The sequence below is a fragment of the Kitasatospora sp. NPDC004272 genome (assembly GCF_053603035.1).
Genome location: NZ_JBSGET010000019.1, coordinates 1 through 57,476, shown reverse-complemented (window position 1 = coordinate 57,476; position 57,476 = coordinate 1). Strand labels below are relative to the sequence as shown.

The 57,476-nt window shown below is 71.0% G+C and carries 48 protein-coding genes; 21 read left to right on the top strand and 27 right to left on the bottom strand.

What is annotated here, in order from left to right:
• Positions 1-63: 63 nt before the first annotated feature.
• On the top strand, positions 64-876 hold the full coding sequence (gene folP, locus ACWEO5_RS08980; RefSeq protein WP_452161568.1) for a dihydropteroate synthase: 813 nt from the start codon (positions 64-66) through the stop codon (positions 874-876).
• 21 nt (positions 877-897) lie between these two features.
• Here folP and ACWEO5_RS08975 read toward each other — a convergent pair whose 3' ends face one another.
• Positions 898-1,680: an LOG family protein gene (locus ACWEO5_RS08975; RefSeq protein ID WP_344552498.1), complete on the bottom strand. Its 783-nt coding sequence runs from the start codon at positions 1,678-1,680 to the stop codon at positions 898-900.
• A gap of 102 nt (positions 1,681-1,782) precedes the next feature.
• Positions 1,783-2,856 (bottom strand): succinyl-diaminopimelate desuccinylase, encoded by a 1,074-nt coding sequence (gene dapE, locus ACWEO5_RS08970; RefSeq protein WP_452161529.1) that lies wholly within the window; start codon positions 2,854-2,856, stop codon positions 1,783-1,785.
• A gap of 182 nt (positions 2,857-3,038) precedes the next feature.
• Between dapE and ACWEO5_RS08965 the strand changes: the two genes are divergently transcribed.
• Positions 3,039-4,040, top strand: a complete 1,002-nt coding sequence (locus tag ACWEO5_RS08965) for a hypothetical protein (protein WP_344552496.1) — start codon at positions 3,039-3,041, stop codon at positions 4,038-4,040.
• A 342-nt stretch (positions 4,041-4,382) separates the two neighbouring features.
• Positions 4,383-5,108 carry a hypothetical protein gene (locus ACWEO5_RS08960; protein ID WP_452161527.1) on the top strand — a complete coding sequence of 242 codons (726 nt, stop codon included), beginning with the start codon at positions 4,383-4,385 and terminating at the stop codon, positions 5,106-5,108.
• Positions 5,109-5,186: 78 nt separating this feature from the next.
• On the opposite strand, the gene dapC is transcribed toward ACWEO5_RS08960, so the two are convergent.
• A complete protein-coding gene (dapC, locus tag ACWEO5_RS08955) occupies positions 5,187-6,332 on the bottom strand; it encodes a succinyldiaminopimelate transaminase (RefSeq protein ID WP_452161525.1) in 1,146 nt (381 codons plus the stop codon).
• A 22-nt stretch (positions 6,333-6,354) separates the two neighbouring features.
• Positions 6,355-6,681 (bottom strand): ferredoxin, encoded by a 327-nt coding sequence (fdxA, locus tag ACWEO5_RS08950; protein ID WP_030459925.1) that lies wholly within the window; start codon positions 6,679-6,681, stop codon positions 6,355-6,357.
• 127 nt (positions 6,682-6,808) lie between these two features.
• Between fdxA and ACWEO5_RS08945 the strand changes: the two genes are divergently transcribed.
• Both ACWEO5_RS08945 and ACWEO5_RS08940 read left to right on the top strand, forming a co-directional pair.
• A complete protein-coding gene (locus ACWEO5_RS08945; RefSeq protein WP_452161522.1) occupies positions 6,809-7,816 on the top strand; it encodes a GNAT family N-acetyltransferase in 1,008 nt (335 codons plus the stop codon).
• A gap of 59 nt (positions 7,817-7,875) precedes the next feature.
• Positions 7,876-8,745, top strand: a complete 870-nt coding sequence (locus ACWEO5_RS08940; protein WP_344552491.1) for a transglutaminase-like domain-containing protein — start codon at positions 7,876-7,878, stop codon at positions 8,743-8,745.
• 15 nt (positions 8,746-8,760) lie between these two features.
• On the opposite strand, the gene ACWEO5_RS08935 is transcribed toward ACWEO5_RS08940, so the two are convergent.
• The 5 genes from ACWEO5_RS08935 to ACWEO5_RS08915 all read right to left on the bottom strand — a co-directional run bounded on the left by ACWEO5_RS08935 (position 8,761) and on the right by ACWEO5_RS08915 (position 14,592).
• Positions 8,761-9,390, bottom strand: coding sequence for a response regulator (locus ACWEO5_RS08935; protein ID WP_452161520.1), 630 nt, complete (start codon positions 9,388-9,390; stop codon positions 8,761-8,763).
• A 10-nt stretch (positions 9,391-9,400) separates the two neighbouring features.
• Complete coding sequence (locus ACWEO5_RS08930) at positions 9,401-10,648, bottom strand: sensor histidine kinase (protein WP_452161518.1); 1,248 nt, start codon at positions 10,646-10,648, stop codon at positions 9,401-9,403.
• An 8-nt stretch (positions 10,649-10,656) separates the two neighbouring features.
• A complete protein-coding gene (locus ACWEO5_RS08925; RefSeq protein ID WP_452161516.1) occupies positions 10,657-11,379 on the bottom strand; it encodes an ABC transporter permease in 723 nt (240 codons plus the stop codon).
• The gene (locus tag ACWEO5_RS08920; RefSeq protein WP_344552487.1) at positions 11,376-12,353 is read right to left on the bottom strand and encodes an ABC transporter ATP-binding protein; all 978 of its coding nucleotides are present in this window, start codon (positions 12,351-12,353) and stop codon (positions 11,376-11,378) included. The genes ACWEO5_RS08925 and ACWEO5_RS08920 overlap by 4 nt, the downstream gene beginning before the upstream one ends.
• A gap of 121 nt (positions 12,354-12,474) precedes the next feature.
• Complete coding sequence (locus ACWEO5_RS08915; RefSeq protein ID WP_452161513.1) at positions 12,475-14,592, bottom strand: prolyl oligopeptidase family serine peptidase; 2,118 nt, start codon at positions 14,590-14,592, stop codon at positions 12,475-12,477.
• Between the two features lie 244 nt (positions 14,593-14,836).
• On the opposite strand from ACWEO5_RS08915, the gene ACWEO5_RS08910 reads away from it, so the two are divergent.
• From ACWEO5_RS08910 to ACWEO5_RS08865, 10 genes are all read left to right on the top strand, one after another.
• Positions 14,837-15,031: a DUF2304 family protein gene (locus tag ACWEO5_RS08910; protein WP_176189864.1), complete on the top strand. Its 195-nt coding sequence runs from the start codon at positions 14,837-14,839 to the stop codon at positions 15,029-15,031.
• A gap of 60 nt (positions 15,032-15,091) precedes the next feature.
• Positions 15,092-15,979, top strand: coding sequence for an N-acetyl-1-D-myo-inositol-2-amino-2-deoxy-alpha-D-glucopyranoside deacetylase (gene mshB / locus ACWEO5_RS08905; RefSeq protein ID WP_452161511.1), 888 nt, complete (start codon positions 15,092-15,094; stop codon positions 15,977-15,979).
• Positions 15,976-16,431: a DUF6113 family protein gene (locus ACWEO5_RS08900; protein WP_452161509.1), complete on the top strand. Its 456-nt coding sequence runs from the start codon at positions 15,976-15,978 to the stop codon at positions 16,429-16,431. The genes mshB and ACWEO5_RS08900 overlap by 4 nt, the downstream gene beginning before the upstream one ends.
• A gap of 295 nt (positions 16,432-16,726) precedes the next feature.
• Positions 16,727-18,883 carry a hypothetical protein gene (locus ACWEO5_RS08895; protein ID WP_452161507.1) on the top strand — a complete coding sequence of 719 codons (2,157 nt, stop codon included), beginning with the start codon at positions 16,727-16,729 and terminating at the stop codon, positions 18,881-18,883.
• A 190-nt stretch (positions 18,884-19,073) separates the two neighbouring features.
• Positions 19,074-20,798, top strand: a complete 1,725-nt coding sequence (locus tag ACWEO5_RS08890; RefSeq protein WP_452161505.1) for an ABC transporter family substrate-binding protein — start codon at positions 19,074-19,076, stop codon at positions 20,796-20,798.
• Between the two features lie 496 nt (positions 20,799-21,294).
• Positions 21,295-22,338, top strand: a complete 1,044-nt coding sequence (locus ACWEO5_RS08885) for an ABC transporter permease (RefSeq protein ID WP_452161503.1) — start codon at positions 21,295-21,297, stop codon at positions 22,336-22,338.
• 89 nt (positions 22,339-22,427) lie between these two features.
• Complete coding sequence (locus ACWEO5_RS08880; RefSeq protein ID WP_452161501.1) at positions 22,428-24,188, top strand: ABC transporter substrate-binding protein; 1,761 nt, start codon at positions 22,428-22,430, stop codon at positions 24,186-24,188.
• 82 nt (positions 24,189-24,270) lie between these two features.
• Positions 24,271-25,248: an ABC transporter permease gene (locus tag ACWEO5_RS08875; RefSeq protein ID WP_452161499.1), complete on the top strand. Its 978-nt coding sequence runs from the start codon at positions 24,271-24,273 to the stop codon at positions 25,246-25,248.
• Positions 25,249-25,308: 60 nt separating this feature from the next.
• Entirely contained in the window at positions 25,309-26,376 is a 1,068-nt protein-coding gene (locus ACWEO5_RS08870; RefSeq protein WP_452161497.1) for an ABC transporter ATP-binding protein, read from the top strand.
• A gap of 10 nt (positions 26,377-26,386) precedes the next feature.
• The gene (locus ACWEO5_RS08865; protein ID WP_344552477.1) at positions 26,387-27,454 is read left to right on the top strand and encodes an ABC transporter ATP-binding protein; all 1,068 of its coding nucleotides are present in this window, start codon (positions 26,387-26,389) and stop codon (positions 27,452-27,454) included.
• Between the two features lie 70 nt (positions 27,455-27,524).
• On the opposite strand, the gene ACWEO5_RS08860 is transcribed toward ACWEO5_RS08865, so the two are convergent.
• The 11 genes from ACWEO5_RS08860 to typA all read right to left on the bottom strand — a co-directional run bounded on the left by ACWEO5_RS08860 (position 27,525) and on the right by typA (position 41,430).
• Entirely contained in the window at positions 27,525-28,610 is a 1,086-nt protein-coding gene (locus ACWEO5_RS08860; RefSeq protein ID WP_380274507.1) for an ABC transporter ATP-binding protein, read from the bottom strand.
• Positions 28,600-29,652 carry an ABC transporter ATP-binding protein gene (locus ACWEO5_RS08855; RefSeq protein WP_452161494.1) on the bottom strand — a complete coding sequence of 351 codons (1,053 nt, stop codon included), beginning with the start codon at positions 29,650-29,652 and terminating at the stop codon, positions 28,600-28,602. The genes ACWEO5_RS08860 and ACWEO5_RS08855 overlap by 11 nt, the downstream gene beginning before the upstream one ends.
• Before the next feature lie 16 nt (positions 29,653-29,668).
• Positions 29,669-30,682 (bottom strand): ABC transporter permease, encoded by a 1,014-nt coding sequence (locus tag ACWEO5_RS08850; RefSeq protein ID WP_452161492.1) that lies wholly within the window; start codon positions 30,680-30,682, stop codon positions 29,669-29,671.
• Complete coding sequence (locus ACWEO5_RS08845; protein WP_344552473.1) at positions 30,675-31,601, bottom strand: ABC transporter permease; 927 nt, start codon at positions 31,599-31,601, stop codon at positions 30,675-30,677. Before ACWEO5_RS08845 ends, ACWEO5_RS08850 begins: the two co-directional genes overlap by 8 nt.
• Positions 31,602-31,683: 82 nt before the next feature.
• Positions 31,684-33,309, bottom strand: coding sequence for a peptide ABC transporter substrate-binding protein (locus ACWEO5_RS08840; RefSeq protein WP_344552472.1), 1,626 nt, complete (start codon positions 33,307-33,309; stop codon positions 31,684-31,686).
• Positions 33,310-33,455: 146 nt separating this feature from the next.
• Positions 33,456-34,472, bottom strand: coding sequence for an ABC transporter ATP-binding protein (locus ACWEO5_RS08835; RefSeq protein ID WP_344552471.1), 1,017 nt, complete (start codon positions 34,470-34,472; stop codon positions 33,456-33,458).
• On the bottom strand, positions 34,465-35,517 hold the full coding sequence (locus ACWEO5_RS08830) for an ABC transporter ATP-binding protein (protein WP_452161489.1): 1,053 nt from the start codon (positions 35,515-35,517) through the stop codon (positions 34,465-34,467). Before ACWEO5_RS08830 ends, ACWEO5_RS08835 begins: the two co-directional genes overlap by 8 nt.
• 17 nt (positions 35,518-35,534) lie before the next feature.
• Complete coding sequence (locus ACWEO5_RS08825) at positions 35,535-36,473, bottom strand: ABC transporter permease (RefSeq protein WP_452161487.1); 939 nt, start codon at positions 36,471-36,473, stop codon at positions 35,535-35,537.
• A complete protein-coding gene (locus ACWEO5_RS08820; RefSeq protein ID WP_452161485.1) occupies positions 36,466-37,392 on the bottom strand; it encodes an ABC transporter permease in 927 nt (308 codons plus the stop codon). The genes ACWEO5_RS08825 and ACWEO5_RS08820 overlap by 8 nt, the downstream gene beginning before the upstream one ends.
• A gap of 141 nt (positions 37,393-37,533) precedes the next feature.
• Complete coding sequence (locus ACWEO5_RS08815; RefSeq protein ID WP_344552464.1) at positions 37,534-39,168, bottom strand: peptide ABC transporter substrate-binding protein; 1,635 nt, start codon at positions 39,166-39,168, stop codon at positions 37,534-37,536.
• 357 nt (positions 39,169-39,525) lie between these two features.
• Positions 39,526-41,430, bottom strand: coding sequence for a translational GTPase TypA (typA, locus tag ACWEO5_RS08810; RefSeq protein WP_452161483.1), 1,905 nt, complete (start codon positions 41,428-41,430; stop codon positions 39,526-39,528).
• Between the two features lie 211 nt (positions 41,431-41,641).
• Here typA and ACWEO5_RS08805 point away from each other — a divergent pair, with 211 nt between their 5' ends.
• Positions 41,642-42,769, top strand: a complete 1,128-nt coding sequence (locus ACWEO5_RS08805) for a hypothetical protein (protein WP_452161481.1) — start codon at positions 41,642-41,644, stop codon at positions 42,767-42,769.
• 3 nt (positions 42,770-42,772) lie between these two features.
• On the opposite strand, the gene ACWEO5_RS08800 is transcribed toward ACWEO5_RS08805, so the two are convergent.
• Positions 42,773-45,235 (bottom strand): SpoIIE family protein phosphatase, encoded by a 2,463-nt coding sequence (locus ACWEO5_RS08800; RefSeq protein ID WP_452161479.1) that lies wholly within the window; start codon positions 45,233-45,235, stop codon positions 42,773-42,775.
• 435 nt (positions 45,236-45,670) lie between these two features.
• Here ACWEO5_RS08800 and ACWEO5_RS08795 point away from each other — a divergent pair, with 435 nt between their 5' ends.
• The 5 genes from ACWEO5_RS08795 (at position 45,671) to ACWEO5_RS08775 (ending at position 48,432) form a co-directional block, all read left to right on the top strand.
• Positions 45,671-45,949, top strand: coding sequence for a hypothetical protein (locus ACWEO5_RS08795; RefSeq protein ID WP_452161477.1), 279 nt, complete (start codon positions 45,671-45,673; stop codon positions 45,947-45,949).
• A complete protein-coding gene (locus tag ACWEO5_RS08790; RefSeq protein ID WP_452161475.1) occupies positions 45,906-46,451 on the top strand; it encodes a DUF6879 family protein in 546 nt (181 codons plus the stop codon). Before ACWEO5_RS08795 ends, ACWEO5_RS08790 begins: the two co-directional genes overlap by 44 nt.
• A 33-nt stretch (positions 46,452-46,484) precedes the next feature.
• Entirely contained in the window at positions 46,485-47,336 is an 852-nt protein-coding gene (locus ACWEO5_RS08785) for a helix-turn-helix domain-containing protein (protein ID WP_452161472.1), read from the top strand.
• A 141-nt stretch (positions 47,337-47,477) separates the two neighbouring features.
• The gene (locus ACWEO5_RS08780) at positions 47,478-47,753 is read left to right on the top strand and encodes a hypothetical protein (protein WP_452161468.1); all 276 of its coding nucleotides are present in this window, start codon (positions 47,478-47,480) and stop codon (positions 47,751-47,753) included.
• A gap of 163 nt (positions 47,754-47,916) precedes the next feature.
• Complete coding sequence (locus tag ACWEO5_RS08775) at positions 47,917-48,432, top strand: hypothetical protein (protein WP_452161466.1); 516 nt, start codon at positions 47,917-47,919, stop codon at positions 48,430-48,432.
• A 59-nt stretch (positions 48,433-48,491) separates the two neighbouring features.
• Here the strand turns inward: ACWEO5_RS08775 and ACWEO5_RS08770 are convergent, their stop codons facing one another.
• The 6 genes from ACWEO5_RS08770 to ACWEO5_RS08745 all read right to left on the bottom strand — a co-directional run.
• The gene (locus tag ACWEO5_RS08770) at positions 48,492-49,847 is read right to left on the bottom strand and encodes a DUF3987 domain-containing protein (protein WP_452161464.1); all 1,356 of its coding nucleotides are present in this window, start codon (positions 49,845-49,847) and stop codon (positions 48,492-48,494) included.
• Positions 49,848-49,930: 83 nt separating this feature from the next.
• Positions 49,931-50,662: an Lsr2 family DNA-binding protein gene (locus ACWEO5_RS08765; protein ID WP_452161462.1), complete on the bottom strand. Its 732-nt coding sequence runs from the start codon at positions 50,660-50,662 to the stop codon at positions 49,931-49,933.
• Between the two features lie 399 nt (positions 50,663-51,061).
• Entirely contained in the window at positions 51,062-51,967 is a 906-nt protein-coding gene (locus tag ACWEO5_RS08760) for a phage major capsid protein (RefSeq protein ID WP_452161460.1), read from the bottom strand.
• A gap of 48 nt (positions 51,968-52,015) precedes the next feature.
• Positions 52,016-52,297: a hypothetical protein gene (locus ACWEO5_RS08755; RefSeq protein WP_452161458.1), complete on the bottom strand. Its 282-nt coding sequence runs from the start codon at positions 52,295-52,297 to the stop codon at positions 52,016-52,018.
• An 824-nt stretch (positions 52,298-53,121) separates the two neighbouring features.
• Positions 53,122-54,687 carry a recombinase family protein gene (locus tag ACWEO5_RS08750; protein WP_452161456.1) on the bottom strand — a complete coding sequence of 522 codons (1,566 nt, stop codon included), beginning with the start codon at positions 54,685-54,687 and terminating at the stop codon, positions 53,122-53,124.
• A gap of 195 nt (positions 54,688-54,882) precedes the next feature.
• On the bottom strand, positions 54,883-57,476 hold a 2,594-nt coding region (locus ACWEO5_RS08745; RefSeq protein WP_452161454.1), incomplete at its 5' end, for a SpoIIE family protein phosphatase.

Here is a 57,476-nt window from a genome sequence, read left to right as displayed (position 1 = left end):
GAGGAGACACCGGTGGCACTACGCCTCGGCACGCGGGAGTTCGGCCCGGACGAACCGGTCATCATGGCGATCGTCAACCGCACCCCGGACTCGTTCTTCGACCGGGGGGCGACCTTCGCCGACGAGGCGGCGTTCGCGGCCGCGGACCGGGCGGTGGCGGAGGGCGCGGCGATCCTGGACATCGGCGGGGTGAAGGCCGGTCCGGGCGAAGAGGTCACCGTGGCGGAGGAGTTGCGCCGCACGGTGCCGTTCGTGGCGGAGCTGCGCAAGCGCCACCCGGACGCGGTGATCAGCGTGGACACCTGGCGGCACGAGGTCGGCGAGGCGGTCTGCGAGGTCGGCGCGGACCTGCTGAACGACGCCTGGGGCGGTTTCGACCCGGAGCTGGCCGAGGTCGCGGCCCGGTACGGCGCGGGCCTGGTGTGCACGCACGCGGGCGGCGCCGAGCCGCGCACCCGCCCGCACCGGGCGGGGTACGAGGACGTGATGGCGGACATCCTGGCGGTGACCGTCGGGCTGGCCGAGCGGGCGCTCGAACTGGGCGTGCGCCGCGACGGGTTGCTCATCGACCCGGGGCACGACTTCGGGAAGAACACCCGGCACTCGCTGGAGGCGACCCGGCGGCTGCCGGAGATGACCGCGACCGGCTTCCCGGTGCTGGTCTCGCTCTCCAACAAGGACTTCGTCGGCGAGACGCTGGACAAGCCGGTGGACGAGCGGCTGCTCGGCACCCTGGCCACCACGGCGGTCTCGGCCTGGCTGGGCGCGCAGGTCTACCGGGTGCACCAGGTCGCCGAGACCCGCCAGGTGCTGGACATGGTGGCCTCGATCCGCGGCACCCGTCCCCCGGCGGTGGCCCGCCGGGGGCTGGCCTGACCGCCCCTGCCGGGAGCGGCGCTACGCGGGGGTGCCCTTCGGCCCCCGCGCGGCGTCCAGGACCTTCAGGACCTCCGCCACGTCGTCGGTGACGTGGAACAGTTCGAGGTCGGCGGGGTTGGCCTTGCCCTGGGCGACCAGGGTCGACTTGAGCCACTCCACCAGGCCGCCCCAGTAGGCGCTGCCGAACAGGACCACCGGGAACCGGGTGACCTTCTTCGTCTGCACCAGGGTGAGCGCCTCGAACAGCTCGTCCAGCGTGCCGAGGCCGCCGGGCAGCACCACGAAGCCCTGGGCGTACTTCACGAACATCGTCTTGCGGACGAAGAAGTAGCGGAAGTTCAGGCCCAGGTCGACGTACTCGTTGAGGCCCTGCTCGAAGGGCAGCTCGATGCCCAGGCCGACGCTCAGCCCGCCGGCCTCGGTGGCGCCCTTGTTGGCCGCCTCCATCGCGCCGGGGCCGCCGCCGGTGATCACCGCGTAGCCGGCCTCGGCCAGGGCCCGGCCGATCTCCACCCCGGCCTCGTACTCGGGCGAGCCGACCGGCGTCCGGGCCGAGCCGAACACGCTGATGGCGGTGGGGAGTTCGGCGAGCGCACCGAAGCCCTCGACGAACTCCGAGGTGATCCGCAGCACCCGCCACGGGTCGGTGTGCAACCAGTCGCTCGGCCCGGTGGTGTCCAGCAGCCGCTGGTCCGTCGTACTCGTCTCGACCTGGTCGCGCCGCAGCAGGACGGGGCCCTTGCGCTTCTCGGGCCACGGCTTCTTCGGCCGGCGGACGGGGTCATCTCCGTTGGCTGTCATGACGAAACCCTACGCCTGACGAGGCACGATCCGGGGTAAATAACGGCCGTCGCGCGGACGGGGGTCGGGCGAACCCCCGGCTGCGCGACCGCCGTTCGCGGGCTACCGGGTGAGCCAGTCGCGCAGCCGCCGCTCGACGTCGGCGATCGCGCCGAGCGAGCAGTGCTCGTCCCGCTTGTGGGCCAGGTTCGGGTCGCCGGGGCCGTAGTTGACGGCGGGGACGCCGTGCGCGGAGAACCGGGCCACGTCCGTCCAGCCGAACTTGGCCCGGGCCTCGCCGCCGATGGCGGTAAGGAAGTCCCGGGCGGCGGGCAGGCCGAGGCCGGGCAGCGCGGCGGGCGAGGCGTCCACGACCTCCAGCTGGTAGCCCTCGAAGACCGACCGCAGGTGCTCCTCGGCCTGCTCCAGCGAGCGGTCGGGGGCGAACCGGAAGGCGACGTGGATCTTGCACTCGTCGGGGATGACGTTCCCGGCGACGCCGCCGTCGATCCGGGTCGCGTTCAGGCCCTCGCGGTACTCCAGGCCGTCGATCTCCACCCGGCGCGGGCTGTACTCGGCGAGCCGGCGCAGCACCTCCGCGGCCTTGTGGATGGCGTTGTCGCCGAGCCAGCTGCGGGCGGCGTGGGCCCGGACGCCGGTGAGCGTGACGTCGGCGCGCAGGCTGCCCTGGCAGCCGCCCTCGACGACGGCGCCGCTGGGCTCCAGCAGGACGGCGAAGTCGCCCGCCAGCCAGTCCGGGTGGGTCGCGAACAGGTGGCCGAGGCCGTTGCGGGCGGCCTCCACCTCCTCGCAGTCGTAGAAGACGTAGGTGACGTCCCGGTTGGCGTCGGTGAGGGTGGCGGCGAGCCGCAGCTGCACGGCGACGCCGGACTTCATGTCGGAGGTGCCGCAGCCGTAGAGCAGGTCGCCCTCGACGTGCGAGGGCACGTTGTCGGCGATCGGCACGGTGTCCAGGTGCCCGGCGAGGACGACCCGCTCGGCCCGGCCGAAGTGGGTGCGGGCCACCACGTTGTTGCCGTACCGGTCGACGGTGAGGTGCGGCAGGGCCCGGAGCGCGGCCTCGACGGCGTCCGCGAGGGCGGCCTCCTCGCCGCTGACGGAGGGGAAGTCGACGAGGCGGGCGGTCAGGGTGCCGCCGTCGAGGCTCAGGTCGAGGGGCGCGTTCGGGCTGCTCATGGCCGTTACCTTATCGATAGGACGCGGCCCCGCCGGTGCGCCGGGCGGCCCGTCGGCCCCCACCGCGGGCGGCCGCGCAACCGCGCGGGCCCGTACGGCCGTCCGAGCGGTTACGGTGTCCGCGAACAGCGCGCGCCGGGTCGCGCGCGCCGCGACCGCATCACCGCGAGAAGGGGGCCCCCGTGGGCGAGGACGCCGAGTACGACGCGCAGGAGGCCGGGTACGACGCGGCGGGCGCCGAGTACGACGAGCGGCCCCGCCGGCGGCGCCCGTGGCGGCGGGTGCTGGTCGGCGTGCTGGCGCTGGCGGTGGTCGGCGGCCTGGTGGTGTGGCTGAACCGGGACAAGATCACGCCCCCGGACGAGGGCTGCACGGTCACCACCGCGACCGGCACCGGGACGCTGGAGCTCCCGGCGGCGGCGAACGCGGCGACCATCACGGCGGTGGCGATGTCGCGCGGCCTGCCGGAGCGGGCGGTGACCATCTCGCTGGCGACGGCCATCCAGGAGTCGAAGCTGCGCAACCTGCCGGGCGGCGACCGGGACTCGGTGGGCCTGTTCCAGCAGCGCCCCTCGCAGGGCTGGGGCACGGTCGACCAGATCATGGACCCGGTGTACGCGACCAACAAGTTCCTGGACGCGCTGGTGAAGGTCGACGGGTACGCGCTGATGCCGCTGACCGACGCCGCCCAGCAGGTGCAGCGCAGCGGCTACCCGCAGGCGTACGCCAAGCACGAGAACAACGCGACGCTGCTCGCCACCGTGTTCACCGGCCGCGAGCCGGCCTCGCTGGACTGCGTGGTGCACCGGCTGCCGGACCCGCACCCGACCGACCCGGCCGGGGCCGCCCCGGACGCGGCGAACCTGTCCGAGCGGGTGCGCCGGGAGTTCGGCAAGGCGGTGGCGGTGGCGGACGCCGAGAAGGCGGCCAAGGACCCGCGGGAGGTGCTGGCGTTCACCCCGCGGCCGACCGCGAGCACGGCGGGCGCCGGCGGCGAGCACCAGACCGGCTGGGCGCTGGCGCAGTGGTCGGTGGCGCAGGCCGCGCAGCTGGGCATCGGCCAGGTCGCGTACGACGGCAAGGTGTGGCGGGTGGACAGGCCGGGCGAGGGCTGGAAGCCGCTGGCGGGCGCCCCGTCCGACCGGGTGCTGGTGACGCTGGGCGAGCCGGTCAAGCGGAAGTGACGCCCCGGCGGTGCGTTGACGCACTGGTGCGCGGGTGACCGCCCACCGGGTGATTCGGGTCAACTCCCGCTGACGGAGGGGCGGTCGGCGGCCGCCCCGGGGGCGGTCCGCCGGCGGACCGCGCAGGGCCCGGCCCGCAAGGGGAGTGACGGTTCGGCGGCGGCGGCCGCTCGACCGGTACGTCCGTGATGCCCGAAAAAGGATCGTCCGATCTTTGCCAACCCTTGACCTTGACCGGCCGAAACCTTCCCGGTGCTCTTGCGGTCATACACGTCGCCCGCCGGGCGGACCGCCCCGCGCCGTCCGCCCGGCGGACCGTCGACCTCACCTCTTAGGAGCACCATGTCCCTCCCCCTCACGCGCCGGATCGCCCAGGCCGCGCTGCTCGTGGCCGCCACCGCGGCGCCGCTCGCGGCCGCGGCGGGCGCCGCCTCCGCCACCGAGGTGGTGCCGCAGACCGACCTGGGCGCCGGCGTGACCAAGCTGGCCGACGTCCCCAACTCGGGCGACACGGTGCAGGGGGCCGCCCACGAGCTGGGCCACGTGGTCGGCACCACCGGCGCCGCGACCCTCGCGGCGGGCGGCCCGGCGGCCGCCGACGCGGCCGGCAGCACCGTCGCGCACAACCTGCCGTCCACCGACGACGCGCTCGGCAAGCTCGGCCCGGTCGGCAAGGCCGGCCAGCTGACCGGCTCGCTGGAGACGCTCACCGACAAGGTCGCCCCGGCGGTCGAGGAGAAGGTCGGCCCGGCGGTCACCGACAAGGTCGTCCCGGCCGCCCAGCGGGCCACCGGCACCCCGCTGTCCACCGTCGCCGGCAACCTGCCCACCGAGCGGCTCACCCAGAGCCTGCCGGCCGCCGACAAGCTGGGCCCGGTCACCGGCGCCGTCCAGTCCCTCCCGGTCGCGGGCGCCGTCGCGGGCCTGACCGAGCACGAGTCCGCCAACCGCCTGGGCGGCGTGCCCTCGCTCGGCGGCGACAGCCCGCTGGGCGGCCTGACCGGCGCGCTGGGCCCGGTCGGCGGCCTGCTCGGCGGCATCCAGGGCGGCGGCCTGCCGATCGGCTGACCCGGCCGCGCGGAACACGACGGGAGGGGCGGAGCCGACCGGCTCCGCCCCTCCCGTTCCCGCGTGCGGCACCGGCGCTCAGCGCTTGAGCCGCTCCACGGCCGAGGCCACCCGCTCGTCGGTGGCGGTGAACGCCACCCGCACGAACCGGTCGCCGGCCGGGCCGTAGAAGTCGCCGGGGGCCACCAGGATGCCCAGCTCGGCGAGTTCGGCCACGGTCTCCCAGCACGGCTTGTCCTGGGTCGCCCACAGGTACAGGCTCGCCTCGGAGTGCTCGATCCGGAACCCGTACGCCTCCAGCGCGGCCCGCAGGGCGCTGCGCCGCTGGGCGTAGCGGGCCCGCTGCTCGGCCACGTGCGCGTCGTCGGCGAGCGCGGCCGCGGTGGCGGCCTGCACCGGCGCGGGCACGATCATGCCGCCGTGCTTGCGGATCCCCAGCAGTTCGGCGACCACCACCGGGTCGCCGGCCACGAAGGACGACCGGTAGCCGGCCAGGTTGGAGCGCTTGGACAGCGAGTGCACGGCCAGCAGGCCCTCGTGCGAGCCGCCGCAGACCGACGGGTGGAGCACCGACACCGGCTCGGCCTCCCAGCCGAGTTCGAGGTAGCACTCGTCGCTGACCAGCAGCACCCGGTGGGCCCGGGCCCACTCGACGGCGCGGCGCAGTTCGGCCGCGTCCAGCACCCGCCCGGTGGGGTTGGACGGCGAGTTCAGCCACAGCAGCCGGACCTTGGAGCCGTCCAGTTCCTCGACGTCCTCGTAGGCGACCGGTTCGGCGCCGCAGAGCAGCGCGCCGACCTCGTAGGTGGGGTAGGCGAGCTTCGGGTAGGCGACCTGGTCGCCGGGGCCGAGGCCGAGCTGGCCGGGCAGCCAGGCCACCAGTTCCTTGGAGCCGACGGTGGGCAGGACGGCCTCGGGGCCGATCTCGGCGCCGCAGCGGCGGTTCAGCCAGCCGGCGATCGCGTCGCGCAGCGACAGCGGGCCCCACACGGTGGGGTAGCCGGGGGTGTCGGTGTGCGCGGCCAGGGCCTGCTGGATCAGCTCGGGCACCGGGTCCACCGGGGTGCCGACGGAGAAGTCGCAGAGCCCGTCCGGGTGCGCCTGTGCGGTGCGCTTGTGCGGTTCGAGCTTGTCCCACGGGAAGACCGGCAGGCGGTCGGAGACGCGGCGCGCCGCCCCCGGGTGACCCGGGAACGGCGCGTGCGTGCTGTCGTTGGTGCTCACAGCGTGGATGCCACCGATCGGCTCAGTGTTCGGCGTTCTGCGGGGGCAGCGCGGCGATGAACGGGTGGTCGCGCTCGATCAGGCCGAGCTTGGAGGCGCCGCCGGGCGAGCCCAGGTCGTCGAAGAACTCGACGTTCGCCTTGTAGTAGTCCTTCCACTCCTCGGGGGTGTCGTCCTCGTAGAAGATCGCCTCGACCGGGCAGACCGGTTCGCAGGCACCGCAGTCCACGCACTCGTCCGGGTGGATGTAGAGGGACCGCTCGCCCTCGTAGATGCAGTCCACGGGGCACTCTTCGATGCACGCCTTGTCCTTGACGTCGACACAAGGCTGCGCGATGACGTAGGTCACGCTGTCGTTCCTCCTCGGAAGGGCTGCCGCCCTACTGTTTACTCGGTCGCGCTTTGCGCGCGGCGTCGTCGATGCCCGCCCCTAGTATCGCGGGTCGGGGCACGCAAATGCACAGGAGGTGCGCTCGATGGTCGGCCCAGTGCCGCTGGAGGCCCGTCCGGAGGTCCGGATAGACCCGTCTGACGTGGGACGACGCGTGTCGGTCCGGCGTGTCGACGGCGTGGCGGACGGCCGTCCGGTGTTCCGCGATGTGATCGGTGTGCTCACCTCGTGGGACGACACCGGGTTGACGGTCGAGCCGCGCACCGGAGCGCCGGTGCGCTTCGCGGCCGAACTGCTGGTGGCCGGCAAGCCCGTCCCGCCGTTCCCGGCCCGCCGCACCGCCGCGCCCGCGGCCGACCCGGTCGACCTGCAGCGGATCGCCGCCCGCGGCTGGCCCGCCGTCGAGCAGGAGCCGCTGGGCGAGTGGACGCTGCGCGCCTCCTCCGGTTTCACCCGGCGGGCCAACTCGGCGCAGGCGCTGGGCGATCCGGGCCTGCCGCTGGACGCGGCGCTGGAGCGGGTGCGCGCCTGGTACGCGGCCCGTTCGCTGCCCGCGTACGTCGAGGTGGTCTCCCCCGGCTCGCCGCCCGCGCTGGCCGCCGAGCTGGACCGGCTCGGCGCGGCCCTCGCCCCGACGCTGGTGCGCACCGCCCCGCTCGGCGAGCTGGCCCGGGCCGGGCGCCCGGCGGACGTCCGGCTGGCCCGCACCGCCGGGCCCGAGTGGCTGGCGCTGTACCGCCGGGTGGGCGGCGACCCCGCCCTGGAGGCGGCGGCCACCGCGGTGGTGCACGGCGGCCCCTCGGTCTGGTTCGCCCGCGTCCCGGGCCCGGACGGCGCCCCGCTGGCCATCGGCCGGCTGGTGGTGGACGGCGCCTGGGCCTGCTTCGGCGCGGTCGAGGTGGCCCCGGCCGCCCGCCGCCGCGGCCTGGCCACCGCCGTGATGGCCGCGCTCGCCGCCCGCGGCGCCGAGGAGGGCGCCACCGGCGGCTACCTGCAGGTGGAGGCCGACAACGGGGGCGCGATCGCGCTGTACGACCGGCTGGGCTTCACGACCAGTCACACTTACCACTACGCCCGCCTCCCCCAGCGGTAGCGTGCACCACCAGAGGTGAGCCACCACCAGCCACGACCGCTGCTGAACCGAAGGCCGCAGTGACCGAGCAGAGCAGAACCCGCTTCCGCACCGAAGCCCGGGGCGAACACCCCGACCCGGTGCTGCTGTGCCTGCTCGCCGCCGCCGAGCACACCCTCGGCGACCCCGGCGACAGTGCCGAACAACCGTCCCTGGACGCCCTGCTGACCGCCTGTCAGGCGGCTCTCGACCGGCACGCCGCGGCGATCCGGCAGGCGGTCGCCGAGCGCCGTCCGAACGGCCCGGAGGAGACCGCCGCGCTGCTCGCGGCGGTGCTCGGCGGCCGGGAGCGCTTCCACGGCCGCCAGTCCGACTACCTGCGGCTGGAGTCCTCGCTGCTGCCGGAGGTGCTGCGCCGCCGCCGCGGGCTGCCGATCATGCTCTCGCTGGTCTGGCAGGCGGTCGCCGCCCGGGCCGGGCTGACCGTGCACGGCGTCGCGCTGCCGGGCCACTTCATCGTCGCGGTGGGCGACCCGGCGGGCGGCGACGAGTACGTCCTGGCGGACCCGTTCCACGGCGGCCGGCTGCTCGACGTCCCCGACGTGGAGCGGCTGCTGGCCGCCTCCGGCCAGCACTTCTCCCCCGAACTCCTCACCCCGGCGCAGCCGTTGGACACCGTGCTGCGCGTCCTGGGCAACATCCGGCGCTGGGCCGCCGACCGCCCCGAGCACGCCCGCACCCAGCTCTGGGCCGCCGAGCTCGCCCTGCTGCTGCCTCGCCACCCCGCCCAACTCCGGTTGGAGCGGGCCGAGTTGCTGGTCAAGACCGGCGACTTCCTGTCCGGTGCCGCCGAGATGGAGGCGTACGCGAAGATCCTGGACGCCTTCGACCCGGAGAGCGCGGCGAAGGTCCGGCTGGAGGCGAGGTCGGCCAGGCACCGCCTCAACTGACGGCCGGCCGGCCGCTCACAGCCAGCCCTTCTCCCTCGCGACCCGCACCGCCTCCGCGCGGTTGCGGGCGGCGGTCTTCTGGATCGCCATCGACAGGTAGTTGCGCACCGTGCCCTCGGAGAGGTGCAGCCGGGCCGCGATGTCCGCGTTCACCGAGCCGTCCGCGGCGGCGGCGAGCACGTCGCGCTCGCGGGCGGTGAGCGGGTTGGCCCCCTCCGAGAGGGCGGCGGCGGCCAGCGTGGGGTCGATGACCTTCTCGCCGCGCAGCACCCGGCGGATCGCCTCGGCGAGTTCCGCGGCGGGGGCGTCCTTGACCAGGAAGGCGTCGGCCCCGGACTCCATCGCCCGGCGCAGGTAGCCGGGCCGGCCGAAGGTGGTGGCGATGACGACCCTGGTCTGCGGCCGCACCCGGCGGACCTCCGCGCAGGCGTCGATGCCGGTCATGCCGGGCATCTCGATGTCGAGCACGGCGACGTCCACCCGGTGCTCGGTCACCGCCTCGGCGACCTGGTCGCCGCGGGAGACCTGGGCGACCACCTCCAGGTCGTCCTCCAGCGAGAGCAGCGCGGCGAGCGCCTCCCGCACCATGCCCTGGTCCTCGGCGAGCAGTACCCGCACCGGTCGTCCACCCGTTCCGTCCGTCACGCCGGGCAGCCTATTCCCCTCCGCCGCTGGGACCGGGCCGCAGCGGGACGAGGGCGCGCAGCCGGAAGCCCCGGCCGCGTTCGGCGGGGCCGGTCTCCAGCCGTCCGCCGACCTGTTCCAGCCGCTCGCCGAGGCCCGAGAGCCCGTTGCCGGCACCGGACTTGCCCGGTCCGGCGCCGTTGTCGACGACCTCCAGGACGGCGTAGCGGCCGTCCTCCTCCCAGGTCTCGTCGAGCTGGACGGTGCACCGGGTGGCGCCGCTGCCGTGCCGGACCACGTTGGTGACGGCCTCGCGCAGCGCCCAGGCGAGCACGCCGGACTCCTCGGCGCCGAGGCCGGGGCGCTCCTCGGCCAGCCGGGGGTCGGCGTCGAGGGCGATCTGGCTGGCGGCGAGCGCGGTGCGGGCGGCGGCGAGTTCGACCGGCAGGGTGGGGCGGCGGAAGCCGCTGACGGCGCTGCGGACGTCGGCGAGGGACTGCCGGGCGACCTGTTCGATGTCGCCGACCTGGGCGCGGGCGGCGTCGGCCTTCCCGGCGTCCATCAGGCGGCCGGTGAGCTCGCTCTTGATGGCGATAAGCGAGAGCGAGTGGCCGAGCAGGTCGTGCAGGTCGCGGGCCAGCCGCAGCCGTTCCTCGGAGGCGGCGAGGTGGGCGACGGCGGCCCGGGCCTCGCGCAGTTCGCGCATGGTGGAGACCAGGCGCTGCATGGCGAGCATGGCGAGTCCGGCCATCAGGCAGGGCAGGCCGATGCTGACCAGGGTCTCGGCGTCGGCGCGGCTGGTGAGGCCGACGACGGCGAAGAGGCCGGTGGTGGCGAGCACGCCGACCAGCCCGAGCCGGCGGGGGAGGATCACCGCGGCGCACACCGAGGTGTACGTGAACAGGGTCAGCCAGGACTCGCCGAGGGTGTACGAGGTGGCGACGGCGATCACCGCCATCGCGGCGAGCGGCAGGTACCGCTTGGCCTGCCGGAGGCCCGGGTGGTTGCGGATCACGATCAGCGACAGGTAGCAGCCCAGGAAGACCACCAGCGCGACGCCGCCGGCGGCGCTCGCCGCCGGGGTGTGCTGACCGGTGGTCAGGTCCTGGACGGGGTAGGCCAGGTAGAGCGCCCAGATGGACGTCCAGGCGAGCTTGGCCAGCAGCTGCCGCCGGGTGTCCACCGGCGCACCGGGGTAGGTGGTCCAGCGCCCTTCCGTGCCGTCCGGCCCGTCCTCCCCGTCGTGGTCGGGGTGGCGGGCCGGTGCGGTGCTCTGCATGCGGGACATCATGCCCGTCGCGCGTCCTTGCGGTACAGGACGGCCGCGGCGGCGGTGAAGAGCGCCAGGAAGGCGGCCAGCACGGCGATCGCCGCGGTGGCGACGCCCTGGCCGTGGACGAACGAGGCCAGCTGGTTGTAGTCGTAGACCGGGTTGAACCGGGCGTAGCCCTTCAGCGAGTCGGAGACCGGGAACCAGGTGCCGCCGAACAGCGCCATCAGCATGTAGACGATCATCACCACGGGCTGGACGGCGTCCGGTTCGGCCGCGTAGCCGAGGGCGACGCCGAGCGCGGCGAAGACGAAGCTGCCGAGCCACAGGGCGGCGGCCAGGCCGAGCCACTGGGCGGCGGTGAGGTCGACGCCCTCGATCGCGCCGATCGCGAAGACCACCAGGATGGCGGGCAGCGTGGTGATCGCGCAGGCGGCGATCTTGCCGAGCGTGTAGGCCCGGCCGGGCAGCGCGGTGAGCCGCAGCTGCCGGGTCCAGCCGCTCTTGCGCTCCAGCGAGATGCGCTGCGCCGAGCCGGTCAGCACGGCGCCGACCGCGCCGAAGGTGGCCATCGAGACCATGAAGTACGACTTGACGGGGACGCCGCCGTCGACCGTGCCGCCGTTGCCGTAGGCGCTGATGAAGAAGACGTACAGCAGCGCGGGGTAGAGCACGGTGAACATCAGGTACCGCTTGTTGCGCAGGGTGCGCAGGATCTCCAGCCGGACCAGGGTGGTCATCGGACGCTCGCCTCCTCTTCCTCGGTGCGGTCGGCCTGCTCGGCCAGGTCCTGCTCGCCGGTGATGGTCAGGAACGCCTGCTCCAGGCCGAGGCTGGTGACCTCCAGCCCGCGCGGGTACAGGCCCGCCGCGTACAGCGCGGCGACGCCCGCGTCGGCGTCGGCGGAGCGGATCCGGACGGTGCGCACGCCGTCGGCGCGGGTGCTGACGTCCAGCCCGACGGTGCCGGGCAGCGCGCGCAGCACCGCCTCGTCGGCGGGGGCGCCGTCGGCGGGGTGGAGTTCGAAGCCGATCCGGCGGGCGCCGGCCCGGGCCTTGATCTCGGCGGAGGTGCCGTCGGCGATCAGCCGGCCCTTGTGCAGGACGAGGACGCGGTCGGCGATCGAGTCGGCCTCCTCCAGGTAGTGGGTGGCGAACAGCACGGTGCGCCCGGCGTCGGCCTGGGCCCGCATGGCGTCCCAGAACTGGCGGCGGACGGTGACGTCCATGCCGGTGGTGGGCTCGTCCAGGACGATCAGGTCGTTGCGGCCGGCCACCGCGAGGGCGAACCGGACCCGCTGCTCCTGGCCGCCGGAGAGCTTGTCGACCCGGCGGTCGGCGATCTCGGTGATCCCGGCGGTGGTCAGCACCTCGTCGACCCGGTGGCCCCTGGGGTGGACCTTGCAGGCCAGTTCGACGATCTCGCGGACCTTGACGTCGCTCATCAGGCCGCCGCTCTGCAGCATCGCGCCGACCCGGCCGGCGGTGATCGCCGCCCGCGGGGTGCCGCCGAACAGTTCGACGGTGCCGCCGTCGGGTTCGCGCAGGCCCAGCAGCAGGTCGAGGCTGCTGGACTTGCCCGCGCCGTTGGGGCCGAGCAGCGCGACCGTCTCGCCGGGTCGCAGCACCAGGTCGAGGCCGTTCACCGCCTTCACCCGGCCGTAGCTCTTGCTGACGTTCCGGAAGGCCGCGACCTCCCCCGTTCCCGTCGCCATCTGGACCAAGTCCCTTCGAAGCCGTCCTTCTTCCGACTCCTCAAGGCTCCTCGGAACGGGGGTGTCCGCGGCAGTGCGCGCCGTCGTGACCTCCGCATGACGGATGTCACGGCCGGGGCCGTTACAGCAGGCCGAGCGACTCCTTCAGGAACCGGACCTGGAGCAGCAGCAGGTTCTCCGCGACCTGCTCCTGCGGGGTCATGTGGGTCACCCCGGACAGCGGCAGCACGGTGTGCGGGCGCCCGGCGGCGAGCAGCGCGGTGGACAGCCGCAGGCTGTGCGCGACCACCACGTTGTCGTCGGCCAGGCCGTGCACGATCATCAGCGGCCGGCGCAGCGAGGGGGCCATCTCCACCAGCGAGTTGGCCCGGTAGACCTCGGGCTCCGCCGCCGGGTCGCCGTAGTAGCGCTCGGTGTAGTGGGTGTCGTACAGGTCGTGCTCGGTGACGGGCGCGCCGGCCACCGCGGCGTGGAAGACGTCCGGTTCGCGGAGCACGGCGGCGGCGGCCAGGTAGCCGCCGTACGACCAGCCGCGGATCGCGACCTTCGCCAGGTCGAGCGGGAACTCCTCGGCGAGCGCGTGCAGCGCGTCGACCTGGTCCTGGACGGAGACCTCGGCGGTCCGCCGGTTGATCGACTTCTCCCAGCCGGGGCTGTGCCCGGGGGTGCCGCGCCCGTCGGCGACGAGCACCGCGAAGCCCTGGTCGGCGAACCACTGCGAGACCAGGTGCGGGTTGTGCGCCCGCACCACCCGCTGCCCGTGCGGGCCGCCGTACGGGTCCATCAGGACGGGCAGTTCGCCGTCCGTGTCGGGGTCGTAGCCGGTGGGCAGCAGCACCGCGCAGGGGATCCGCCGCTCGCCGGCGAACCGGAACACCGGGCGGGCGGCCAGCAGCGGGACGGCCGCGTGCGAGGCGACCACCAGCGGTTCGGCGCCCGCGCGGTGCACGGTGACGGTGGTGCCGGGGCGCATCGGGTGGGCGGTGGTGAGCACGGTGGTGCCCGCGCCGCGCACCGCGCCGAGCGCGCCGTCGCCGACCTCCCGCACGCCGTCCGGCCCGGCCTCGAAGACGCCCAGCCAGCCGGGCGGGCGGCGCTCGAACTCGGCGGCCCCGGCGGAGGCGGTGAACAGCACGGTGTCGCCGTCGGTGCCGAGCACCGAGCGGACGTGCAGCCCGGCGTCGGTGCGCGCCTGCTCGCCGACGGTCAGCACCCGGGCGCCGTCCCGGTCGGTGATCCGCACCAGCCGCCCGTCGGCCAGCCGCACCGGCACGCCGCCGAACAGCTCCAGCCAGTCCGCGTCCCGCTCGGTGACCAGCACGGTGGTGGCGCCGGTCGCGGTGTCGGCCTCCAGCACCAGCTGCTCGCGCTGGTCGCGGGCCTGCACCTGGAGCAGCGGCGGCCCGCCGGCCGACCAGTGCACCCGGGCCAGGTACGGGTACGCCGCCCGGTCCCAGCGGATCTCGGTGCGGCTGCCGTCCAGGCCGAGCAGCCAGAGCCCGACCTCGGCGTTGGGCGTGCCGGCCGCCGGGTAGGCGACCTCGGCCGGCGGGCGGCCGGGGTTGGCCGGGTCGGCGATCCACCAGCGGCGCACCGGGGTGTCGTCGACCCGGGCGGCCAGCAGCGCGCCGCCGCCGGGGGCCCACCAGTACCCGCGGTCGCGGCCCATCTCCTCCTGGGCGATGAACTCGGCCTGGCCCCAGCTGACGCCGTCCGCCTCCGGCCCGGCCAGCAGCCGGTCGCCGCTGCCGTCGGCGGCGCTCACCCGCAGCTCGCCGCCGGGGGTGGCGTAGGCGACGTGCGCGCCGTCGGGGCTGGGCCGCGGGTCCAGCAGCGGGGTGGCGGCGGGCAGCTCGCGGGCCTTCCCGCTGTCGGTGTCGACCGCGAACAGCCGCCCGGAGAGCGCGAAGGCCGCGGTGCGGCCGGTGGCGTCCAGGGCGTAGCCGACGATCCCGGCGGAGGTCTCCCGGCTGCGCTCGCGGCGGGCCCGCTCGGCGTCGGACAGCTCCTCCGCGCCGCCGCCGAGCAGGTCCTCCGGGTCGGCGAGCACGCTCTCGGTGCCGGTGGCGACGTCGAGCCGCCACAGCAGGTTGGCCGGCCGCTCCTCGCCGCGGGAACGCAGGAACAGCACCCGGGCGCCGTCCGGGGAGACGCTGAACGAGCGGGGCGCGCCCGCGGTGAAGCGCCCGGTGCGGGCGTACTGCCGGGGGAAGGTGTCGTGCGGCTTCTCGGTCGTCATGCGGTCGACACTACGGCCCGGGCCGCCGGTGATCACCCGGACGGCGCAGCTCACCCGGACGGCGGCGTACGGCCGTTCGGAGGGCCGCTGACCGGGGGCGCAGCGGGCGGGGGCGGGCGGCGCGACACCCCGGACGGGCTCACGGAACGTCATCCGGGGGTCACTGATCGGGTATCAGTTGACCATCGTTCCGCCCGCTGCCCCGTCCCCGGGGCAGCGCACCCGAGGAAGGGTGTGAGCCGTCATGGCTTTGTCCGTCTCCGCCGTCTTGCTGATGCTGGTCGTGGTCGTGGTCCTGGTCCGCCGGTCGACCCTGAAGGTGAGCCACGCGCTGGTGTGCGCGCTGCTCGGCTTCTACCTGGCCTCCAGTTCGATCGCGCCGTCGATCCAGCAGGTGACGGCCAACCTGGCCGGGATGCTGAACGGTCTGAACCTCTAGCCCGCACGCGTCCGGCCTGCCCGGGGAGTCCCCTCCGGGCGGGCCGTTAAGCTGCCGGACATGACCTCCGTTCCCCCGGCCGACGCGCGCGGGCTGCTGCTGGTGCACGCCCACCCCGACGACGAGTCGATCAACAACGGCTCCACGATGGCCCGGTACGCGGCCGAGGGCGTCCGGGTCACCCTGGTGACCTGCACGCTGGGCGAGGGCGGTGAGGTGATCCCGCCGGAGCTGGCCCACCTGGAGCAGGGCCGCGACAACACCCTGGGCGAGCACCGGATCGGCGAACTCGCCGCCGCGATGCGCGAGTTGGGCGTCACCGACCACCGCTTCCTGGGCGGTCCGGGCCGCTGGCGGGACTCCGGGATGATGGGCACCGCGGACAACGACGACCCGTCCTGCTTCTGGCGGGCGGACGTGGACGAGGCCGCCGGGCTGCTGGCCGGGGTGATCCGCGAGGTCCGGCCGCAGGTGCTGGTGACGTACGACGAGAACGGCGGGTACGGGCACCCCGACCACATCCAGGCGCACCGGGTGGCGCTGCGCGGCTACGAGCTGGCCGCCGACCCGGCCTTCGGCCCGGAGCTGGGCGCGCCCTGGCGGATCGCCAAGGTCTACTACAACCGGATGCCCCGCTCGGTGATCGAGGCCGCGCTGGCCGGGACCGCCGCCGAGGCGCCGTTCCCGGGCACCGCCCCGGTCGGCGAGATCCCGGGCGTGGTGGACGACCGGGTGGTCACCACCGTGCTGGACAACGCCGCGCACGCCGGGGCGAAGGCCGCCGCGATGCGGGCGCACGCCACCCAGATCACCGTGGCCGGGCGCCACTTCGCACTCAGCAACGACCTCGGGCAGCCGCTGCTGGCCACCGAGTACTACGAGCTGGTGCGCGGCCCGCTCGGCCCGGGCGCCCCGGAGACCGACCTGTTCGCGGGGGTGGCGGAGTGAGGTTCACGCACGCCCTGCTGGGCACCCGCGAGGAGCGCCTGGGCGAGCCGATGCCGCCGCGCGGCGTCCGGATCGCGGTCTACGCCGTGCTGTTCCTGCTCGGCGCGGCGGTGTCGGTGTGCGGAGCTTTCGTGCAGACCCTGTGGGGCGGCGCCGGCGTCGTGCTGGCGCTGGCGGGCTGCGCCGGGCTGTTCTACGGGGGCCTGCGGGCGACCGGCACCAAGCTCGGCGCGGGCTGCGCGCTGGGCGGCTGGTTCCTGGTGCTGGCGGCGCTGCTGGCGCCCCGCCCCGAGGGTGACCTGGTGCTCTCCGCGACGCCGTCCGCGTACCTGTACCTGTTCGGCGGCGCGGTGCTCGGGGTGGTCTGCGCGACCCTGCCGACCCGCTCCGGTTTCCTGTTCGGCGTACCGGCGCCGGAACCCCGACGGCCCGTCAAGGACGGCGGCCGCTAGCGCGTACCGGGACGATCCGGAGCCGCGGGTTCCGGCGGTCGCCCGACGGCCCGGATCCCTTGTCGGTAAGGTGGTGCCCCGGCGGGCCACCCCCCTGTCCGGCCCGGCCGGGCCGGGCGGTAGCTTCGGCACCACTCGCGTGGCGGGGGCGCTCGCCGTAGCCGACACGTGAACAGCTGATGTCCCCGGGGCCGGTCGGCCCGCCGCGCGCCGCTCGCCGTCGTCCGGCGGTCAGCCGCCCCATACGCAGCGGACGGCCCGGCCGGCCCGGCCGCGAACCCGGAGCAGAGCAGCATTGAGCAGCCGCGAACCTGACAACGCCCACCCGCAGCCGCGCCGCGGCGGCCCCGACGCGTACCCGTCGGGCACCCCGCCGTACGGCACCGGCGTGCCCGGTGGGCTCGGCGCGGACCCGGCCGCCGGGCGGAACGCTCCCGACCGGCGCCCCGAGGAGCCCGAGGCCCCGAAGGCGACGGAGACCAAGCTGACCACCCGGGTGCGGATCAACATCCCCGGCTCCCGGCCGATCCCGCCGGTCGTGGTGCAGAGCAAGGTCAAGGAGGAGAAGCCCGCGAAGCCCGAGCAGCCCGCGGAACCCTCCGGCCCGCGCCACCGCGGCGGCGCGGGGGACCCGGTGCTCGGCGTGATGGACTCCGGTGCGCGCACCGCCACGCCGCCGAACCTGCCGCCGGAGTGGCAGGAGCCGGCCGCGCCCCGGCCCGGCGGCCCGAAGGGGTCCGAGTCGGACTCCACCGGCGAGTGGTTCAAGCCGCGCCAGAAGGGCCGCCCGGAGCCCGCTCCGGCGGCGTCCGCCCCGGTGGCTCCCGCGCAGCCCGCCCCCGCCGCCCCGCCCGCCCCGGCGGCCCAGCAGCAGGCCGCGCCGCGCCCGTCCGGCGCGCCCGCCTCGCCGTTCGCCCCGGCCGACCCGGCGTCCTCCCGCACCGGCGGCCACCGGCTGCCGCGTCAGGACGACCGGTTCGCCGCGGCCCAGGACCCGTTCGCCGCCCCGCAGGACCCGTTCGCGGCCCCGCAGGACGCGTTCGCCCAGCAGCCCGCCCAGGACCCCTTCGCCCGGCCGCAGCCCGGAGCGCAGCCCCCCGCCGCCGCCCGCGACCCGTTCGCCGACGGCCCGGGCCCGGAGCGGCGCCCGCAGGCCGCCGCCGGGGAGCCGGAGGACACCCAGATCGGCGGTTTCGACCCGGTCACCGGCGAGGAGCCCGCGCCGGGCGCCGCCATATCGGACCCGCCGACCACCCAGCTGTTCCTGAAGGCCCCCGGCACCCCGGGCGACCCGTTCACCGACCCGTTCGCCGAGGCGCGGGGGCCCCGGCCGACCGGTGACGGCGGCGGCCGGTTCGCCGACCTGCCCGCCGCGCAGCCGTTCCCGGGCGGCCCGCGGGCGGCCGCGCCCAAGCGCGAGCAGGCCCCCGCGGCCCAGCCTCCGGCGGCCCGGCCGGCCGCCGGGGAGCCGAAGCCGGCTGCCCCGGCGGCGCCCGCCGCCAAGAAGAAGGGCGGCCGCGGCAAGAAGCTGGTGGTGACCGGGGTCGGCGGCGTGCTGTTCCTCGGCGCGGCCGCGTACGGCGCGGGCCTGATGATGAACCAGTCGGACATCCCCAAGGGCACCACGGTGCTGGGCACCGACATCGGCGGCGACTCCCGCGACCAGGCGGTGAAGGTGCTGGACGGCTCGGTGGCCAAGGTCGGGCAGCAGCCGGTCCGGCTGAAGGTCGGTGACCAGTCGCTCACCCTGGACCCGGCCAGCGCCGGTCTGAGCTTCGACACCACCGCGACGGTGGACGGGCTGACCAAGCACAGCTACAGCCCGGTCGACGTGCTGGGCTCGCTGACCGGCGACGCCAAGGCCGTCGCGCCGCAGGTGCGGATCGACCGGGCGAAGCTGAAGGCCGCGCTGGACGACCTGGGCGGCAAGTCCGGGCAGTCCCTGCAGGAGGGCTACGTCAAGTTCACCACCAGCGGCGGCACCGAGGTGGTCCCGGGCGCGGGCGGCAAGGCGCTGGACTCGGCGTCCGCGGTCGACCTGGTCGAGCAGGCGTACCGCGGCCGGGCGGCCGGCCGGGCGGACGCCGAGGTGGTGCTGCCGGTCACCGACGCCCAGCCGAAGGTCGGCCAGGACGCGCTGCAGGCCGCCGCCGACGGCCTGGGCAAGCAGGTGACGGCCGGCAACGTGACGGTCAAGGCGGGCGGCAAGCAGTTCCTGTTCGGCCGCAACACCGCCGCCGGCGCGCTGACGCTGGCACCGGACGCGAGCGGCGCCGTGGTCCTCAAGTGGAACCTGGACGCGCTGACCACCTCCATCGGCACCACCTTCGACAAGGTGCGGATCACCAAGAACGGCCAGCAGGCGGCGGTCACCGCCCAGGACGTGGCCGACGCCATCGCCCAGGGCATCACCAAGACCGGCAAGGAGCGCTCGGTCACGCTCCCGTCCTGACGGCGCGTCAAGCCGCGGGCCGGTCCGGAGCGCCGAGTCGGCGCCCCGGGCCGGCCCGCTGGCGAGTCCTCGCCAATGGCGTCACGGAACAGGACAAACCGGACGCGCAACCGGGCGGCCACGTCGTGTTACCAATCCTTGATCCGCCGCAGGTCGACAAGTCAGTTCACCGGTACGCAAGATGTGCCGCGTGCCGAGACCCCGCTTCCTCCCGCTCACCCTGACCGCCACGGCGGCGGCGCTGTCCGTCGCGCTGTGTTCCTGCGGCCCCACATCGGGCTCCGCCGGCGGCGAACCGGCCCGGGCGGCGGCAGCGGCGGGCGGGGACGCGCCGCGGATGACCCAGCAGGAGATGAACTCCCGGCCGCGCGACGCGCTGCGCCAGGGCGGCACCCTGGTCTGGGCGATCGACCAGTACTCCACCCAGTGGAACCCGGTCCAGGCGGACGGCTCCGAGGCGTCCACCAACGACGTGGTCAAGGCGCTGCTGCCGACCTTCTGGCGCTCCGACGCGGGCGGCGTGCAGACCCCCAACCCGGCCTACCTCTCCGACGTGAGGAGCGAGACCCGGCAGGGCAAGCAGGTCGTGGTGTGGACGCTCAACCCGAAGGCCCACTGGTCCGACGGCACCCCGATCACCTGGCGCGACCTGCAGGCCGACTGGCAGGCGCTGGGCAGCCTGAACAGCGACTTCAAGACCGCCACCACCAACGGCTTCGACCAGGTGGAGAGCGTGGTCCGCGGCAAGGACGACTTCCAGGCCGTGATGACCTTCAAGGAGCCGTACTCGGAGTGGCAGGCGATGTTCAACAACGCCGGCAACGCCCCGCTGCTGCCCGCGAAGTACGTCTCCACCCCCGAACTGTTCAACACCTCCTTCAAGAACCGGATCCCGGTCACCGCGGGCCCCTTCAAGCTGGACTCGCTGGACGCCGCGGCGCGCACCGTCACCGTGGTCGCCGACCCGGACTGGTGGGGCGACAAGCCGCTGCTGGACAAGATCGTCTTCAGGGCGTACGACACCGGCGCGATGCCGCAGGCCTTCGCCAAGGGCGAGATCGACTTCTACAACAACGGCCCCAACACCGAGGGCTACCGGCTGATCAGGTCCACCGCGGGCGGCGAGGTGCGCAAGGCAGGCGGCCCCAACCTGCGGCACCTGGTGCTCAACGGCAAGAGCCCGCTGCTGGAGGACGCCCGGCTGCGCCAGGCACTGATCCAGGCGATCGACCGGGCCGAGATCACCCGCACCGACCTGGCCGGCCTGGACTGGCCGTACGTGCCGATGAACAACCACTTCCTGGTGCCCTCCCAGCACGGCTACCAGGACAACTCGAACGGCCTGAGCCGCTTCGACCCGGACGCCGCGAGGGCCGTGCTCGACTCGCTGGGCTGGAAGCCCGGCCCGAACGGCGTGCGCGCCAGGGACGGCAAGGAGCTGGTGCTGCGCTACGTGGCGCCGGCCGCGAACAACCTGGCCGCCAACGAGAGCGAGGAGGTCACCCGGATGCTCGCCGCGATCGGGGTGACCGTCCAGGTCCGGACCGTGCCGGCCGGCGAGTACTTCGACGGCTACATCTACAAGCACGACTTCGACCTGACCTCGTTCTCCCTGCTGGGCACGCCCTTCCCGGTCTCCAACTCGATCAGCACCTTCCAGCAGGACTCCGGCTCCAACTGGGCCCAGGTCGGCAGCAAGGCGCTGGACCGGGCGATGGCGGACGCCGCCAAGGCGGACACCGCCGACGAGGAGACCACGGCGCTCAACCTCGCCGACTCGGAGGCCTGGCAGGTCGCCGGCCTGGTGCCGCTGTACCAGCGCCCGGCCATCTACGGGGTGCGCAAGGAACTCGCCAACATCGGCGCGGCCGGCCTCGGGGATGTCGTCTACGAGAACATCGGCCTGATGAAGTAACAACGTCCGCCGTAACGCTGCGGCGAGGACTCGCCAATGGCGAGAAAATGCCAGTCGGGCGGCGCCCCGAGTGCCGCCCGAATTGGGTGAGCCATACCCGTGAATTCGCTTCGGCACGCCCGAAAACACCGATGTCCGATAATCGGACACTCAATTGCACTCGCCAATTGCGATGAACAGTGCCAAACCGGACATCGCCTCTACGCGCGTCATCCGACCCCGGAGAGCAACTCGACGTCCTGATACCGGACCTGACAGTGCGTCGTTACGGACATGTGAACGCGACTTGATGGATTCTGTCCGGTTTTGACCGTCTTGCCAGCCCGGTGTCAAGAGTCCGAGAACTACGAAGTGGTTGACATTCCAGCACGAAGGAGGAAATGCGCCATCGACAACTGGGGAACTCTTGACGTTCGATAAACGACTTGCAAGAGTCCATTCATCCAAGTTCTTACTCCTTGCTTCTGCACGGACCACGGTCGGGAGCTTTAGCACCATGACGACGCCTACTGGGGCCACGACGGACGGGGACACCTCCCGTCCCGGGTCGACGTCGGACCTCGCGGACAACGCCACGGCCGACGCGCCCGCCGATCCGGGCTTCCGCGGCCTCTCTCCCGGGAAGCTGATGTGGCGCCGCTTCCTCCGTGACCGCACCGGCGTGGTGAGCGCGTGCGTGGTGCTCTTCTTCGTCGCGGTGGCGATCCTGGCCCCGCTCATCTCCATGCTGTACGGCAAGGACCCGAAGACCCACTACGGCCAGAACGCCAGCGACCTGCTGACCGACTCCGGCCTGCCGACCGGTCCCAACGGCGGCATCAGCGGCGACTTCTGGTTCGGCCTGGAGCCCGGCCTCGGCCGCGACGTGCTCACCCTGCTGATCTACGGGATCCGCACCTCGCTGATCATCGCCGTCGCCACCTCGGTGCTGACCACCGCGATCGGCGTCGCGCTCGGCATCGCGGCCGGCTACCTCGGCGGCAAGACCGACTACTTCATCGGCCGGGTGATCGACGTCCTGATGTCGTTCCCGTCGCAGATCTTCCTGATCGCGACCATGCCGGTGGTCACCGGCCTGCTGGTCGCCCGCGACCAGAACCCGCCGGGCTGGCTGCCGTTCGTCTCGGTCACCCTGGTGCTGTCGCTGCTCGGCTGGATGAGCCTGGCCCGCATCCTGCGCGGCGTGTCGCTCTCGCTGCGCGAGCGGGAGTTCATCGAGGCGGCGAAGGTCACCGGCGCCTCCCCGATGAGGATCATCTTCAAGGAGATCCTGCCGAACCTGTGGACCCCGATCCTGGTGCAGTCCACCCTCGCGCTGCCCGCCTTCGTCACCGCCGAGGCCGGCCTGTCCTACCTCGGCGTGGGCGTGACCGAGCCGACCCCGGACTGGGGCCGCATGATCGCGGACGGCGCGACCTTCCTCCGCACCGACGTCACCTTCCTGCTCTTCCCGGGCATCGCCATGGTGGTGTTCGTGCTGGCCTTCAACCTGCTCGGCGACTCGGTCCGGGACGCGTTCGACCCGAAGACCAACCGCTGACGGACCCTCAAGACTCCGGGGGGACGGGAAAGCCAGGCCCCGGGCACACCCACGAAGATTTCCGCACAACTACCCCAGGCAGGATGAAGATGAGCTCTCACAAGACACGGCTCGCGGCAGCCATTCTGGTGGCCGGGGCCCTGACCGTCACCACGGCGTGCTCCAGCGGCCACAGCAACGGCGACGGCGCCAGCGCCTCGAAGGCCCCCGCCAAGATCTCCTCGATCTCGATCGGCACCGCCGAGGACTCGAAGGGCCCCGCCGCCGCGGAGCCGGGCGCGAAGACGGGCGGCACGGTCAACATGATCGACCGCGACGACTTCTCGCACCTCGACCCGGCCCAGATCTACCTGAACTACAACAGCGAGGTCTCGCTGCTCTTCACCCGCCAGCTGACCGGCTACAAGCTCCAGGCGGACGGCTCGCAGAAGCTCGTCGGCGACCTCGCCACCGACACCGGCAGCACCACCGACGGCGGCAAGACCTGGAAGTTCACGCTGAAGGACGGCGTGAAGTGGCAGGACGGCTCGCCGATCACCTCGGCCGACGTGAAGTACTCGATCGAGCGCACCTACGCGAGCTTCATCAAGTCCGGCCCGACCTACATCCAGGGCTGGATCTCGGGCTCCGACTACCGCACCGCCTACGAGGGCCCCTACGGCGGCAAGCAGCTGGACGCGGTCCAGACCCCGGACGACAAGACCGTGGTCATCACCTTCCAGGACATCCACCCGGACGCCAACTTCACCCTGGCGATGACCGGTTACGGCATCGTGCCGCAGGCCCACGACACGAAGGAGGAGTACGACAAGAAGCCGTTCTCCTCCGGCCCGTACCAGATCACCGAGCACGTCACCGACCGCTCGCTGGACCTGGAGCGCAACCCCAACTGGGACCCGGCCACCGACCCGATCCGGAACGCCTACCCGGACAAGTGGCACATGAGCTTCGGCGTCCAGCTGCAGCAGTCCACCGAGCGCTTCATGGCGGACAACGGCGACGACAAGACCGCGTTCACCTTCCACAACACGGTCCACCCGAACTACACCGACAAGGTGAAGGCCGACGACAAGCTCAAGTCGCGCACCCTTGAGGGCCTGACCCCGTACGTCGACTACTACTACATCAACAACGACCGCATCAAGGACAAGAAGGTCCGCGAGGCGCTCATCAAGGCGTTCCCGCACAAGCAGACCCGCCAGCTCCAGGGCGGCACCTCCTACGGTGACTACGCCACCTCGTACATGAGCCCGACCACCCTCGGCTACGAGTCCTACGACCCGTACGGCATCCTGCAGAAGCCGGAGGGCGACCCGGAGGCGGCCAAGAAGCTGCTGACCGAGGCGAACGCGGTGGGCACCACCATCGTGTACCCGTACAACAACACCCCGATCCAGCAGAAGGTCACCGAGGCCATCCGCGACGCGCTGGAGAAGGCCGGCTTCAAGTTCGTCCCGAAGCCGCTGGACGCCAAGACCTACTACGACACCATCGCGCTGGTCGACAACGGCGCCGACCTGTACTGGGGCGGCTGGGGCGCCGACTGGCCGACCGGCTACACCTCGCTGCAGCCGGTGTGGGACGGCCGGGGCATCGCCGACGGCGGCCAGAACCTGGCGCACGTGAACGACCCGGCGATCAACTCCGCGATCGACGCCGCCGCCAAGATCGCCGACCCGGTCGCCCAGGGCAAGGCGTGGGCCGCGATCGACAAGCAGCTGCAGGACAACGCGTACTCGATCCCGGACGTCTACCAGCGCTCGCTGAGCCTCTACGGCTCGGGCCTGGGCGGCGTGAAGTTCGACTCGCTGATGGGCCTGCAGTACCCGCTCAACATCTACGTCAAGTAGTAGTCGTCACCGAGCAGCAGCTCACGGCGGGACACCGGCACGACCTGCCGGTGTCCCGCCCCGATCAGGAGAGCCCCGTCCGATGCTCCGATTCCTCGTCCGCCGAACCCTCGGCGCGCTAGTCATCCTGTTGATCGTCTCGATGGTCACGTACGCGCTGTTCTTCGCGATTCCGGCGGATCCGGCGAGGCTCTACTGCGGCAAGACCTGCACGCCCGAGAACCTTGCCCTGATCAGGCACGACATGGGCTTCGACCACGCTTGGCCGGTCCAGTACTGGAACTGGCTGACCACCATCTTCACCGGCGGCACCTTCAACGGCGTGCACTGCGGCGCTCCGTGCTTCGGCTACTCCTTCGACAAGAAGGAGCTGGTCGGCGGCATCCTCGCGGACCGCTTCCCGACCACCCTGTCGCTGACCGTCGGCTCCGCCGTCGTCTTCCTGATCGTCGGCATCGGCACCGGCATGCTGGCCGCCCACAAGCAGGGCAAGCCCGCCGACAAGATCGCCAGCTCCTTCTCGCTGCTGGCCTCCTCGATGCAGATCTACGTGGCCGGCCCGCTGGCCCTGTGGGCGCTGTGCTACAGCACCGACCTGCTGGAGCTGCCGACCTACGTGCCGATCACCGAGGACCCGATCGGCTGGGCCAGCGGCCTGCTGGTGCCGTGGATCGTGCTGTCGCTGATCTGGACCGCGAACTACACCCGGATGACCCGTTCCTCGATGGTCGAGCAGCTGTCCGAGGACTACGTGCGGACCGCCCGGGCCAAGGGCATGTCGGGCACCTCGGTCTTCATGCGCTACGCCTGGCGCGGCGCGATGGGCACCATCGTCACCGTCTTCGGCATCGACCTGGGCGTGCTGCTCGGCGGCGCCATCATCACCGAGACGACGTTCAGCCTGCACGGCCTGGGCGAGCTGGCGATCCACTCCTTCAACGACTCCGACCTGTCGCTGCTGGTCGGCGTGACCATGGTGGCCGCCACCCTGATCGTCTTCTTCAACATCATCGTCGACGCCGCCTACGCCCTGATCGACCCGCGCATCCGCCTGGCCTGACGGCCACACCCCGGCCGACCGCAGTCCCGACCTCACGTACCGCACCGAGGAGCCCAGTCCATGACCACCCAGGCCAAGCCCGAGGAGGTGTCCGCCGGCAGCGGCGGCACGCCGTTCCTCTCAGTCCGCGACCTCTCGGTCCGCTTCAGCACCGAGGACGGCGTGGTCCGGGCCGTGGACAGCCTCTCCTTCGACGTGGCCCCGGGCTCCACGCTCGGCATCGTCGGCGAGTCCGGTTCCGGCAAGTCGGTGACCAACCTGGCCGTGCTGGGCCTGCACAACCCGGACCGGACCGAGATCACCGGTTCGATCAAGCTGGACGGCCAGGAACTGGTCGGCGCGTCGAACCGGGAGCTGGAGAAGCTCCGCGGCAAGAAGATGTCGATGATCTTCCAGGACCCGCTGACCGCGCTGTCGCCGTTCCACACCATCGGCAAGCAGATCGCCGAGACCTTCCGCAAGCACACCGGCGCCTCCAAGAAGGAGGCCCGGGACCGGGCGATCGAGATGCTGACCCGGGTCGGCATCCCGCAGCCCACCAGCCGGGTCGACGACTACCCGCACCAGTTCTCCGGCGGCATGCGCCAGCGCGCGATGATCGCCATGTCGCTGGTCTGCGACCCCAAGCTGGTCATCGCGGACGAGCCGACCACCGCGCTGGACGTCACCGTGCAGGCCCAGATCCTCGACCTGCTCAAGGACCTCCAGCAGGAGATGGGCACCGCGATCATCCTGATCACCCACGACCTGGGCGTGGTCGCCCGGACCGCGCAGGACATCATGGTGATGTACGCGGGCCGGGCCGTGGAGCGCGGTACCGTCCGCGAGGTGCTGAAGGCCCCCCAGCACCCGTACACCTGGGGCCTGCTGTCCTCGATGCCGAGCCTGACCGGGGACGTGGACGTGCCGCTGCGGCCGGTCCGCGGCACCCCGCCGAGCTTGATCAACCTGCCGTCCGGCTGCCCGTTCAACCCGCGCTGCGACTTCCCCGGGCAGGTGGCCGGCGATCGCTGCACCACCGAGCGCCCGCCGCTCTCCCCGGCCGCCGGGCACGCCGCCGCCTGCCACCTGGAGCCGGCCCAGCGGCAGGACATCTTCATCGACCAGATCAAGCCGCGGCTCGGCTGAGAGGCACACCATGAGCAACGAGACGACCCTCAAGCCCGCCTCCCGGTCCGCCCTCTCCGGCGATCCGCTGCTGTCGATCACCGGTCTGAAGAAGCACTTCCCGGTGATGGACGGCTTCCTGTTCAAGCGCCAGGTCGGCGCGGTGCACGCGGTGGACGGCGTGGACCTGGAGGTGTTCCCCGGCGAGTCGGTGGGCCTGGTCGGCGAGTCCGGCTGCGGCAAGTCGACCACCGGCCGCCTGGTGACCCGGCTGCTGGAGCCGACCGCCGGCGAGATCCGCTACGCCGGGCAGGACATCACGCACGCGAGCCGCAAGGAGCTCGCGCCGATCCGGTCCGAGATCCAGATGATCTTCCAGGACCCGTACTCCTCGCTGAACCCGCGGCACACCGTCGGCTCGATCATCGGCGCGCCGATGGAGATCAACGGCATCCAGCCGGCCGGCGGCGTCCAGCGCCGGGTGCAGGAGCTGCTGGAGACGGTCGGCCTCAACCCGGAGCACTACAACCGCTTCCCGCACGAGTTCTCCGGCGGCCAGCGCCAGCGCATCGGCGTGGCCCGGGCGCTGTCGCTGAACCCGAAGCTGATCGTCGCGGACGAGCCGGTCTCGGCGCTGGACGTGTCGATCCAGGCGCAGGTGGTCAACCTGCTCCAGGAGCTGCAGCGCGAGCTGGGCATCGCCTTCCTGTTCATCGCCCACGACCTGTCGGTGGTGCGGCACTTCTCGGAGCGCGTCGCGGTGATGTACCTCGGCAAGATCGTCGAGATCGCCGACCGCAAGTCGCTGTACGAGGCGCCCCGGCACCCCTACACCCACGCCCTGCTGTCCGCCGTCCCGGAGGCCGACCCGGACGACGACCGCGAGCGGATCCGGCTGACCGGCGACGTCCCCTCGCCGCTCAACCCGCCGTCCGGCTGCCGCTTCCGCACCCGCTGCTGGAAGGCGCAGGAGAAGTGCGCCACCGAGGAGCCGCCGCTGGTGCGGCTGTCCGGCAACGCGGAGAACCACCTGACGGCCTGCCACTTCCCGGAGGAGGGCAGCACCGCCGCCGTCCCCGCCCAGCGCGCCGAGGTCTGAGCCCCCGGCACCGAAGCGGAAGGGCCCCGCCGATCCGTTCGGCAGGGCCCTTCCGCGTCCGTGCGGCGGGTCAGATCAGGTTCTCCCGCTCGCCGGCGAAGTGGCAGGCCGAGTCGTGCCGGGCCCGTCCCTCCAGCCAGTCCCGCACGGTCAGCGCCGGGTCCTCCCGCGCGCACTTCTCCTGGGCCTTCCAGCAGCGGGTGCGGAAGCGGCACCCGGAGGGCGGGTTGGCCGGCGAGGGCACGTCGCCGACCAGCACGATCCGGTCCCGGTGCTCGCGCGCGGCCGGGTCGGGCACCGGCACGGCGGACAGCAGCGCCTGGGTGTACGGGTGGGTGGCGTGCTCGTAGATCTCCAGGTCGGTGCCGATCTCGACCATCCGCCCGAGGTACATCACGCCGACCCGGTCGGAGATGTGCCGGACGATCGACAGGTCGTGCGCAATGAACATGTACGACAGGTTGAACTCGCCCTGCAGCTGCTCCAGCAGGTTGATCACCTGGGCCTGGACCGACACGTCGAGCGCGGAGACCGGCTCGTCGCAGATGATCACCTCGGGCTTGAGCGCCAGGCCGCGGGCGATGCCGATCCGCTGGCGCTGGCCGCCGGAGAACTGGTGCGGGTACCGGTTGATGTACTCCGGGTTGAGCCCGACCACGTCCAGCAGGTCCTGCACGGCCTTGCGCCGGTCGCCCTTGGGCGCGACCTCCGGGTGGATCTCGAAGGGTTCGCCGATGATGTCGCCGACCGTCATCCGCGGGTTCAGCGAGGTGTACGGGTCCTGGAACACCATCTGGATGTTGCGGCGCACCGCCTTCAGCGCGGCGCCGGACAGGTGCGAGATCTCCTCGCCCTTGTACTTCACCGACCCGGCGGTGGCGGGCTCCAGGTTCATCAGGACCTTGGCGAGGGTGGACTTGCCGCAGCCGGACTCGCCGACGATGCCGAGCGTCTCGCCCTGCATCAGGTCGAAGGAGACCCCGTCGACGGCCTTGACCGCGCCGACCTGCTTCTTGAACAGGACGCCCTTGGTCAGCGGGAAGTGCTTGCGCAGGTCGCGCACCTCCAGGATGGGTTCGCCGCGCGGCACGTCCTGGGCGAACGCGACCTCCTCGGGGGTGGTCGCCCCGAGCGGGGTGGCACCGTTAACCGTCACGGAGGGTCTCCTTCCAGAAGAAGCACGCGCTGCGCCGTCCGGCCAGCGGTGTCCCGTCGTCCTCGGTCACCTGCTCCAGCGGCGGCACCTTCTGCCGGCAGACGTCCTGCGCCCGGGGGCAGCGCGGGTTGAACGCGCAGCCGGGCGGGATCCGCAGCAGGTTGGGCGGCAGGCCCTTGATCGCGAAGAGCTCCTGGCCCTTCTGGTCGAGCCGCGGGATGGAGTCCAGCAGCCCCCGGGTGTAGGGGTGGGCCGGCCGGGCGTAGAGCTCGTGGACGGGGGCGGTCTCGACGATCCGGCCCGCGTACATGACGGCGATCTTGTCCGCGACGTCGGCGACCACGCCGAGGTCGTGGGTGATCAGGATCAGGCCCATGTGGTACTCGGCCTGGAGCTCGGCGAGCAGGTCCATCACCTGGGCCTGGACGGTGACGTCCAGCGCGGTGGTGGGCTCGTCCGCGATGATCAGGTCGGGCTCCAGGGCCAGCGCCATCGCGATCATGATGCGCTGGCGCATGCCGCCGGAGAACTGGTGCGGGTAGTCGTTGACCCGCTCCTTGGCGGCGGGGATCCGGACCCGGTCCATCAGCTCGATGGCCTTGGCCCGGGCGTCCTTGCGGTTGGCGCCGCGGTGCTTGCGGTACATCTCGCCGAGCTGGTAGCCGACGGTGAGCACCGGGTTGAGCGAGGACAGCGCGTCCTGGAAGATCATCGCGATCTTCTGTCCGCGGATCTTGCGCCGCTCGTCCTTGGACATCTTCAGCATGTCCCGGCCGCGGAACAGGATCTCCCCCCGCGGGATGCTGGCCGGCGGCATGTCCAGGATGCCCATGATGGCCTGCGCGGTGACGGACTTGCCGGAGCCCGACTCGCCGAGCACGGCCAGCGTCTCGCCCGCGCTGACGGTGTAGTTGACGCCGTTGACGGCCTTGGCGACGCCCTCCCGGGTCTTGAACTCGACGTGCAGGTCCTTCACGTCCAGCAGCGGCCCGGTGAAGGGTTCCTCGCGGGCCGTGCGGGCCTGGTCGGCGGCGGTGGTCATGTGCCTTTCCCCTCGCTCAGCGCAGCTTCGGATCGAGGGCGTCGCGCACCGCGTCGCCCAGCATGATGAAGGCCAGCACGGTGACGGAGAGCGCGGCGGCCGGGAAGAACAGGGCGAACGGCGCCTGCCGGATCACCTTCTGCGCGGAGGAGATGTCCACGCCCCAGGAGATGGTCGGGTCCTGCAGGCCGATGCCGAGGAAGCTCAGCGTGGCCTCGGCGGTGATGTAGCCGCCGAGCGCGATGGTGGCGACCACGATCACCGGGGCCACCGCGTTGGGCAGGATGTGGCGGAACATCAGCCGGTTGGTGCCGGCGCCGAGCGCCCGTCCGGCGACCACGTAGTCGGACTGCTTGACGGTGATCACCGAGCCGCGCATCACGCGGGCCAGCTGCGTCCAGCCGAGGAAGGCCAGCGCGATCACCACCGACCACACGGTGCGCGTCGAGAAGGCGTTCAGCAGCACCAGGGCGCCGAGCAGCAGCGGGATGCCGAAGAAGATGTCGATGATCCGGGAGATCACCGAGTCGGTCCAGCCGCCGAAGTACCCGGCCACCATCCCGGCCAGGCCGCCCAGGACGGTGACCGCCAGGGTGACGCAGATGCCGACCGTGATGGACGCCCGGGCCCCGTACAGCACCCGGGCGTAGATCGAGCGGCCCTGGCCGTCGTAGCCGAACCAGCCGGCCCCGAAGAAGTCGGTGTAGTCGGGCTTGCGCAGGTAGTCCTTGGTCAGGTCGGCGGCCCGCGGGTCGGTGTCGGTGAACAGCCCCGGCCAGATCGCGATCACGATCAGCAGCAGGATCAGCAGCGTCGAGATGATGAAGGTGGGCCGCTTGCGCAGGTCCCGCCAGGCGTCGCCCCACAGGCTGCGGGCCTGCTCCCGCTTGACCGGGTCGGGCTCGATCAGGGTCTCCTGCTCCACGGCCAGTCCCTGCTGGCCCACGTAGTCCAGGTGGTCGCTGTCGGTCGGCTGGATGTTGCGCAGCGGGTCGTTGTCGTCGGGGATGTCCTCGTTGCGCTCAGGCATAGCGGATCCTCGGGTCAAGGACGGCGTACAGCAGGTCGACGACCAGGCTGGCGACCAGGTACACCAGCACCAGCACGGTGACGATGCCGACCACCGTCGGGCCTTCCTTCTGGTTGATCGCCTTGTAGAGGACGTTGCCGACGCCGGCGATGTTGAAGATGCCCTCGGTGACGATGGCGCCGCCCATCAGCGCGCCCAGGTCGGTGCCCAGGAAGGTCACCACCGGGATCAGCGAGTTGCGCAGCAGGTGCCGCCCGATGATGGTGTGCCGCGGCAGGCCCTTGGCGACCGCGGTGCGCATGTAGTCGGCGCGCAGGTTCTCGCCGATCGAGGTGCGGGTGAGCCGGGCCACGTACGCCAGCGACAGGGACGCCAGCACCAGGCCCGGCAGGATCAACTGGGTGATGTCCTCGGAGTCCTGGACGGTGGCCGTCACCCACCCCAGGTTGATCGCGAAGATCGTCTGTGCGATGTAGCCGAGCACGAACACCGGGATCGAGATGACGATCAGGGTCAGCACCAGCACCAGGGTGTCGGCGATGCTGCCGCGGTACAGGCCCGCGATCAGGCCCAGCGGCAGGCCGATGAAGATCTCGAAGAAGAAGGCGACCAGGGCCAGCCGGATGGTCACCGGGAAGGCGTCCGCCATGATCTCCGAGACCGGGCGGCCGGTGAAGCTGGTGCCGAAGTCCAGGTGGAAGATGTTGTTCATGTAGTGCAGGTACTGCTTCCACAGCGGCTGGTCGAGGTAGTACTTGTGCCGCAGGCTGGCCACCTGCGCCGGGTCGGCCGCCTTGTCGCCGAACATCGCGGCGATCGGGTCGCCCGGCAGGCTGTAGACCATCAGGAAGATCAGCAGCGTGGCCCCGAAGAACACCGGGATCATCTGGAGCACGCGGCGTAGCACGTAGTGGCCCATGGGAGCCCTCCCTCCGAAGGGGTGACGTAGTACCGGAGCCCCGCCCTCCGTGCGGGGAGGACGGGGCCGGCGCCGGGCACGGTCAGCCCTTGACCTCGACCTGGGTCCAGGCCGGGTTGCCGAAGGAGTCGAACGTGACGTTCTGGACGTTGGTGGAGAATCCGGAGTTGGTCCGGTAGTACCAGAGCGGGATGGCCGGCATGTCGATCGCCAGCTGCTCCTCGGCCTTCTGGTAGCCGGTCGCGGTGTCCTGGATCGAGGCGGCCTGGTCGGCCTCGGTGGCGAGCTTGTCGAACTCCGGGCTGGAGTAGCCGGTGTCGTTCGAGGCCGCGCCGGTGCGGTAGACGTCCGCCAGGAAGTTGGCGTTCAGCGGGTAGTCCTGCACCCAGCCGGTGCGGAACAGGCCGTTGATCTGGTGGCCGGTGATCGCCGCGCGGGCGGTCTTGAAGTCGGTCTTCGGGTCGCCGCTGCAGTTCACCCCGGTGGCCTGCCGGATGGAGTTGCAGACCGCGTCCACCCACTCCTTGTGGCCGCCGTCCGCGTTGTACGTGATCTTGATCGCGTTGCCGGGGACGCCGCCGCCCTCCTGGATCAGCTGCTTCGCCTTGTCCGCGTCGTACGTGCAGAAGTCCCCGCAGGTACCGGACTTGTAGCCCTCGACGCCCTCGGCGACCCAGGCGGTGGCGGACTTGCGCGAACCCTGCAGCACCGTCTTGGTGATGGTGTCGCGGTCGATCGCCATCGACAGGCCCTGTCGGACCTTGGCCTTGTCCTGGCCCTGCCAGTCGGCCTGGTAGAGGGTGAAGCCGATGTTCTGGATCGCGCCCTGCGGGGCGTCGATCGCCCGGTCGCCCAGGTCGTTCTTGTAGTTCGCCAGCGCCGACGGCGGCACCTGGTCGATCACGTCCAGGTTGTTCGACTGCAGGTCCGCGTAGGCGGCCTCGGCGGTGGTGTACATCTTGAAGACGACGCCGCCGTTCTTCGGCTTGTCCACGCCCTGGTAGTTGGCGAACGTCTTGGTGACCACCTGCGAGTTGTGGTCCCAGCTGACGAACTCGTACGGCCCGTTGCCCACCGGCTTCTGCCCGTAGCCCGCCGGGTCCTTGAAGAACCCCTCCGGGAGCGGCGAGAAGGCCACGTACCCCAGCTTGTACGGGAAGTACGAGACCTTGTTGTACAGCTTGATGGTGAAGTGCGTGTCGTCCTGGACGGTCAGGCCGGACATCTTGTCGGTGCTCGGCGAGCCGCTCTCCGGGTGGAGGTCCTTGTAGCCCTCGATGTCACCGAACCAGGAGCTGTTGATCTGGTTGTTGTTGACGTTGGCCGCCCAGTTCCAGGCGTCCACGAAGCTCTGCGCGGTCACCGGCGTGCCGTCGTGGAACGTCCAGCCGGACTTCAGCGTGACGTTGTAGGTCTGCGAGTCGCTGGTGTCGATCGAGTCCGCGACCTGCATCCGCAGCTTGCCGTTGGAGGGGTCGTAGTCGGCCAGGCCCTTGAACAGGTTCTGCACGATGCGTCCGCCACCGGTCTCGTTGGCGTTGGCCGGCTGCAGCGGGTTCTGCGGCTCGCTGCTCTGGTAGGTGAAGGTCTTGCTGGTGTCCGACGAACCGCCACCGGAGCCGCCGCCGCTGCTGCCGCAACCCGTGGCCACCAGGGCCACGGACGTCGCACTGACAACAGCCCAGCGCACGCGGGTGCCTGCAGGCATGGAGCTTCCTCCTCAGGGGTGTATGAGACGCATCTCACCTCATGAGAAGGGCCGGGCAGTTGCGGCGCGACCGCAGTAGGGCCGAACGGGGAGGGGGCACCGGGAGTGTCTCCCGGTGCCCCCTCCGCGTCCGTGCGGTGCGGCTGTTACGCGGCCGCGGCCTCCCGCTCGGCCGCGAAGTGGCAGGCCGACTCGTGCCTGGCGCCGCCGGCGAGCAGCTCGGGGACGGCCAGCAGCGGGAGCTCGGTGGAGCAGCGCTCCTCGGCCTTCCAGCAGCGGGTGCGGAAGCGGCACCCGGAGGGCGGGTTGGCCGGCGAGGGGATGTCGCCGGAGAGGATGATCCGCTCGCGGTTCTCCCGGTCGCTCGGGTCCGGCACCGGCACCGCGGACAGCAGCGCCTGGGTGTACGGGTGGGTGGCGTGGTCGTAGATCTCCAGGTCGGTGCCGATCTCGACCATCTTGCCGAGGTACATCACGCCGACCCGGTCGGAGATGTGCCGGACGATCGAGAGGTCGTGGGCGATGAACATGTAGGAGAGCTCGAAGTCCTGCTGCAGCTGCTCCAGCAGGTTGATCACCTGGGCCTGCACCGACACGTCGAGCGCGGAGACCGGCTCGTCGCAGATGATGATCTCCGGCTTGAGCGCCAGGCCGCGGGCGATGCCGATCCGCTGGCGCTGGCCGCCGGAGAACTGGTGCGGGTACCGGTTGATGTACTCCGGGTTCAGGCCCACCACGTCCAGCAGGTCCTGCACGGCCTTGCGCCGGTCGCCCTTGGGCGCGACCTCGGGGTGGATCTCGAAGGTCTCGCCGATGATGTCGCCGACCGTCATCCGCGGGTTCAGCGAGGTGTACGGGTCCTGGAACACCATCTGGATGTTGCGGCGGACGGCCTTGAGGGCCGCGCCGGACAGCCGGGAGATGTCCTCGCCCTTGTAGAGGACCTGGCCGGCGGTCGCCCGCTCCAGGTTCATCAGGACCTTGGCGAGGGTGGACTTGCCGCAGCCGGACTCGCCGACGATGCCGAGCGTCTCGCCCTTGTGCAGGGTGAAGGAGATGCCGTCGACGGCCTTGACCGCGCCGACCTGCTTCTTGAACAGGACGCCCTGGGTCAGCGGGTAGTGCTTGACCAGGTCGCGGACCTCCAGGATGGGCTCAGCCATGGAGGGTCTCCTTCCAGAAGTGGCAGGCGCTCGCGCGCCCGGCGATCTCGGCGCCGTCCCGGTCGGTGACCTGGTACAGGGCCGGGCTCTCGGTGCGGCACAGGTCGGTGGCGGCGTCGCAGCGCGGGTTGAACGCGCAGCCGGCCGGGACCTTGTAGAGGTTGGGCGGCAGGCCCTTGATCGCGTACAGCTCCTCGCCCTTCTGGTCCAGTCGCGGGATCGACCGGAGCAGGCCCTCGGTGTAGGGGTGGGCGGGCTTGGCGTACAGGTCGTGGACGGGGGCGGTCTCGACGATCCGGCCCGCGTACATGACGGCGATCTTGTCCGCGACGTCGGCGACCACGCCGAGGTCGTGGGTGATCAGGATCAGGCCCATGTGGTACTCGGCCTGGAGCTCGGCGAGCAGGTCCATCACCTGGGCCTGGACGGTGACGTCCAGCGCGGTGGTGGGCTCGTCCGCGATGATCAGGTCGGGCTCCAGGGCCAGCGCCATCGCGATCATGATGCGCTGGCGCATGCCGCCGGAGAACTGGTGCGGGTAGTCGCCGACGCGCTGGGCGGCGGCGGGGATCCGGACCCGGTCCATCAGCTCGATGGCCTTGGCCTTGGCCTCCTTCTTGGAGGCGCCCTCGTGCACGCGGAACATCTCGCCGAGCTGGTAGCCGACGGAGAGCACCGGGTTGAGCGAGGACAGCGCGTCCTGGAAGATCATCGCGATCTTGCGGCCGCGGATCTTCCGGCGCTCCTCGTTGGACATCTTCAGCATGTCCTGGCCGCGGAACAGGATCTCCCCGGAGGTGATCCGGCCGGGCGGCATGTCGAGGATGCCCATGATGGTCTGCGCGGTGACGGACTTGCCGGAGCCGGACTCGCCGAGCACGGCCAGCGTCTCACCGGCGGCGACCGAGTAGTTGACGCCGTTGACGGCCTTGGCGACGCCGTCCCGGGTCTTGAACTCGACGTGCAGGTCGCGGACTTCGAGCAGCGGGGTGCCGGGGGCCGGACGGTCCTTGGCGGCAGTGGTCTTCTCGGGTGCGGTGGTCATGGTGCGGGCCGCCTCTCTCAGCGCAGCTTCGGGTCGAGGGCGTCGCGGACCGCGTCGCCGAGCATGATGAACGCCAGCACGGTGACGGAGAGCATGCCGGCCGGGAAGAACAGCACGAACGGCGCCTGGCGGATCACCTTCTGGGCCGAGTTGATGTCGATGCCCCAGGAGATGGTCGGGTCCTGCAGGCCGATGCCGAGAAAGCTCAGCGTGGCCTCGGCGGCGATGTAGCCGCCCAGCGCGATGGTGGCGACCACGATCACCGGGGCCACCGCGTTCGGCAGGATGTGCTTGAACATGATCCGGCCGGTGCCGGCGCCGAGCGCCTTGGCCGCGGTCACGTAGTCGGACTGCTTGACCGTGATCACCGAGCCGCGCATCACGCGGGTCATCTGGGTCCAGCCGAGCACGACCAGCGCGAACACCACCGACCAGACCGTGCGGACCGAGAAGGCGTTCAGGATGACCAGCGCGCCGAGCAGCAGCGGGATGCCGAACACCATGTCGGTGAAGCGGGAGATGATCGTGTCGACCCAGCCGCCGTAGTAGCCGGCCGCCATGCCCAGCAGGCCGCCGACGATCGTGACACCGGCGGTGACGCAGATGCCGACGACCATCGAGGCGCGGGCGCCGTAGATCATCCGGGCGTAGATGGAGCGGCCCTGGCCGTCGTAGCCGAACCAGTCCGCCTGGAAGAAGTGCAGGTAGTTCGGCTTGCTCAGGTAGTGCTTGCTCAGGTCGCCGGCCCGCGGGTCCACCGAGGTGAACAGGCCGGGGGCGATCGCGAACAGCACCAGCAGCACGATCAGCACCGCGGAGATGATGAAGACCGGGCGCTTGCGCAGGTCGTGCCAGGCGTCCAGGCCGAGGCTGCGGGGCTTCTCGGCCTTCGCCTCGGCGGTGGCGCCGCCCCGCTGCGCGGGGATCTCGGCGTTCTTCTCGATCAGGTCAGGCATACCGGATCCTCGGGTCCAGGACCGCGTAGAGCAGGTCGACGAGCAGGCTGGCGAAGAGGAAGACCAGCACCAGCACCACGACGAAGCCGGAGACGGTCGCACCCTCGCTGCGGCCGATGGCGTGGTACAGCGCGTTACCGACGCCCTGGACGTTGAAGATGCCCTCGGTGACGATCGCGCCGCCCATCAGGGCGCCCAGGTCGGTGCCCAGGAAGGTGACCACCGGGATCATCGAGTTGCGCAGCAGGTGGGTGCCGATCACCTTGCGCTTGGGCAGGCCCTTGGCGACCGCGGTGCGCATGTAGTCGGCCTTCAGGTTCTCCGCGATGGAGGTCCGGGTGAGGCGGGCGACGTACGCGAGCGAGATCGAGCCGAGCACGACGGCGGGCAGGATCAGCTGGCCCAGGTTGGTGGAGCTCTGCACCGTCGGGGTGACCCAGCCGAGCTGGATCGCGAAGACGTTCTGGAAGATGAAGCCGAGCACCGGGACCGGGATCGAGATCAGCAGCAGGGTCAGGACCAGCGTCGACTTGTCGAACGCCTTGCCACGGCGCAGCCCGGCGAACAGGCCGATGCCGATGCCGATGACCAGCTCGAAGACGAAGGCCAGCAGCGCGAGCCGGATGGTGACCGGGAGGGCCTCACCGATCACGTCGATGACCTGGCGGCCGTTCATGGTCTTGCCGAAGTCGCCGGTGAACAGGTTCCCCATGTAGTCGAGGTACTGCTGCCACTTGGAGACGTCGAGTCCCATGTCGTGCTTGAACGCGGCGAGCTGGGCCGGGTCGGCGGCCTTGTCGCCCCACATCGCGGCCGCGGGGTCACCGGGCAGCATGCGGGTCATGAAGAAGATGATCGTGACCGTGCCCAGGAACACCGGGATCATCTGGAGCAGTCGCCTCGCGACGTAGCGCCCCATCGTGCCTCCAATTGACTGCTCTGACGTGCCGTCAGTCCCGGTGTCAGAGTTCTGGACGTGACAACGGCCGGTGCCGGGCCGCCCGGTGGGGCGGTGCACGGCACCGGCCGTGTCTGTTCGAGCCGTGCGGTGCCGGCTCGGTTACTTCTGCTTGACCTCGACCTGGGTGAAGACCGGGTCACCGAACGAGTCGTACTTCACGTTCTGCACGTTGTTCGAGTAACCGGCGGTGGTCTTGTAGTACCAGAGCGGGATGGCCGGCATGTCCTTGGCCAGCTGGGCCTCGGCCTGCTGGTACAGCTCGGCGGTCTTCTCCACCGAGGTGGCCTTGTCCGCCTCGGCGGCCAGCTGGTCGAACGCCGGGCTGGAGTAGCCCGCGTCGTTGGCCGCGGCGCCGGTGCCGAACACGTCGCGCAGGTAGTTGGCGTTCAGCGGGTAGTCCTGCACCCAGCCGGTGCGCATCAGACCGTCGACCTTCTTGTTCTTGATCAGGTCGCGCGAGGACTTGAAGTCCGGCTTCGGGTCGCCGACGCACTCGACGCCGGTGGCCTGGCGGATGGAGTTGCAGACCGCGTCCACCCACTCCTTGTGGCCGCCGTCGGCGTTGTACAGCACGGTGATCTTGTTGCCGGGGACGCCGCCGCCCTCGGTGATCAGCTGCTTGGCCTTCTCCGGGTTGTACGTGCAGTACTCGCCGCAGGTGTTGTCCTTGTAGCCCATGGCGCCCGGGGCGACCCAGGAGTTGGCGGGCTGGCGGGAGCCGTTGAGCACCGTCTTGGTGATGGTGTCGCGGTCGATCGCCATCGACAGGCCCTGGCGGACCTTGGCCAGGTTCTCCGGCTTCCAGTCGTCCGCGTACAGCGAGAAGGAGATCGACTGGATGGCGCCCTGGGCCTGGTCGACGGCGCGGTCGCCCAGGTCGGTCTTGTACGAGGCCAGGTCGCTCGGGTCGACCTGGTCCAGCACGTCCAGGTTGTCGGAGACCAGGTCCTTGTAGGCGCCCTCGGCCTGCGAGTAGTTCTTGAAGACGATGCCGCCGTTCTTCGGCTTGTCGACGCCCGCGTACTTGTCGTAGGCGGCGACGGTGACGGCCTTGTTGTGCTCCCACGAGACGAACTTGTAGGGGCCGTTGCCGATCGGGGACTGGCCGTACTTCGTCGGGTCGCTGTAGAAGACCTCGGGCAGCGGCGAGAAGGCGGTGTAGCCGAGCTTGTACTCGAAGTACGAGACCGGGCCGGTCAGCGCGATGGTGAAGTGGGTGTCGTCGACGACCTTCAGGCCGGACATGGTCTCGGCGGTCGGGTCGCCCTCGTCCGGGTGGACGTCGGCGAAGCCCTGGATGTCGGAGAACCAGTCGGAGTTGATCTGGTTGTTCTTGGTGTTGGCCGACCAGTTCCAGGCGTCCACGAAGGACTTCGCGGTCACCGGAGTGCCGTCGTGGAAGGTCCAGCCCGACTTCAGGGTGACGGTGTAGTTCTGCGCGTCGGTGGTCTCGATCTTGTCGGCCACCTGGTTGCGGAGCGCACCGGTGCTGGGGTCGTAGTCCACCAGGCCCTTGAACAGGGCCTTGACGATGCGGCCGCCGCCGACCTCCATGGCGTTCGCCGGCTGGAGCGGGTTCTGCGGCTCGCTGCTCTGGTAGCTGAACGTGCCCTGAGCGTTGGCGGCGCCGTTGGAGCTGCCGCCGGAAGAGCTACCGCCACTGCCGCAAGCGGTAGCGGCGAGGGCGACCGCGACGGCTGCGACAACCCACTTGGCCTGGCTGGCACCACGCATTGGGTGTCCTCCTGAAATCGTGTTGCAGATCACTCGCGGCCTGGCGCGCACCCCTGCGCAGGAGCCTCGACCCGAGCTCGACTGCACCCACTATCGGTCACTCCCGGATACGGAACTGACCAATACGGATTTCAATTTGGTCACATGAACGGTGGATGAATCCCGGAAAACGGACATTCAAGACATACGCAGACATGGGCGAAACGGACAGTTGTCACGCATGACGATCCGTGACGTCCGATTAACGAACCGCTCGCGCTCGCGGACAGGTGACGCACCGTCACCAAAAACACGACCGGCCGGCGTCCGCGAGGACGCCGACCGGTCGGCCGGACAGGGGGGTGCCACCCCCGGGCGTCAGCCCTTCTTGGCGCGCGAGGCGGTGCGGCCGCGCTCCTTGGCGTCCAGGACGACCTTGCGGATGCGCACGGTCTCCGGGGTCACCTCGATGCACTCGTCCTCGCGGCAGAACTCCAGCGACTGCTCCAGCGAGAGCTTGCGCGGCGGCACGATGGACTCCGCCACGTCGGCGTTCGAGGAACGCATGTTGGTGAGCTTCTTCTCCTTGGTGATGTTCACGTCCATGTCGTCGGAGCGGGAGTTCTCGCCGACGATCATGCCCTCGTACACCTCGGTGCCGGGGTCGGTGAACAGCACGCCGCGCTCCTGCAGGTTGGTCATCGCGAAGGCGGTGACCACGCCGGAGCGGTCGGCGACCAGGGAGCCGTTGTTGCGGGTGGTCAGGGTGCCGAACCACGGCTCGTAGCCCTCGTGGATCGAGTGCGCGATGCCGGTGCCGCGGGTGTTGGTGAGGAACTCGGTGCGGAAGCCGATCAGGCCGCGGGACGGCACCACGAACTCCATCCGGACCCAGCCCGAGCCGTGGTTGGACATGTTGTCCATCCGGCCCTTGCGGATGCCCATGAGCTGCGTGACGGCGCCCATGTGCTCCTCGGGGACGTCCACGGTGAGGCGCTCGACCGGCTCGTGGGTCTTGCCGTTGACCTCGCGGGTGACCACCTGCGGCTTGCCGACGGTCAGCTCGAAGCCCTCGCGGCGCATGGTCTCGATCAGGATGGCCAGCGCCAGCTCGCCGCGGCCCTGCACCTCCCAGGCGTCCGGGCGCTCGGTCTCCAGCACGCGCAGCGAGACGTTGCCGATCAGCTCGCGGTCCAGGCGGTCCTTCACCTGGCGGGCCGTCACCTTGCGGTCCACCTTGTTGGTGGACTTGGCGTCGGCGCCCTTGCCGGAGCCGCCCTTGCCGACCAGCGGCGAGGTGTTGGTGCCGATGGTCATCGAGATCGCCGGCTCGTCGACGGTGATCAGCGGCAGCGCGATCGGGTTCTCGGTGTCGGCGAGGGTCTCGCCGATCATGATGTCGCCGATGCCGGCGACGGCGCAGATGTCACCGGGGCCGGCCACCTCGGCGGGCTTGCGGGTGAGCGCCTCGGTCATCAGCAGCTCGGAGATCCGGACGTTCTGGATCGAGCCGTCGCGCTTGATCCAGGCCACCGTCTGGCCCTTGCGCAGCTCGCCCTGCTCGACCCGGAGGAGGGCGATGCGGCCGAGGAAGTTGTCGGCGTCCAGGTTGGTGACGTGCGCCTGCAGCGGGGCGTCCTCGTCGTAGACCGGGGCCGGGACGTGCTCCAGGATGGTGGAGAAGAACGGCTCCAGGTTCTCGGAGTCGGCCGGCACGGTGCCGTTCTCGGGCTTGGTCAGCGAGGCGACGCCGTCGCGGGCGCAGGCGAAGACGATCGGGAACTCGATCTGGTCCTCGTCCGCGTCCAGGTCCAGGAACAGGTCGTAGGTCTCGTTGATGACCTCGTCGATCCGGGCGTCCGGACGGTCGGTCTTGTTGATGCACAGGATGACGGGCAGCCGGGCCGAGAGCGCCTTGCGGAGCACGAAGCGGGTCTGCGGCAGCGGGCCCTCGGAGGCGTCGACCAGCAGGACGACCGCGTCCACCATCGACAGGCCGCGCTCGACCTCACCACCGAAGTCGGCGTGGCCGGGGGTGTCGATGATGTTGATGGTGATCGGCGCGCCACCGTCCTTGGGGTGGTACTTGACCGCGGTGTTCTTCGCGAGAATGGTGATGCCCTTCTCGCGCTCCAGGTCGTTCGAGTCCATCATCCGGTCGTCGAGCTGCTGGTGGGCGGCGAAGGCACCGGCCTGCTTGAGCATGGCGTCGACCAGGGTGGTCTTGCCGTGGTCGACGTGGGCGACGATGGCGACGTTACGAATGTCGTTGCGCGTGGGCATGCGGCGCTGATTCTCCCGGAATCGTGGGTCACGGTGCCCGGCCCGCGTCAGCATTCACCGGTCCACCCACCGGGCACGGCACATGCCCCGGCTTCTCCCCATCGTACGGGGAAGGGCCCAATGGAGCCGAAACGGGCGGCTGCGGGGCGGTGGAGATCACAAGTGGGTCTCGCTCCTTCCCGTACGCACCAAGGACCGGGAAGCTACGCCGGTGAAGAAGAAGACCCGGTCCTCGATCCTCCTGGTGACCTTCCTCGTGTCCCTGGTCGGCGCCATGCTGCTGTCCGGATTCGAGTACCCGCCGCTGTACGTCGCGCTGCCCGCGACCTACGGCGGCCTGATCGCCGGCAGCCTGCTGACCCAGTCCGCGCTGACCCTGCTCGCCCGCCCCGCCGGGCTGGTCCCGATCGGGTACGCGCTGGGCGTGGGCCGGGCGACCGGGGTCCGGCGGCCGGGCGGCGTCCCGCTGGTGCTGCGATCGGTGCCGCTGCCGGTGCTCACCTGCTCGCGCCTGCTCGTCCCGGGGCCGCGCGGGCGGACCTGGGCGGCGGTGACGGCCGCGTGCCTCCCGGCGGTGCTGCTCGGCGGGTGGCTGCTGGTGGCGACCCGGGGCGGCTGGCAGCTGTTCGGCCTGATGGCGGCGGCGCTGACCCTGATGGAGCTGGTCCTGCAGAGCCGCTTCCCGGGCTGCCCGGGCTGGGTGGTGTTCCGGCTGCCCACCGCCTCCCCCGCCGCGCTGGCCGAGGCGTACGCCTCCCCGGGGCTGCTGGCGGCCGCCCCGGCACTGCTGGGCGGGCGGCCCGCCGACGCGGTGGCCGCGCTGGCCGCCGAACCGGAGGACGGCGGCCTGAACGGCGGCGTGTTCCGGGTCCGGGCGCTGCTGGCGGTCGGCGCCTGGGAGGCCGCCCTGGAGCGGGCCGGGCGGATCGCGCCCGCCGCGCCGGTCGCCCACCTGGACTGGGTCGGCGGGCTGGCGCACGCCGAGGCGCTGGTGTGCGCGGCGGACGCCGGGCTGCTGCCGCCCGCCGAGTACCTGCTGCGGCTGGCGGCGCTGGACGCGGTGTTCGAGGGCCGCGCGCTGCGGACCCCGGTGCGGGCCGACCTGCTGCGGCTGCGCGGGGAGCGGGAGGCGGCCGTGAAGGCGGCCGACCGGGCGCTGCGGATGCAGGTGGACCCGCTGTCGGCGGCCGGTGCCGAGTGCTCACTGGCGGCGGCGCTGTTCGCCGTCGGCCGCCCCGAGCAGGCCGTGCGGGCGCTGGACCGGGCCCGGCACCTGTACCCCGGCCTGGCCCGGATCGCCCTGGTGGAGCGCCGGGCCGCGGCCGTCGTGCTGGACTAGGGCCTAGAGCGCCAGCTCGAACCAGACGATCTTGCCCTTGGGGGTGCGGCGGCTGCCCCAGCGCTCGGCCAGCAGGGAGACCAGCTGGAGGCCGCGGCCGCCCTCGTCGGTCTCCTGGGCGCGGCGCTGGCGGGGCTGGGCGTAGGCGTCGTCCCAGACCTCGCAGACCATGGTCTTGTCGCGCAGCAGGCGCAGCCGGATCTCGCCGCGGCCGTGCCGCAGCGCGTTGGTGACCAGCTCGCTGACCAGCAGCTCGGAGGTGTCGACCAGTTCGTCCAGGCCGCGTTCCAGCAGCCAGCCGCAGGCGGCCTCGCGGGCCTTGGCGACCGAGGTCGGCTCGGAGGGGAACCGCCAGTCGCCGACCGAGCCCTTGGGCAGGGCCTTGACCTTGGCCATCAGCAGGGCGATGTCGTCCTCGCCGTGGTGCGGGTTGAGCTCGTCCAGCACCTGGTCGCAGAGTTCCTCGATCTGCTCCGACCCGGCGGCCAGGGCGGCCCGGAAGGCGTCGATGCCCTCGTCGAGCTGGTGCTTGCGGGACTCCACCAGGCCGTCGGTGTAGAGGGCCAGCACGGCGCCCTCCGGCAGGTCGACGGTGACCTCCTCGAACGGCTCGCCGCCGACGCCGAGCGGCAGGCCGGGCGGCACGGTGATGGTGCGGGCGCCCTGGCCGGGGGCGAGCAGGACCGGCGGGAGGTGGCCGGCGTTGGCGAAGGTGCAGCGCTGCTTGACGGCGTCGTAGACGGCGTAGACGCAGGTGGCGAGGTAGACCTCGGCGCTGGAGCGGTCCGGGTCCTCGTCGTTGCCGAGGCCGCGGGCGATCTCGTCGAGGGCGGAGAGCACCTCTTCGGGGTCGAGGTCGAGCATCGCCAGGGTGCGTACGGCGGTGCGGAGTTGGCCCATCGCGACGGCGGCGCGCAGGCCGCGGCCCATCACGTCGCCGATCACCAGGGCGGTGCGGCTGCCGGGCAGCGGGATGACGTCGAACCAGTCGCCGCCGACCTCGGTGTTGTTGTTGCTGGGCAGGTAGCGGCGGGCGATCTCCAGGCCGGAGGCGGCCGGGTTGCCGGGGGGCAGCAGGCTGCGCTGGAGGATCAGCGCGCGCTCGTGCTCGCGGCGGTAGAGCCGGGCGTTGTCGACGCAGACGGCGGCGCGGGCGACCAGCTCCTCGGCGATCGCCACCTCGCGGGCGTCGAACGGCTCGCTGCCGATCGCCCGGGAGAGCTGGACCAGGCCGAGCACCTGGTCGCGGGCGACCAGCGGCACTACCAGGGTGGAGCGCAGCAGCGGGTCGGGCCCGGGCTGCGGGACGACGCTGCGGCCGGTGCGCAGGGCGCGGGCGTGCGGGGAGCGCGGCGGGTAGCAGAGCGTGCCGCCGGCCTCGGCGACCCGGACGCCGCCGCGCTCGCTGCCGAGCACGGACGGGGCGTTGCCGACCACGCTGGAGACGGCGACCCGGCGCAGTTCGCCGCTCTCCGGGTTGGCGCTGAGCGGGGCGGAGTCGCCGGTGAGCAGCGCGGTGTACAGGTCGACGGTGGCGACGTCGCAGAACTGCGGGACGATCACGTCGAGCAGTTCCTTGGCGGTGGTCTCCAGGTCGAGGGTGGAGCCGATGTGGGTGGACGCCTCGTTCAGCAGGGCGAGGCTGCGGCGCACGCCGGCCGCCTCGCGCTCGGCGATGTGCCGGCTGGTGACGTCCTGGACCTGGCCGGCCACGCCGATCGGGCGGCCGCCGGCGGCGGTGAGCCGGTACAGCGAGACGGCCCAGGTGCGCTGGTCCTCGTCGCGGCCGGCGCTGGGGCGGGCGGCCCGGACCGGGCCGGACAGCCGCAGGTCGAGGACGGGCTCCTGGCCGGTGAGGACCTTGCGCAGGGCGAGCAGCAGCCGGTCCGCGTCGGAGGGGCGGAACACGTCGCCGGGGGCGAGGCCCTGCAGGGCGGCGGGGCTGCGGCCGACGCCGGCCGCGAAGGCGGCGTTGACCCGCTGCAGCTTGAGGTCGGTGTCGAACAGGAAGAACCCGGTGGGGGTCTGGCCGATGACCGCCTCGGAGGCGGCCAGGTCGGTCTCGATGGCGCGCAGCCGACCGAGGTCGACGGCCAGGCAGGTGGCGGAGCCGTCGGCGCTGGCGGGCATCGCGTAGACCTCGGCGAGGCTCTCGGCGCCGGCCTGGTCCCGGTAGGGGGCGGTGCCGACCCACTCCTCGCCGGACAGGATGCGCTCCAGCCGGGCGCGGCCGCGCTGCCACAGCTCGCGCGGGATGAACGCGGTGATCGGGTCGGCGCCGACCGCCTCGGCGGCGGGGACGCCGAAGAACTCGGCGGCCCGGTCGCTCCACTGCGCGATCCGCCCGTCCGGGCCGATCGCGAAGGTCGCGACCCTGATGTAGTCGTAGATGGTGCCCGAGGAGCCCTGGCCCCAGCCGAGCGGCAGCGGCACGGGGGTCGTCGGGGCACCCGGCTGCTCCGGCACCGCGGCATGACTGCCGCTGCCGTGCGTCACGTTCCGTGCCGGGAAGCTGTTCAACGGACCGACCCGTCGAAAATCGTCTTTGCCCAGCAGGTTACCACCCGCTCTACCGGCTCCACCGTGCCGCGCCGATGCTGCTGTGCCACCGTTGGCCACCACCTTCGCCGATCGCCCTGTGCGCGATGCTACTGGGCGCACCTGATCAATGGGAGGGAGTAGGCCCGCCGACTCAAAGCCGTGACCCTCCCTTGCCGTGCACTTCTGGAGTCGTACGAACGTGCGCCCAATTGCGGACGTCTGACCGTCGAAGGCCCCGTGAAGCAGCTTGCCCCGCCCTGGCGTTCATGACAGCACTGGTTGCGGTGTGTTGCACCGCTTGCCGATGGGTAGTGGTGCCCCGCGCAAGCACCCGCAACAGGCTCGACACGGGAGGTAGTTGTGAGCCTAGAGTTCATCGGAATCGATCCCAACACGGAGAAGGACGGCTCTCCTACGGTGTGGGTCGAGGAGGGAACGGCTGACCTCATCCTCCAGGGCGAGACGGCGGACGCGCTCTTGGCGGCCGAGGTGGGCGGCCGGAGTTGGAGCCCCGGCCACTCCGTGGGGATTCCCGACCACGAGTCGGTCATCCGGATTCCGGCACGCATGGTGTCGATCATTAGAAAGGCGTGCGATGTCGCAGAACGCAGGGCAGCCGGTGGTACCGAGCTTCGATGACCTGCTGGCCGCCGCTCAGCGGTCGGCCGTGCACTTGGAGATGCGGGACTCCTACAACGTCGGCGGCGAGTCGTCCGGCTTCCGCCGCTGGCAGCAGACGGGCGAGCGGGACAACGACCCGAACTCGGACTACTGGCGGCCCTGGGTCGAGCAGATCCGGGCGACCGTTGACCGTGGCGTGGTGATCCGCCGGGCCCGGATCGTGTCGGAGCCCGTGACCGAGTACATCCGCTACGAGCACGGCGGCACCGTGGTCAACCTCGCGTCCGGCGAGCAGGTTCGTTGGCTGCCGAGGCGTTCGGCATCGGATCTGGCTCTTCCGGGCAACGACTTCTGGGTCTTCGACGGAGAGACGGTCGTCTTCAACCACTTCACCGGTGACGGGGATTGGGCCGACCCTCCGAAGGAACTCCGGACCGAACCCGCTGTCGCCAAACTGTGCACGGACGCCTTCGAAGCAGTTTGGGACCGCGCCATCCCGCACGACCAGTACCACGTCTGACCCACGCAACTACGAACACCGGACAGCCAGTTCATGTCTCCATCACCCCCGTCCACCAGCGCCCAGGCAGCTCGGAAGGCGCTCGCGGATCGACTCAAGGGCATCCGGAAGGACGCGGGGATCAACGGACGCGAGCTGTCTGTCCGGTGCGGTTGGCACCCTTCCAAGACCTCGCGCATCCAGGACGGGCAAGCCGCGCCCTCCGAAGCCGATATCAGGGCATGGTGCGCCGCGTGCGGTGCCGCCGATCAGGTGGACGACCTGATCTCCGCGTCCAGAGCCGTCGAGTCCATGTACGTGGAGTGGAGGAGGCTTCGCACTGCCGGCCTCCGCAACCTCCAGCACTCGTACGCAAAGCTGTACGAGGAGACCAGAGCGTTCCGCTTCTACACCTCGGACGTGATCCCCGGGGTTCTCCAGACGGCCCCCTACGCGACAGCGATCATGTCCCGTTTCGCCGACGCGAGTCGGACACCTGACGACATGGAACGGGCCATCGCCACCAAGATGGAGCGGGCGCAGGTGATCCACACCGGCGATCACCGCTTCGCGTTCGTCGTCGAGGAGTCCGTGCTGCGCTACCGGCTCGGAGACACGGAAGCCATGGCAGGCCAACTCGGGCACCTGCTGGCCGTCATCTCCCTTCCCCGCGTCAGCCTGGGGATCATCCCGTTCACCGCCGAGCGCAGCATGTGGCCCGTTGAGTCCTTCCGGGTCTACGACGACCGACGGGTACAGGTCGAACTGGTCACCGCAGCCGTGAACGTGACGACCCCCTCCGAGGTACACGAATACGTGCGGACGTTCACGGACTTGCAGGCACACGCGGTCTACGGCCGTGAAGCCCGCGCTCTGATCACGGCGGCCATAGAGGCGCTGGGCTGATCCGGCCGCAACTACTCGCAACTTTCTTGAGCCCATCTGTCCGCGCTTCCTACCTTCGAATCATTGATTAGGAGCAGACGGCGGGAGTCGGTCATGTCTGTCGGAGTAGAGGGTCCTTCGGTCCGTTCGGCTGGTCGGGTCATGCGGTACGAGGTGGTGAAGGCAGCCGGGTCGTATGTCCTCAGGGACCTGTTCCTGGGCGAGTTCTGCTGCCTACCGGATGAATCCGGCCGACTGGTGCTTCTGACGTTCCAGGACGCCTATCACGGGCGTCTGTGGCTGATGCAGGCGGACACGCGTCGGGCGTACGCGGCGAGCGTGACCAGGATCAGGGCGCAGAACGGCGAGAAGCCGCGGGCCGAGGACGTGCCGTTGCTGGCCTTCGACCTGTACTTGCCCCGGGGCGACCGTGGGTGAGGTTCCGGCCGGCCTCTGGCGGGAGGACGGAAGCGGCGGGGCCGTACGGGGCCGCGCGTCCGGGGCGGGCCTGCTCGACGCGGGGACGGTGTGGGGCGTGTCGGTGGCGGCAACGGTGGTGCTGGTCGCCGTTCTGCTGGCTGCCCTGTGCGGGGGTTGAACGGTGGCCGACGGGGCTGCTGAACGTCGGATGCAGGAGCGGGCGTTCGAGGTCGCTTCCCGGTTGGCCGGGGCGTCCGGTGGCGAAGTGATGATCGTCGGACTGGCGGAAGGCATCCGGCTGAACCTGGAAGTGCCCGAGAGCGGAGCGGACCACCAGGCCGTCGCGGAGGCGCTGACGGAGGGCGACCGGTACGGCCACCGGCGGCGGGGCGGCCGGGACCACGTCTGGTGCGAGTTCGACCTGACCCCGAAGCCTCGCCCCGTTCCGGCCGTCCGCCCAGCTGTGCGCGAAGCGTTGCCGCTTAAGGACCTCCCGCCGCTGCGCGTCTTCCGGTTCGACGGGTTGGAGGTGCATGGCGGGCCGGAGATGGCGGTCAACGTGCCGGGCTGCGTGGCGATCCGGGCCGCTGGGCGTCCGAGCGAGGTGGTGGTGCTGTCCACGGCGGAGTGGGAGGCGTTGAAGGCCGCGATCAGGGCGGGGAAGTTCGAAGCCGGGACTGTGCCGTGCGACGCGTAGTCGGTGGAACCAACGAAAGAAGCCCCGGCCCATGGGCCGGGGCTTCTTTGCTTCGAACGTCAGAGCAGGGAGAGGAACGGGTTCGCTGTCGCGGACGGCTGCGGACGCACCGAGGGCGCAGGGACGGGCATCGGGTTCGCAGGTGTGGCCGGGCGGTAGGTGTCGATGCGGACGACCGTGGCAGGCCGGTCGTGGTCGTGCCGGGTTCGCGGTCGGCTGGGCGGAGCGGGACGGGAAGCGTCGTCGGTGAGGGTGTAGACGGTGGCGGGTCGGCCGAGGCCGGAGCGGTCGAGTACGACTCGCACTCCGGGCAGTGCTTTGACCTCTTCGGCGGTGGCGCCGACGAACGGCAGCAGTTCGGAGGACCGTGCCCGGCCGCCATGCATCTCGATGCGGGCCCGGACCTTCTCTGCCAGGGTCGGTACCCGGCGGGCGGGCTTGGCACTCTCCGCGCCGCCGGTGATCTCGACCGCGCAGCGGACGCTGTGGCGTACCAGGGAGAACGCGGCGGACAGCCGGGCGTGGGTGATGCTCTCGGACTGTTCGGAGGCTGCGAGACAGGCCGCCACCCGGATGGTCTGCTCGGCGGTGCGCTCGACGTAGACGGCCTGGGTTTCGGGGAGCGTCTCGGAGATGATCCGGGCGTAGCGGCGGATGGTCTTCCATAGCTGCTGGGCGTCGTCGGCGAGGTGGGTCACCCGGTCGCGGGCGGTGGCCCAGGCGTAGGCGTCGGCGAGGTCCCAGCCGTCCACCTCGGGGAGGGTGGCGCTGTCGTCGTCCAGCATCGGCACCGACCGCAGGGTGAAGGGCATGATCCGGTTGTAGGAGCCTCCGGCGGCTTCCGTCGCGCCGACGTACTTGGTCCAGTCGGAGGGGGTGATGTGGGTGTGCATCACGACGGCAGGGTCTTCGACGGCCTGAGCCCCCTCCTTCGTGGTGTTGCGGAGCGCGGCACCGTCCCAGGCACTCCGCAGCTTGGCCGTAAACGACGGGTCACGCCTCACTCGGCGCAGCACTTCGGACCACTCCTCTTCGATGACCAGGGCCCGCACGTCCCGTCCGGCCTCGGTCTCATCGGTGGCCTCGGCCTGTTCGGCCAGGTAGTTGACCAGGGACGCGCCGGAGGTGATGCCGGAGGTGGTGTTGACCTCCAGGAACCGGCCGATGGCCGGGCGCACGATGTGCTGAGCGGCCCGCAGCGCGGTGCCCTTGCCCTTGCCCGTACCGCCCACCAGGGCCGACCACACCAGGGCGGGACGGGAGTTGCCCCGGCTGGACACGGTGACCTTCTGTCCGATGGCCGCTGACCACATGCTCAGCGCTGCCACGTAGACGCCGATCGGGTCGCACTCCACGTACGGGCTGACCTCCTGTACGGCCTGTCCGATGGGGCCGTACAACGTGATCTCGTTCAACTGCCTGTCTCCTGGGCTTGGTTGAGACAGGGGGCCGCCCTGATCGCGGCCACCCTGGTTACATGCGAGGTCTTGAGCGGCTTTCAGGCGGCCTGCTGGTCGTCCCTGGTCGCTACGCGATAGGCGTGCCGAACTGACCCGGAGATGGGGCCCTTGGCGCTCACGGTGAGGCCCTGAGCAGCCGCCCACTCCCGGATGGCCTGGGCCTCGGACTTGGGCGTAGAACGCTCCGACCGGATGGCCTGAGCGTCCTTGCGAACCGGCTCGGGAAGCGGGTCACCGCCCTTGAACTCTCCGGCGCACACGGCGTCACGGAACGCCCCGGGCCGGGTCGCGTCGAAGCAGGGGATGCCGAACTCAACTGCGTCTTGCAGCTTCTTCGTTGCCCGCTCCGCACCCTCACCGCAGATGATCAGGACGGTACTGGCATCGGCACGCCCCACCACCTCATAGCCCAGGTTGCGGACCGCCTCCCTGGCGTCGTCCCACTCGTAACCAGGGATCTCCCCGGACACCAGCACAGTGGGTCGGTCCTCCGGCTCGGCCTCGGCCATGTCCTCTTCGCTGTCGTCCTGGTCGTCCTGCACTACAACGGTGTCAGCGGCCTCTGGCTCCCCAGCAACGGTGCCGTGCTCGGCCGGTGCGCCGAGGGCATCCAACAGGTACCGGCTGAAGACAGCGGCGTGTTCTGTGCACAGGTCCCATGCGCGACCGGCGAGAGTCAGGGACTCCACTGCTGCCACTTTGCTGCCATCCCGAGCTATGTGCGCATCGCAGAAGACACGCTCAACAGGCACCATCACAGTCGTGCGCATGGGTTTCTTCGTTCCTTAGAGGAGTGAGTTCCAGTGGTTCAGCCGGAGCCTTGCTACTTACGGCTGCGATTCGCGCCCACCGGCCCGACCGGCGAACACCTAGATCATCCCATCCAAAACCCGCCCGAGAGCCATGGGTGTCATCACGACTGCATTTCTTCTAGGTAACTACATGATAAATGTAACTGGGGGTAATGATTGGTAATTCCCTGTCAGGACCCACCGGGGGTGCCTTCCTCGCACCGTGTACGGGTTTCAAATTTTCACAAGTTCATGACGCGCGTAGGGCCTCCCTTCTACTACTGGCCAGCCGGTTGGAGGCTGCCGAGGCCGAGACTGCCGGGGTGCAAATAAAAAAAGGGCCCCGCCGAGTGGCGGGGCCCATATTCGTTCCTACTGTCAGGCAGGCCACTCGACGGCGGCCTTGAAGATCCCCTTGCTGGGAACGGTCTCGTCGTACGTTCGGTCCGGCTTGGCGGTGTCCAGGCCAGGGTACCTAACGACCTTTCCACCGTAGAGGTGAAGCGTGTCGATGAAATTGGCCCGGTACTTCTCGCTGATTCCCTGGCGGAATCCGTTCAGTTGCGAGGCGAACGTGGCGAACTCGGAGTGCCCGGCCACGATGTCTGCGCCCTGGGGCATGGCCGTGGTGGACAGGACCGTGAATCCCGCCAGGCGCGCTACGACGCCGTTCGCAGTTGCCCCGGCCTGACCGTAGGCCCCGGCGTTTGCAATGGCGGGATGCTCGACCAGGTACCGCTTCACGCGGGGCGAGACGACCACGTATCGGCCGTCAGGGATGTCGTGGTCGTCCAGGGCCAGCATCATGTCCAGAACGGTGCTGTAGAGCGCCTGAGGGGCGCTCCCGGCAGTGACCTTGACATTGGGCATGGGAGTGGCGGCGGAGGCGATGACGCGGCTCATGAAGGTGTCAGCCTCCCGGGCCAGGGCGCGCACCATCTGCCGGTTGATCGGGGTGTCCATGGCCCCGGCCACCTGAATGCGCTCAATGTCTTCCACCAACAGCTGTAGATATTTCGCTTCGGTGATTTCGAGCTTCTGCTCGACCGTCTCCGGGCGCTGGGCCGTCATGCCGTCCGGCAGCTTGTAGTCGCCAACGGTCGGGGTCGACAGGCTGTTTATGTGAACAGTGTCGCCCTGCTTCTTGATCTCCCCCTCGTACTTCCGGTTGGCGACGATATCCGATGCCCATACGAGCAGAGGATCGAACTGTTCGATAAGTGCGGAATCCCAGATTTCGGGAATGAAGGTTGTAGTGCCGGGGCTCTGGTAAGTGTAGGTCATAGGGCCTCTTTCTGCTTATCGGTTGCGGGTGCAATGGGGCTTCATGTGCTAGTAGGCGAATCCGCCCTGGCGGCCCAGGCCGAGGCCCTGGGCGTACTTAGGCTCCTTGGGTGGGGCGAAAATCTCAACGACCTTGGCCACGACATCGGCCCGGACCGTTCCGTCTGCGTTGCAAATCTTCGAATAATCGAGGTACTGAAGGTACTTGTCCGGAACGCGAGTGCCGAGCAGCTCGGCCGCAGTCCGGATCTCAATGATGGCCAGCTTGATGGCGTAGGACCGGAAAAGTTCGGCACGCATCGCCTCGGCGTTGTTCGCGGTATCGGTCATGATGTGCATTCCTTTCAGCGCATGCGGGCGTCGAGGGAGACAGGAGGACGAGAGGGGAAACCACCGCGATGGCGGCCAGCGCCTACGAGCTGGGCGAACTCCGGTTCGCTGCTAGCGCGAGCTGCGGACAGGAGAACGTCAATGGCCTCCTGAAAGGGCTGGCCGCCCTCTCCAAGGAGCTTCGACGGGTCAATGAGATCCATCAGGCCAGCCGGAATCTCTACGCCCGCCTGGGCTGCCTGAAGCCTCACCTCGGCCTGGGCCAGTCGAACGGCGAACTCACGACGAACTTCCTCTCGGATGGCCTCGGTCAGATCGGGAGCCTGTGGTGCCTCAGCGGCTCCCTGGCCCGTGGCTTCAGTCTTGTTCTCGGTCAGGGTGGACCTCCGGTAGAAGTAAATGAACCCCGGCAAGCTGCGAGGCCGGGGCAGAGGGCGACTAACTAACTCTCACTATGGATGTATGTGTCGGCGGGGCCTTGAACGGACGGGCCGACAGGGAAGTGTGAGGTGGGCCTCTCTTTCGGTCGAGGCATCCAATTTCTGACCGAGTGACACATACATCTTTTATGTGGGGGGTTGTATATGCCCCCCACGAGACTCCTGTTCCGGCCGCCCGCAAAGCGGCCGAGACCAGTTCTGGAGAGGATCTGTGCCCGCCCTTCAAAGGGGCGGCTTCAGGGTTCATGGGGAGAGGTAGTGACCCCGGCTCAGCTGCCGACGCATACGCAGGTACTGCGCGCCTTGGTAACCCTTCCAAACAAACAGAAAGCCCCCGAGGTGACTCGGGGGCCCCTGCATGTGAAGTTACCTGTCACTTACTAATCATGATTGGCTGTCAGTACTCACCTTCGAGGACCCAACGGCCCCGGAGATCCGCACTGCCAGGTCCTCCGGCCACTCGGCACGGATGGTGACTCCCACTTCGTTCGGGTCGATCTCCAGGAAATCCAGGGGACCGACCACAGGCTCAGTCACCTTACTGATCGTGATGCGGACACCCAGGTTCCGGAGGAAGTCACCCCGGGCTGTCGGGTCCAGGTTGGCAGCGAACCATGCGATGAAGCTCTTGCCAGTCCCGGTCTCCTCCCAGCGCCCCGGAATCACCGGCTCGGCCTCCAGCTTCGCCAGCGTCTCCGAGTGCTGCCCCATCGTGGCGGTGATCGCTTCAACCTGGGCCTTGGAGGTTGCAGCGGCGATGGCCCAGGTCAGGCGTTCGATGCCTTCGCGGAGGGTCTTGATCTGCTCCGTGTGATCCACACCCGGCACATAGGTCCGGTTCATGATCTCCAGATGCCCGACCTTGTCCATCACGAGCACGAACACCACCCGTTCGAAGTACTCGGCCGGGAAGCTGTTCTTCCGGTCGCACTTACGGCACCGGTAATAGAGCGGGGCCTTCCCGTTGCGCGTCTTCCCCTGACTGCGGTTGTAGGCACCCCCACACTCACAGAACACGATGCCGTGCAGAGGAGCCGAGGTGCGCTTGGTGGTCACCTTGCGGCTCCTCTTGTCCAGCGCCTTCTGAAGGGCTTCGAACTGGGAGTCCGTGAGAACCGGGTCCGCCCACAGGGACGGCATGCCGTTCGGCCCCATGATCGTCTGTCCCTTGTGAACCGCGTGCCCGAGCAGGACCGGATTGCGCAGGGCCGCCTTGAGGTTCTGCTGGTTCCAGAGGTTGTTGCGCAGTTCGGTCTTGACGCCTTCCCGGCCCTCGGCGGCATTGCAGTGCCGCTGGTAGTCGGAGGCCGACATGACGTTGCGCTGGTTCCAGTCCCGCACGACGGCGGAGACGGTCCACTTCTGGCTGACGATCCGGTCGTACGCCTCCAGGACCAGCTTGGACGTCACTGGGTCCGGCGTGAGCTTCCACCGGGAGCCTTCCGGCGTCTCGACGCGGACGGCTCGGTACCCGAAGGGCCAGACCCCGCCCGGCCAGTAGCCCATGGCTCGGAAGTGCTCCGTCTGGTTGCGGCGCTTCTTCGAGACGGCCTCTCGGTAGTCGGAAGCCAGACCGGCCTTGACGTTGGCCATCATGCGCCCCCGCGAGGTGGTGAGGTCGAACCCTGGATCGTCCAGGATGATGACGGTCTTGTCGTGCTCCAGCACCCATCCGACGAACGCCGACCAGTGCAGGTCGTTCCGGCTGATCCGGTCCTGTTCCGTCACCATGAGCGCGTCCCAGGAGTGGATCAGGGGTTCCTTGAGCCACTTGCCGAGGGACTTCCGGTCCCAGAGGTTCACCGCTCCCGAAACGGTCGCATCCTCCACCCACTCGACCAGGGTGTGGCCGCCCGTCACGATCGCCCGGCTCAACTCGGCGTGCTGCCGTTCCAGGGCGGACGACGTCTCAGTGTCGCGGCTGATCCGCTTCACCGGCAGAACTCGCATTGCTCGGCCTCCAGGTAGGTGGTCCCTACCGGTCCGAGCTGGTGGTGCTACGCGGCCGGTCGGGACCGGGGCCGGTGGTGATGGGCAACCACCCTAACCGACCCCTCCAACCCGCGCCCATCCGGTGTCGAGAAGACCGAGTATTCGATGTCCGAGTATTCATCATTCGGGCACGGGCGCACACGCCCTTCAACGTCACAACATCGAATCGGGTAGTTGAACCTCCGAGTTCGCGAGTTCGAACCAGACGACTTTGCCCAGCCCTTCGGCCCTGGTGCCCCAGCGCAGGGCGAGCCTGCGGACCAGTTCGAGGCCGCGCCCGCCCTCGTCGCCGGCCCCGGCGTGGCGCTCCCGGGGCGGGTCGGGCAGCGGGTCGGAGATCTCCACCAGGAGCAGTTCGCCGAGGGTCAGCCGGACGCCGATCGGGGCGCTGGCGTACCGGACGGCGTTGGTGACCAGTTCGCTGACCAGCAGTTCCGCGGTGTCGGTGAGCTCCTCGGCGCCCCAGTCGGAGAGCGTGCCGCGGACCAGTCGGCGGGCCCGGGAGACCGCGGTCGGTTCGGCGGGCAGCGTCCAGCCGGCGGTGGGCACGTCGGCCCGGCCCTGGCCGAGCCGGGCCAGCAGCAGGGCCACGTCGTCGGGCTCGCGGCCCTGTTCCATGGTGTCGAGGACGGCCTCGCACGCCTGCTGGATCGAGGCGTACGGCTGTTCGAGCACGCTGATCAACCTCCCCAGTCCCACGTCCAGGTCCTTGTCCCGGGACTCCACCAGCCCGTCGGTGCACAGGGCGAGCAGGCTGCCGTCCGGGATCCGCATCTCGATGGACTCGAACGGCACCCCGCCGACGCCGAGCGGCGCCCCGGAGGGCAGGTCGAGCACCTGGCCGGCGCCGCCGGACAGCGGGCCGCCGGAGCGGGCCGGTTCGGCGTCGGCGCCGGGCACCACCAGGACCGGCGGGATGTGGCCGGCCTTGGTGACGGTCAGGCTGCGCCGGGCGGGGTCGAAGACCGCGTAGACGCAGGTGGCGAGCAGCGCCTCGTCGGGGCCCTGGGCGAGGTCGTCGGCGAGCTCGTGGACGTGCCGCAGGACGACCTCGGGGGCCAGGTCGAGGGCGGCCAGCACCCGGACGGCGGTGCGCAGCCGCCCCATCGTGGCGGCGGCCCGCAGGCCGTGGCCCATCACGTCGCCGACCACCAGGGCGGTGCGGTCGCCGGGCAGCGGGATGACGTCGAACCAGTCGCCGCCGACCTCGGTGCCGCTGGAGCCGGGCACGTACCGGTAGGCGACCTCGACGCCGGTGGGCTGCGGGACCTGCTGGGGCAGCAGGGTGCGCTGCAGGGTGAGCGCGGCGGTGCGCTCGCGGGCGTAGAGCCGGGCGTTGTCGAGGGAGCTGCCGGCCCGGTCGGCGAGCTCGACGGTGAAGGCGAGGTCGTCGCGGTCGAAGCCCTCGCGGTAGCCGGCCCGGCTGACCACCAGCAGGCCGATCACGATGCCGCGGGCCCGCAGCGGGACCACCAGCCGGGAGTGGACGCCGAGCTCGCGGGCGGCCTCGACCTTGGGGTCGCCGGCGAAGGACAGCTCCTCGGCGTCGTTGCCGCCGGAGAGCAGCTCGGGGACGCCGCTGCGCAGGACCCGGCCGAAGACGGACTCCTCGTCGAAGGTGATCCGGGCGCCGTGCCGCAGCATGGTCTCCACCGCGGGGCCCTGCTGGATCGCGGCGACGCCCAGCTGCAGCAGCGAGGTGTGCCGGTCGTGGCCGTGCCGGGGCAGGTCGTCGCCGTGCGCGACGGCCTGCAGCAGGATCACCCCGGCGTAGTCGGCGAGCCGCGGGACGACCGCGCCGGCCAGCTCCTGGGCGATCATCGAGGCGTCCAGCAGGTCGCCGACCCGGGAGCCGAACTCGTTGAGCAGCGACAGCCGGCGCCGGGCGCCCTCGACCTTGGCGACCGCCCGGTAGCGCTCGGTGACGTCCATCACCGTGCCGGAGATGCCCAGCACCCGGCCGGAGCGGTCGGTCATCCGGCTGTAGGAGATCGACCGGTAGCCGGAGCGGGCGGTGGACGGGGAGGCCAGCGTGACGTCGATGACCGGCTCCCCGGTGGCGAGCACCTGGCGCTGGACGGCGGTGATCTCGTCGGCGGAGCGCTCGGGCAGCGTCTCGCCGGTGGTGCGGCCGATGTGCTCCTCGGCGGGCAGGCCGTTCATCTCGGCCAGGGTGCGGTTGACCGCGGTGTAGCGCAGGTCGGTGTCCAGGACGGCGATGCCGAGCGGGGACTGCTCGAACAGCGCGTCGCGGACCGCGAGGTCCCGCTCGACGGCGCGCAGCGCGGCGGCCTCGGTGAGCGCGGCCTGCACGTACGGGGCGCCGTCGCCGTCGACCAGCAGCGAGAGCCGGGCCTCCACCTCGACCGGCAGGCCGTCCCGGTCGGAGATCTGGGTGAAGCCGTGCCAGGAGCCGCGGCGCAGCGTCTCCTGGAGGGCGGCGCGGGTGCGCCGCACCTGCTCCGGGTCGGGGATCAGCTCGTCGACGGCGCGGCCGACCAGCACCTCGCTGGGCCAGCCGAGCATCTCCTCGGCGGCGGGGCTCCACAGCACCACCCGGCCCGAGGTGTCGAGGATGACGATGGCCACCCGGACCACGTCCAGCAGGCTGCCGCCCTCGGTGCGGCGGCTGGGGTGCAGGGCGGTGGGGCCGCCGTCGGCGCGGCTGCCGGGGCGCTGCTCGGTCGTGCCGGGGAAGGCCCGGGCGGGACGGCCGCGGGCGGAGGTCGGCGCGCCGCCCGGGGCGG

Bases quoted from the DNA above. Each gene is read 5' to 3' on its own strand.
- ACWEO5_RS08765 (WP_452161462.1), bottom strand. From the start codon at position 50,662: ATGCGCACGACTGTGATGGTGCCTGTTGAGCGTGTCTTCTGCGATGCG.
- ACWEO5_RS08925 (WP_452161516.1), bottom strand. From the start codon at position 11,379: ATGACCACCCTGGTCCGGCTGGAGATCCTGCGCACCCTGCGCAACAAG.
- ACWEO5_RS08930 (WP_452161518.1), bottom strand. From the start codon at position 10,648: ATGCAGAGCACCGCACCGGCCCGCCACCCCGACCACGACGGGGAGGAC.
- ACWEO5_RS08760 (WP_452161460.1), bottom strand. From the start codon at position 51,967: ATGACCTACACTTACCAGAGCCCCGGCACTACAACCTTCATTCCCGAA.
- ACWEO5_RS08975 (WP_344552498.1), bottom strand. From the start codon at position 1,680: ATGACAGCCAACGGAGATGACCCCGTCCGCCGGCCGAAGAAGCCGTGG.
- typA (WP_452161483.1), bottom strand. From the start codon at position 41,430: ATGCCCACGCGCAACGACATTCGTAACGTCGCCATCGTCGCCCACGTC.
- ACWEO5_RS08780 (WP_452161468.1), top strand. From the start codon at position 47,478: ATGCGGTACGAGGTGGTGAAGGCAGCCGGGTCGTATGTCCTCAGGGAC.
- ACWEO5_RS08945 (WP_452161522.1), top strand. From the start codon at position 6,809: ATGGTCGGCCCAGTGCCGCTGGAGGCCCGTCCGGAGGTCCGGATAGAC.
- dapE (WP_452161529.1), bottom strand. From the start codon at position 2,856: ATGAGCAGCCCGAACGCGCCCCTCGACCTGAGCCTCGACGGCGGCACC.
- mshB (WP_452161511.1), top strand. From the start codon at position 15,092: ATGACCTCCGTTCCCCCGGCCGACGCGCGCGGGCTGCTGCTGGTGCAC.
- ACWEO5_RS08915 (WP_452161513.1), bottom strand. From the start codon at position 14,592: ATGACGACCGAGAAGCCGCACGACACCTTCCCCCGGCAGTACGCCCGC.
- ACWEO5_RS08755 (WP_452161458.1), bottom strand. From the start codon at position 52,297: ATGACCGATACCGCGAACAACGCCGAGGCGATGCGTGCCGAACTTTTC.
- ACWEO5_RS08845 (WP_344552473.1), bottom strand. From the start codon at position 31,601: ATGGGCCACTACGTGCTACGCCGCGTGCTCCAGATGATCCCGGTGTTC.
- folP (WP_452161568.1), top strand. From the start codon at position 64: ATGGCGATCGTCAACCGCACCCCGGACTCGTTCTTCGACCGGGGGGCG.
- ACWEO5_RS08750 (WP_452161456.1), bottom strand. From the start codon at position 54,687: ATGCGAGTTCTGCCGGTGAAGCGGATCAGCCGCGACACTGAGACGTCG.
- ACWEO5_RS08880 (WP_452161501.1), top strand. From the start codon at position 22,428: ATGAGCTCTCACAAGACACGGCTCGCGGCAGCCATTCTGGTGGCCGGG.
- ACWEO5_RS08825 (WP_452161487.1), bottom strand. From the start codon at position 36,473: ATGCCTGACCTGATCGAGAAGAACGCCGAGATCCCCGCGCAGCGGGGC.
- ACWEO5_RS08815 (WP_344552464.1), bottom strand. From the start codon at position 39,168: ATGCGTGGTGCCAGCCAGGCCAAGTGGGTTGTCGCAGCCGTCGCGGTC.
- ACWEO5_RS08870 (WP_452161497.1), top strand. From the start codon at position 25,309: ATGACCACCCAGGCCAAGCCCGAGGAGGTGTCCGCCGGCAGCGGCGGC.
- ACWEO5_RS08850 (WP_452161492.1), bottom strand. From the start codon at position 30,682: ATGCCTGAGCGCAACGAGGACATCCCCGACGACAACGACCCGCTGCGC.
- ACWEO5_RS08840 (WP_344552472.1), bottom strand. From the start codon at position 33,309: ATGCCTGCAGGCACCCGCGTGCGCTGGGCTGTTGTCAGTGCGACGTCC.
- ACWEO5_RS08790 (WP_452161475.1), top strand. From the start codon at position 45,906: ATGTCGCAGAACGCAGGGCAGCCGGTGGTACCGAGCTTCGATGACCTG.
- ACWEO5_RS08960 (WP_452161527.1), top strand. From the start codon at position 4,383: ATGTCCCTCCCCCTCACGCGCCGGATCGCCCAGGCCGCGCTGCTCGTG.
- ACWEO5_RS08835 (WP_344552471.1), bottom strand. From the start codon at position 34,472: ATGGCTGAGCCCATCCTGGAGGTCCGCGACCTGGTCAAGCACTACCCG.
- ACWEO5_RS08875 (WP_452161499.1), top strand. From the start codon at position 24,271: ATGCTCCGATTCCTCGTCCGCCGAACCCTCGGCGCGCTAGTCATCCTG.
- ACWEO5_RS08910 (WP_176189864.1), top strand. From the start codon at position 14,837: ATGGCTTTGTCCGTCTCCGCCGTCTTGCTGATGCTGGTCGTGGTCGTG.
- ACWEO5_RS08830 (WP_452161489.1), bottom strand. From the start codon at position 35,517: ATGACCACCGCACCCGAGAAGACCACTGCCGCCAAGGACCGTCCGGCC.
- ACWEO5_RS08885 (WP_452161503.1), top strand. From the start codon at position 21,295: ATGACGACGCCTACTGGGGCCACGACGGACGGGGACACCTCCCGTCCC.
- ACWEO5_RS08785 (WP_452161472.1), top strand. From the start codon at position 46,485: ATGTCTCCATCACCCCCGTCCACCAGCGCCCAGGCAGCTCGGAAGGCG.
- ACWEO5_RS08855 (WP_452161494.1), bottom strand. From the start codon at position 29,652: ATGACCACCGCCGCCGACCAGGCCCGCACGGCCCGCGAGGAACCCTTC.
- ACWEO5_RS08920 (WP_344552487.1), bottom strand. From the start codon at position 12,353: ATGGCGACGGGAACGGGGGAGGTCGCGGCCTTCCGGAACGTCAGCAAG.
- ACWEO5_RS08865 (WP_344552477.1), top strand. From the start codon at position 26,387: ATGAGCAACGAGACGACCCTCAAGCCCGCCTCCCGGTCCGCCCTCTCC.
- ACWEO5_RS08820 (WP_452161485.1), bottom strand. From the start codon at position 37,392: ATGGGGCGCTACGTCGCGAGGCGACTGCTCCAGATGATCCCGGTGTTC.